Origin of the sequence: Microvirga sp. Mcv34 (genome assembly GCF_024519725.1) — a bacterium.
GTDB lineage: Bacteria > Pseudomonadota > Alphaproteobacteria > Rhizobiales > Beijerinckiaceae > Microvirga.
The window spans coordinates 1-57,671 of record NZ_JALJRK010000026.1 but is presented as its reverse complement, the minus strand read 5'-3'; the positions used below and the strand labels follow the sequence as shown (position 1 = coordinate 57,671).

51 protein-coding genes (1 of these 51 running past the window's edge) are annotated in these 57,671 nt (G+C 62.8%); 29 read left to right on the top strand and 22 right to left on the bottom strand.

Translation table 11 applies throughout. The features are described from left to right. The 3 genes from OC446_RS15290 to OC446_RS15280 all read right to left on the bottom strand — a co-directional run. Positions 1-843 carry the 5' portion of a sensor domain-containing diguanylate cyclase gene (locus tag OC446_RS15290; RefSeq protein WP_262029890.1) on the bottom strand. It extends 81 nt beyond the left edge of the window, so 843 of the gene's 924 nt are visible here — the first part of the coding sequence; its start codon is at positions 841-843; the stop codon falls past the left edge of the window. 430 nt (positions 844-1,273) lie between these two features. Further along, positions 1,274-1,606, bottom strand: coding sequence for a hypothetical protein (locus OC446_RS15285; RefSeq protein WP_262029889.1), 333 nt, complete (start codon positions 1,604-1,606; stop codon positions 1,274-1,276). A gap of 155 nt (positions 1,607-1,761) precedes the next feature. Continuing rightward, on the bottom strand, positions 1,762-2,694 hold the full coding sequence (locus tag OC446_RS15280; RefSeq protein WP_262029888.1) for a LysR substrate-binding domain-containing protein: 933 nt from the start codon (positions 2,692-2,694) through the stop codon (positions 1,762-1,764). A 73-nt stretch (positions 2,695-2,767) separates the two neighbouring features. Here OC446_RS15280 and metC point away from each other — a divergent pair, with 73 nt between their 5' ends. From metC to OC446_RS15255, 5 genes are all read left to right on the top strand, one after another. Beyond that, positions 2,768-3,973, top strand: coding sequence for a cystathionine beta-lyase (gene metC / locus OC446_RS15275; RefSeq protein ID WP_262029887.1), 1,206 nt, complete (start codon positions 2,768-2,770; stop codon positions 3,971-3,973). A 234-nt stretch (positions 3,974-4,207) separates the two neighbouring features. Continuing rightward, positions 4,208-5,194: an amino acid ABC transporter substrate-binding protein gene (locus OC446_RS15270; RefSeq protein WP_377029615.1), complete on the top strand. Its 987-nt coding sequence runs from the start codon at positions 4,208-4,210 to the stop codon at positions 5,192-5,194. 67 nt (positions 5,195-5,261) lie between these two features. Beyond that, complete coding sequence (locus OC446_RS15265) at positions 5,262-6,470, top strand: amino acid ABC transporter permease (protein ID WP_262029885.1); 1,209 nt, start codon at positions 5,262-5,264, stop codon at positions 6,468-6,470. 232 nt (positions 6,471-6,702) lie between these two features. Further along, positions 6,703-7,572 carry an amino acid ABC transporter permease gene (locus tag OC446_RS15260; RefSeq protein WP_262029884.1) on the top strand — a complete coding sequence of 290 codons (870 nt, stop codon included), beginning with the start codon at positions 6,703-6,705 and terminating at the stop codon, positions 7,570-7,572. 11 nt (positions 7,573-7,583) lie between these two features. Continuing rightward, positions 7,584-8,327, top strand: coding sequence for an amino acid ABC transporter ATP-binding protein (locus OC446_RS15255; protein ID WP_262029883.1), 744 nt, complete (start codon positions 7,584-7,586; stop codon positions 8,325-8,327). Between the two features lie 238 nt (positions 8,328-8,565). Here OC446_RS15255 and OC446_RS15250 read toward each other — a convergent pair whose 3' ends face one another. The 6 genes from OC446_RS15250 to OC446_RS15225 form a co-directional block, all read right to left on the bottom strand. Further along, positions 8,566-9,162, bottom strand: coding sequence for a hypothetical protein (locus tag OC446_RS15250; RefSeq protein ID WP_262029882.1), 597 nt, complete (start codon positions 9,160-9,162; stop codon positions 8,566-8,568). 339 nt (positions 9,163-9,501) lie between these two features. Further along, positions 9,502-10,824 carry an MFS transporter gene (locus OC446_RS15245; protein WP_262029881.1) on the bottom strand — a complete coding sequence of 441 codons (1,323 nt, stop codon included), beginning with the start codon at positions 10,822-10,824 and terminating at the stop codon, positions 9,502-9,504. 224 nt (positions 10,825-11,048) lie between these two features. Continuing rightward, complete coding sequence (locus tag OC446_RS15240; RefSeq protein ID WP_262029880.1) at positions 11,049-12,032, bottom strand: 2-hydroxyacid dehydrogenase; 984 nt, start codon at positions 12,030-12,032, stop codon at positions 11,049-11,051. 32 nt (positions 12,033-12,064) lie between these two features. Then, complete coding sequence (locus OC446_RS15235; RefSeq protein WP_262029879.1) at positions 12,065-13,231, bottom strand: NAD(P)/FAD-dependent oxidoreductase; 1,167 nt, start codon at positions 13,229-13,231, stop codon at positions 12,065-12,067. After that, positions 13,228-14,601 carry an NAD(P)/FAD-dependent oxidoreductase gene (locus OC446_RS15230; protein WP_262029878.1) on the bottom strand — a complete coding sequence of 458 codons (1,374 nt, stop codon included), beginning with the start codon at positions 14,599-14,601 and terminating at the stop codon, positions 13,228-13,230. The genes OC446_RS15235 and OC446_RS15230 overlap by 4 nt, the downstream gene beginning before the upstream one ends. Further along, positions 14,583-14,894: a (2Fe-2S)-binding protein gene (locus OC446_RS15225; RefSeq protein ID WP_262029877.1), complete on the bottom strand. Its 312-nt coding sequence runs from the start codon at positions 14,892-14,894 to the stop codon at positions 14,583-14,585. Before OC446_RS15225 ends, OC446_RS15230 begins: the two co-directional genes overlap by 19 nt. A 321-nt stretch (positions 14,895-15,215) precedes the next feature. Here OC446_RS15225 and OC446_RS15220 point away from each other — a divergent pair, with 321 nt between their 5' ends. From OC446_RS15220 to OC446_RS15165, 12 genes are all read left to right on the top strand, one after another. Beyond that, positions 15,216-16,319 (top strand): NAD(P)/FAD-dependent oxidoreductase, encoded by a 1,104-nt coding sequence (locus tag OC446_RS15220; RefSeq protein WP_262029876.1) that lies wholly within the window; start codon positions 15,216-15,218, stop codon positions 16,317-16,319. Positions 16,320-16,341: 22 nt separating this feature from the next. Next, on the top strand, positions 16,342-17,820 hold the full coding sequence (locus OC446_RS15215; protein ID WP_262029875.1) for an aldehyde dehydrogenase family protein: 1,479 nt from the start codon (positions 16,342-16,344) through the stop codon (positions 17,818-17,820). A 302-nt stretch (positions 17,821-18,122) separates the two neighbouring features. Beyond that, on the top strand, positions 18,123-18,791 hold the full coding sequence (locus OC446_RS15210) for a haloacid dehalogenase type II (RefSeq protein ID WP_262029874.1): 669 nt from the start codon (positions 18,123-18,125) through the stop codon (positions 18,789-18,791). 300 nt (positions 18,792-19,091) lie between these two features. Next, entirely contained in the window at positions 19,092-20,369 is a 1,278-nt protein-coding gene (locus OC446_RS15205) for an NAD(P)/FAD-dependent oxidoreductase (RefSeq protein ID WP_262029873.1), read from the top strand. Between the two features lie 24 nt (positions 20,370-20,393). After that, positions 20,394-21,338, top strand: coding sequence for an ABC transporter permease (locus OC446_RS15200; protein WP_262029872.1), 945 nt, complete (start codon positions 20,394-20,396; stop codon positions 21,336-21,338). Beyond that, a complete protein-coding gene (locus OC446_RS15195) occupies positions 21,328-22,239 on the top strand; it encodes an ABC transporter permease (RefSeq protein ID WP_262029871.1) in 912 nt (303 codons plus the stop codon). Before OC446_RS15200 ends, OC446_RS15195 begins: the two co-directional genes overlap by 11 nt. Beyond that, a complete protein-coding gene (locus OC446_RS15190) occupies positions 22,239-22,970 on the top strand; it encodes a GntR family transcriptional regulator (RefSeq protein ID WP_262029870.1) in 732 nt (243 codons plus the stop codon). The genes OC446_RS15195 and OC446_RS15190 overlap by 1 nt, the downstream gene beginning before the upstream one ends. A 44-nt stretch (positions 22,971-23,014) precedes the next feature. Beyond that, positions 23,015-24,076, top strand: coding sequence for an ABC transporter ATP-binding protein (locus tag OC446_RS15185; RefSeq protein WP_262029907.1), 1,062 nt, complete (start codon positions 23,015-23,017; stop codon positions 24,074-24,076). Continuing rightward, the gene (locus OC446_RS15180; protein WP_262029869.1) at positions 24,073-25,167 is read left to right on the top strand and encodes an ABC transporter ATP-binding protein; all 1,095 of its coding nucleotides are present in this window, start codon (positions 24,073-24,075) and stop codon (positions 25,165-25,167) included. The genes OC446_RS15185 and OC446_RS15180 overlap by 4 nt, the downstream gene beginning before the upstream one ends. Before the next feature lie 433 nt (positions 25,168-25,600). Next, positions 25,601-27,100: an ABC transporter substrate-binding protein gene (locus OC446_RS15175; protein WP_262029868.1), complete on the top strand. Its 1,500-nt coding sequence runs from the start codon at positions 25,601-25,603 to the stop codon at positions 27,098-27,100. A 284-nt stretch (positions 27,101-27,384) separates the two neighbouring features. Further along, positions 27,385-27,939 (top strand): cupin domain-containing protein, encoded by a 555-nt coding sequence (locus OC446_RS15170; protein WP_262029867.1) that lies wholly within the window; start codon positions 27,385-27,387, stop codon positions 27,937-27,939. Between the two features lie 16 nt (positions 27,940-27,955). Further along, entirely contained in the window at positions 27,956-29,011 is a 1,056-nt protein-coding gene (locus OC446_RS15165; protein WP_262029866.1) for a tartrate dehydrogenase, read from the top strand. A gap of 66 nt (positions 29,012-29,077) precedes the next feature. On the opposite strand, the gene OC446_RS15160 is transcribed toward OC446_RS15165, so the two are convergent. From OC446_RS15160 to OC446_RS15140, 5 genes are all read right to left on the bottom strand, one after another. Next, entirely contained in the window at positions 29,078-29,422 is a 345-nt protein-coding gene (locus OC446_RS15160) for a RidA family protein (RefSeq protein ID WP_262029865.1), read from the bottom strand. 3 nt (positions 29,423-29,425) lie between these two features. Next, the gene (locus OC446_RS15155; RefSeq protein ID WP_315986513.1) at positions 29,426-30,937 is read right to left on the bottom strand and encodes an FAD/NAD(P)-binding oxidoreductase; all 1,512 of its coding nucleotides are present in this window, start codon (positions 30,935-30,937) and stop codon (positions 29,426-29,428) included. Then, positions 30,934-31,242, bottom strand: a complete 309-nt coding sequence (locus tag OC446_RS15150; protein ID WP_262029864.1) for a (2Fe-2S)-binding protein — start codon at positions 31,240-31,242, stop codon at positions 30,934-30,936. Before OC446_RS15150 ends, OC446_RS15155 begins: the two co-directional genes overlap by 4 nt. Next, entirely contained in the window at positions 31,223-32,338 is a 1,116-nt protein-coding gene (locus tag OC446_RS15145; protein WP_262029863.1) for an NAD(P)/FAD-dependent oxidoreductase, read from the bottom strand. Before OC446_RS15145 ends, OC446_RS15150 begins: the two co-directional genes overlap by 20 nt. A gap of 114 nt (positions 32,339-32,452) precedes the next feature. Beyond that, positions 32,453-33,340 carry a LysR substrate-binding domain-containing protein gene (locus OC446_RS15140; protein WP_262029862.1) on the bottom strand — a complete coding sequence of 296 codons (888 nt, stop codon included), beginning with the start codon at positions 33,338-33,340 and terminating at the stop codon, positions 32,453-32,455. Positions 33,341-33,512: 172 nt separating this feature from the next. Here OC446_RS15140 and OC446_RS15135 point away from each other — a divergent pair, with 172 nt between their 5' ends. After that, positions 33,513-34,967 (top strand): NAD-dependent succinate-semialdehyde dehydrogenase, encoded by a 1,455-nt coding sequence (locus OC446_RS15135; RefSeq protein WP_262029861.1) that lies wholly within the window; start codon positions 33,513-33,515, stop codon positions 34,965-34,967. Positions 34,968-35,093: 126 nt separating this feature from the next. Here OC446_RS15135 and OC446_RS15130 read toward each other — a convergent pair whose 3' ends face one another. The 4 genes from OC446_RS15130 to OC446_RS15115 all read right to left on the bottom strand — a co-directional run bounded on the left by OC446_RS15130 (position 35,094) and on the right by OC446_RS15115 (position 39,941). Continuing rightward, positions 35,094-35,300 (bottom strand): hypothetical protein, encoded by a 207-nt coding sequence (locus OC446_RS15130; protein WP_262029860.1) that lies wholly within the window; start codon positions 35,298-35,300, stop codon positions 35,094-35,096. Between the two features lie 599 nt (positions 35,301-35,899). Further along, positions 35,900-36,349, bottom strand: coding sequence for a Cu(I)-responsive transcriptional regulator (gene cueR / locus OC446_RS15125; protein WP_262029859.1), 450 nt, complete (start codon positions 36,347-36,349; stop codon positions 35,900-35,902). A gap of 22 nt (positions 36,350-36,371) precedes the next feature. Further along, positions 36,372-37,391, bottom strand: a complete 1,020-nt coding sequence (locus OC446_RS15120) for a 2Fe-2S iron-sulfur cluster-binding protein (RefSeq protein ID WP_262029858.1) — start codon at positions 37,389-37,391, stop codon at positions 36,372-36,374. Between the two features lie 9 nt (positions 37,392-37,400). After that, complete coding sequence (locus tag OC446_RS15115; protein ID WP_410055081.1) at positions 37,401-39,941, bottom strand: heavy metal translocating P-type ATPase; 2,541 nt, start codon at positions 39,939-39,941, stop codon at positions 37,401-37,403. A gap of 178 nt (positions 39,942-40,119) precedes the next feature. On the opposite strand from OC446_RS15115, the gene OC446_RS15110 reads away from it, so the two are divergent. Then, positions 40,120-40,380: a heavy-metal-associated domain-containing protein gene (locus OC446_RS15110; protein ID WP_262029856.1), complete on the top strand. Its 261-nt coding sequence runs from the start codon at positions 40,120-40,122 to the stop codon at positions 40,378-40,380. Between the two features lie 116 nt (positions 40,381-40,496). Here OC446_RS15110 and OC446_RS15105 read toward each other — a convergent pair whose 3' ends face one another. After that, complete coding sequence (locus OC446_RS15105; protein WP_262029855.1) at positions 40,497-40,949, bottom strand: MerR family transcriptional regulator; 453 nt, start codon at positions 40,947-40,949, stop codon at positions 40,497-40,499. 209 nt (positions 40,950-41,158) lie between these two features. On the opposite strand from OC446_RS15105, the gene OC446_RS15100 reads away from it, so the two are divergent. From OC446_RS15100 to OC446_RS15075, 6 genes are all read left to right on the top strand, one after another. Then, entirely contained in the window at positions 41,159-43,330 is a 2,172-nt protein-coding gene (locus OC446_RS15100) for a heavy metal translocating P-type ATPase (RefSeq protein WP_262029854.1), read from the top strand. Between the two features lie 341 nt (positions 43,331-43,671). After that, a complete protein-coding gene (locus OC446_RS15095) occupies positions 43,672-44,517 on the top strand; it encodes a GNAT family N-acetyltransferase (RefSeq protein ID WP_262029853.1) in 846 nt (281 codons plus the stop codon). A gap of 36 nt (positions 44,518-44,553) precedes the next feature. Then, on the top strand, positions 44,554-45,939 hold the full coding sequence (locus OC446_RS15090; RefSeq protein ID WP_262029852.1) for an aminotransferase class III-fold pyridoxal phosphate-dependent enzyme: 1,386 nt from the start codon (positions 44,554-44,556) through the stop codon (positions 45,937-45,939). 126 nt (positions 45,940-46,065) lie between these two features. Then, positions 46,066-46,560, top strand: a complete 495-nt coding sequence (locus OC446_RS15085; RefSeq protein WP_262029851.1) for an Lrp/AsnC family transcriptional regulator — start codon at positions 46,066-46,068, stop codon at positions 46,558-46,560. A gap of 340 nt (positions 46,561-46,900) precedes the next feature. Next, the gene (gene argE / locus OC446_RS15080; RefSeq protein WP_262029850.1) at positions 46,901-48,031 is read left to right on the top strand and encodes an acetylornithine deacetylase; all 1,131 of its coding nucleotides are present in this window, start codon (positions 46,901-46,903) and stop codon (positions 48,029-48,031) included. A 182-nt stretch (positions 48,032-48,213) separates the two neighbouring features. Continuing rightward, positions 48,214-49,542 (top strand): NAD(P)/FAD-dependent oxidoreductase, encoded by a 1,329-nt coding sequence (locus tag OC446_RS15075; RefSeq protein ID WP_262029849.1) that lies wholly within the window; start codon positions 48,214-48,216, stop codon positions 49,540-49,542. Between the two features lie 1,313 nt (positions 49,543-50,855). Here the strand turns inward: OC446_RS15075 and dmeF are convergent. The 3 genes from dmeF to OC446_RS31060 all read right to left on the bottom strand — a co-directional run bounded on the left by dmeF (position 50,856) and on the right by OC446_RS31060 (position 53,917). Beyond that, positions 50,856-51,863: a CDF family Co(II)/Ni(II) efflux transporter DmeF gene (gene dmeF, locus OC446_RS15070; RefSeq protein WP_262029848.1), complete on the bottom strand. Its 1,008-nt coding sequence runs from the start codon at positions 51,861-51,863 to the stop codon at positions 50,856-50,858. 40 nt (positions 51,864-51,903) lie between these two features. Further along, complete coding sequence (locus tag OC446_RS15065) at positions 51,904-52,182, bottom strand: metal/formaldehyde-sensitive transcriptional repressor (RefSeq protein WP_262029847.1); 279 nt, start codon at positions 52,180-52,182, stop codon at positions 51,904-51,906. A gap of 1,150 nt (positions 52,183-53,332) precedes the next feature. Further along, positions 53,333-53,917 carry a cytochrome b/b6 domain-containing protein gene (locus OC446_RS31060; RefSeq protein WP_410055080.1) on the bottom strand — a complete coding sequence of 195 codons (585 nt, stop codon included), beginning with the start codon at positions 53,915-53,917 and terminating at the stop codon, positions 53,333-53,335. A 325-nt stretch (positions 53,918-54,242) separates the two neighbouring features. On the opposite strand from OC446_RS31060, the gene OC446_RS15060 reads away from it, so the two are divergent. The 4 genes from OC446_RS15060 to OC446_RS15045 all read left to right on the top strand — a co-directional run. After that, complete coding sequence (locus OC446_RS15060) at positions 54,243-54,644, top strand: hypothetical protein (protein WP_262029846.1); 402 nt, start codon at positions 54,243-54,245, stop codon at positions 54,642-54,644. 201 nt (positions 54,645-54,845) lie between these two features. Further along, entirely contained in the window at positions 54,846-55,103 is a 258-nt protein-coding gene (locus OC446_RS15055; protein WP_262029845.1) for a hypothetical protein, read from the top strand. Positions 55,104-55,294: 191 nt separating this feature from the next. Continuing rightward, positions 55,295-56,665: a TolC family protein gene (locus OC446_RS15050; RefSeq protein ID WP_262029844.1), complete on the top strand. Its 1,371-nt coding sequence runs from the start codon at positions 55,295-55,297 to the stop codon at positions 56,663-56,665. A 20-nt stretch (positions 56,666-56,685) separates the two neighbouring features. Next, a partial coding sequence (locus OC446_RS15045) for a multicopper oxidase family protein (protein ID WP_262029843.1) occupies positions 56,686-57,671 on the top strand: 986 nt, incomplete at its 3' end.

Below are 57,671 nucleotides of genomic sequence, written 5' to 3'. Positions count from 1 at the left end.
GTCGTCGTCCGGCAGGGCCTCGGCGACTCCAGCGCTGAAGGTGTAGGGCAGGTCGGTCCCATCCTCGAGGAGCCTGGCTGGAGGGACGCCGTCCCTGATCCGGCCAATCATGCCAGAGGCGTCGCGGGCTCCCGCTCCGGGAAGTAGCAGCAGGAACTCCTCGCCTCCCATGCGGCCCAGAACGTCTTGCGCCCGCACCCTCTCGCGGCAGGTATCTGAGAAATGCCGGAGTACAGAATCGCCAGCCTCATGTCCGTGGGGATCGTTGATGTCCTTGAACCAGTCGATGTCAATCATCGCGATGCAGAGACTGGAACCCGTGGCCTCGTGCTCGACCAGTACGCCATCGAGCAGCTCCAGGATGTGGCGGCGGTTCGGCAAGCTCGTGAGCAGATCAGTCCGTGAGGCTTGAAGCGCGATATCGCGGGCCTGCCGAAGGGACTTCTCGTGGTTCTTCAAAGTTGTGATGTCAGCACCAACAGACAGCACCCAGCCGTTCGGGAGCACCGTGTGGTCCATCCAGAACCAGCGACCATCTACCAGATCAGTCTCGAAAGACTTGCGGGGCACGCTCCGCCGCCGAGGCAGGGTTCTGGCGATGAAGCCCTCGACATCATTGTCATCGATCCGCACGCCAAGCCCGTTCCTATGGGCATGGCGAACGATGCCGGTGAAGGTGAAGGGGCCATCGTAGTCGCCCAGGAACATGCCGTGATAGGTCTTGTTGGCGTACCGGAGATTGTCCTCGGCATCGAAGATAGAAACTGCCTGCCCGCTTTCAGTGAGGGCCTCCACGAGGGATCGGAGTGCCTCGTCATCAAGATGTGAAACGAACTCGGTCATCGGTACGGACTCAGGATCGAGAGAAGGCACTGGGCGAAAGGGCTGCCAAACCTTGAACGATCACTCCTCACGGGACGAACTGCCTGCCCGGCTTTGGTCAGGCATACAGCCGATGTCAGGTCCATCCAACGTCTGACCGACGCAGAAACGGGTCGTCCTCCCGGTGAGTTCCGGAATCGCCTCGTTCCGCTCAAGCGCAAGGCTTCATTCGGGAGACCTGCGGCATCACCGCCCTGCCCAGATGCGATCGGGCGCGTTCCATTAAGGTTTGAGTTCATGGCCCCATTTGATTTTCTTCTTTCTTGAAAAACTTAGAGCATCTTGGAAGTTGAAACGCCAGTTCGGGAAACCCCTAGCCCGAGAGTGATCCTGCCGACGGTAAGTGGCTATGCTTGGCTGTACGTTTCCCACTCCCTGAGGAGCACTCTGATCACCCCCCAAGCCTGGAGCCGTTCCGGGCCAAGGAGGATCGATGTTTGCCCCTATGACCAAAGCTCCTCGATGCCGAGGCGACGAGCATCGCCCTCGTGAGCCCTTCCAGAAGGCGTGAAAGCCGCTCGATCGAAGCCCCATGACTGGTCACCGTGGCTACGAGCCAGATGCGGGCCACGATGACCGCGACTGCCGCGAGGGTCAGGCCAGCCCCGAGGAACATCGAAAGTGCGAACGTGAGGCCTGCCGCCGGCACCCCGCAGGCCAGGGTGAGAACCATGGCGAATAACGTGAGCAGGCACGGGATGAGCTCGGCGATGACGCCGACCATCAGGTCCACCCGATGCCGATGGGTTTGCCCCCGGAAGGCCCGAACGAGAAACTACAGCGCAAGGCCCTGCTGTTATCGGTGCGGAGTCATAAACAGATTTGATAACGCAGAGGGAATGTACCGTCTCCTAACGGAGAGGATAGATCGATGTCTTGTTACACTCCAGGCCTTCCCAGCAGCTTTTCCCGATATCGGTTCATTTCGACAATCAGTTCGTCGACGAGCCGCGAGCGCACGCGCTGTGGCGGCAGGATCATAATTGTCTTGAACCAGACCGGGGGCTCGAAGGGACGCGCCACCAAACCTCTCTGCGCGTAACCTTCCGAGAGAAACGTGACGGGATTAGCCAAGCCAACGCCGACTCCCTCCAGCGCGAACTGGCAAACGGTCGCTGAGAACGGAGTTTCGATCAGAATTCGCGGACTTACGCCCGCTTCAGCGAGCACCCGGTCAAACGCCTTACGGGCAGTATCCTCAGGCGCTAGGGCCACAAATGCAGCTCCATCAAGGTCTTTGGGGTCAATGGTGTTTCGCCTGCTGAGAGGGTGGTCCTGCCGCATCACACACACGCCACGACTGCTGACAAAGGGCTCAGCGACAAGGTTGGACCTGTCAATCTCATCTGCGCACAGCCCGATGTCGTACGCACCACTGACGATGAGACTGCGGACGGTGGCCGACGAGGCAATCTCGAACTTGATCACCACGTTAGGATGCCGCTGGAGAAATCCTTCGATTACCTTTGGCAGAAAGGTCAAGCCGAGAGCCGCAGAGCTCGCAATCTTGAGGGAGCCGCTTCCCACGTCCCGGATCCTGACGACGGCCTGCTTGAGCCGATCCAGGCCAACATGGATATCGAGGATTTCCTGGTAAAGGAGCTTGGCTTCGGGAGTCGGAGTCAGCTTGGGGCCGGAGCGCTCGAACAGTTTCAGCCTCGTCGTGTCCTCAAGCCGCCGCATCGCCCGACTCACAGCAGGCTGAGAAATCCCCAGGAGGGCAGCTGCCTTGGTGGTCGAGCCCGTCTTAATCACGGCACTGAAGGTTTCGATCAGGGTAAGGTTCATCCAGGGAGTATAACCGAAACGCATACAAACTGCATCTCTATGCAGTAGCGTATTGCGGGCTGCTCCGAGTATCCTGCCGGAAATGAAGGGCTGCTCCATGGACGACCAGACGAAGTGTGTTCACCTGACCGGAGATTGGGAGCGTGAGTTCCACAGTCTCGTGCCCCCCGTCCATCGCGGCTCCACGGTGGTGTTTCCCACCGTCGATGCTTATCAGCGCCGACGGGAAAGCTTCTACGACGGCTATTCCTATGGGCTGTACGGCACCCCCACCTCGCGGGCGCTTGAGGCTCAGATCGCCGCCCTGGACAGCGGGAGCAGAGCTCTTGTCGTTCCCTCGGGTCTGGCTGCCATTGCCTTGACGACCCTCTCCTGTACCCGTTCCGGCGATCGCGTTCTTCTGCCAGACAATATTTACGATCCCGTCCGGACGTTCGCTCAGACCTTCCTGGAGCCCTTCGGCGTCGAGGTGGCCTATTATGATCCGCTGATTGGCCGCGGGATTGTCGACCTCGTTGAGGACAACGTTCGGCTTATCTGGGTCGAGTCCCCTGGCTCCGTCACGATGGAGGTCCAGGATGTCCCGGGCATCGTGGAAGCGGCACATGCACGTGGCATCATGGTCGCAGCGGACAACACTTGGGCAACGCCGCTGCGCTTCAAGCCTCTCGCCTATGGGGTCGACTTCTCGGTCACAGCCATCTCAAAGTACTTCGCTGGGCATTCTGATGTCCTCATGGGTGCCATTTCCGTCCGGGATGAAGGCCTTTACCGCCGCCTTCGGGATGTCTCGCGGGTCTTGGGCTATGGGGTGTCTCCCGAGGATTGTTCTCTCGTCCTGCGTGGGATCGAGACGTTGTCCGTACGTCTCGACCGTGCCGAAACGTCTGCCCTCATTCTCGCCCGTTGGCTGGAACAGCAGCCAGAGGTTTTGGAAGTCCTCCATCCGGCGTTCGCCAGCCACCCCGGTCACGAGCATTGGCGTCGGGATTTCAGCGGATCATCGGGTCTCTTCTCTGTCATCCTGCGCCCTACGGCCCGCCCACGTCTGGCCTCCGTGATTGAGGCTCTTGAGTTCTTCTCAATCGGTGCGAGTTGGGGTGGCACCAAGAGCATTGTGGCCGTCATCGATCCAGCACCACTGCGCACGGTGGCGGCGCCGGACGACCGCGGACCTATCGTCCGTTTCAGCCTCGGGTTGGAGAGCATCGATGATCTGAAGCGCGATCTCGAGAACGCTTTTCGTCTGTTCGCGGCGGACAAGCCTCACGAGGTTTTGCCGCCGCTGCGCCACAGAGCCTGACTCACAAGGAAAACGGCGAATGGGTTGCACCAGAACTGGAGGATCAACAGCTTGGAGTAGCAAGGAGGGCGCAACGGTCCGCTCTCGGCTCCAGTCGGTCACGTATTACAATCGTTGGGCTGTGCCGGGCCTCCGCAGCCCAAATCGAAGCAGAATGAAGGCCACAAGAACCAGAGACGGAACAGGACAATGCGAGTTGGATCAACAATCATAGCGGCGCTTGTCGGCGCAGCGATGTCCACAGCATCGGCGTCTGCCGCTGAGGACGATACCCTAAAGGCCATCAAACAGCGTGGGGAGGTCACCTGCGGCGTGAGTACCGGCGCCACCGTCGGCATGAGCACCCTCGACGATAAAGGCAATTGGGCAGGGCTGGAGGTCGATTTCTGCCGTGCATTGGCTGCGGCAATTCTTGAGAGCCCGGAGAAGGTCAAATTCGTTCCCCTTGAGTTCAAGAACGCCTTTGCCGCCCTCACCTCAAGCAGCGTCGATCTTCTCGCCCGATCAGCGACGTGGACCTACTCTCGGGACGCAGAGATGAAACTCGAGTGGCCTGTCGTCTACATCTATGACGGGCAAGGTTTCCTCGTGCGCAAGGCGCTGGGCGTCAAAAGTGCGAAAGAGCTCGACGGCGCTTCGATCTGCGTCTCCGGCGGGACGACAACCGAGCTCAACCTCGCGGACTACTTCCGAACCAACAACCTGAAGTACACGCCGATCGTGGCGAACAGCCGTGAACAGAACTTGGCCAACCTGGAAGCTGGTCGCTGCGATGCCTACTCGAACGAGCGCGGAGGCCTCGCGGCCAACCGGGCGGCTCTCCCCAAGGCAGACGAATACGTCGTTCTGCCAGACGTCATCTCGAAGGAGCCTCTGGGTCCTGTCGTGCGCCAAGACGACCCGAGATTCCGGGATATCGTCGCTTGGACATTCTATGCCTGGGTTCTCGCGGAGGAGTTCGGCATCACAAAGGCCAACGTGGCCGATGAGGCCGCCAACTCCAAAAATCCCGAAGTCCAGCGTCTCCTCGGCAAGACAGGGGACTTCGGGGCGAAGCTCGGATTAGCAAATGATTGGGCCGCACGTGTGATCGCCACCACAGGCAATTATCGCGAGATCTACGAGCGCAACCTTGGCACGGGCAGCAAGGTCAACCTGACCCGCGGCCAGAACGAGCTGTGGAGCAAGGGCGGCCTCCTGTATGCTCCCCCAATGCGCTGAGGCGGTGCAAACTCAGCCCGAGCAGCCGGAGCCGGCTGCTCGGATCTCCGTCGAAAAGGGTGGACTGATGTCGGTTGCCGAAACCCTGGAATCCCGTGTGGAACCCTCCTCGGAGGGGCGCGCAGGTGGTCCGCGTATCCCCCCTCGCCTGCGCCGGAACCTTGGCTCGATCTTCTGGCAAGGATGCACACTCATCGCCGTCGTCGCTCTGCTGGCGTTCCTTGGACATAATATCGCGCTGAATCTGAAGGCCCGCGGCTTGGCTTCCGGATTCGACTTTCTCTCGAAGGAGGCCGGCTTTGCGATCGGGTTCTCCTTAATTCCCTTCACCGAAACGGATACCTACGGGCGTGCCTTCATTGTCGGCCTGTTGAACACGATCTTCGTTGCCTTTGTATCCATGATCCTGGCGACTGTGCTGGGAACTATCATCGGGGTGGCACGGGTGTCGAAGCATCCGCCGACGGCTGCCGCGGCTCTTGTCTACGTCGAAGGACTCCGCAACATCCCGTTGCTGCTGCAGGTCCTTTTTTGGCAGCAGCTTCTGATTAACGGGCTGCCCGGTGTGCGCCAGAGCCTCAGTTTCGGAGGATGGGTATTCCTCAACAACCGGGGTCTCGTCCTTCCCGATGTTTCGACCGGGGCACTTCCCGTGCCGCCATCGTTGATGGCAGCCATCATTGCTGCAACGCTCATTGCTCTCAGCATAATCGCGTTCCGGCGGGCTGAACCGTCACGTCGGCGGCAAGTCACCGTCTGGGGCATCGGGGCACTGCTCGCCCTCGAGGTCTTGCTGGCAACGCTGACTGTTGACTGGAGCCGCCCTGCCCTAACCGGCTTTAACTTCCGGAACGGCGTGGTTCTCGTCCCAGAGTTCGTCGCACTGGTCGTCGCACTGACGATTTATAACGCTGCATTCATCGCTGAGATCGTCCGTGCCGGCATCGAGTCGGTGAACAAAGGCCAGCGGGAGGCCGCCGCCGCACTTGGGCTCCCGCCGCGTCTGACGATGCGCCTGATCGTTCTGCCCCAAGCAATGCGTGTCGTCATCCCGCCACTCGCGAACCAATACTCGCACTTGCTCAAAGCATCCTCCCTCGCGACGGTGATCGGCTACCCAGACCTTGTGAACGTGTTCCTCGGCACGACACTGAACCAGACCGGGCGAGCCATTGAGATCGTCACGATGACCATGGCGGTGTACCTGGTTCTGAGCGCTCTCGTGGCTGGATTTACCTCGTGGTTCAACGCTAAAGTGGCTTTGGTGGAGCGGTAACATGGGGATCACGACGGACTCTTCCTCTAAGTCGGTTTCGCCTGGATCCGCCGTCTCGCCCCTGCTTCGGCGTTATTTCGGCACCCCGGGTCGAGGTCTATTGAGTGTCCTGCTCGCAACGGTTTGGGCGTGGGCAGCCTGGGCGCTCTTGAGATGGGCGATCCTCGATGCAACTTGGATCGCCGAGGACCGCTCCGGCTGTGCGCCCGGCGGAGCGTGCTGGGCCTTCGTGGTGGCACGGATCGACCAGTTCCTATTCGGCTTCTATCCACCGGACGAGCACTGGCGGCCGGCACTCATTCTCGTGCTTCCCGTTGTCCTGTTTGCGGTTGCTGTCTCTGATCGCTTCCAAAGCCAAAGGCAGATGATCGGTGCTGCCATCGTTCTCGTGCCCATCGCCAGCCTTGCCCTCCTTGTCGGTGGCGTTCCTGGCATGCCGCATGTGCCAGCAGACAAATGGGGCGGGCTGGCGCTGACAATCGTCATCGCGGAGACGAGCTTTGTCGCTTCGATGCCCTTTGCGGTCTTCCTTGCGCTGGCCAGGCGCTCCCAGATGCCTGTGATTAGCATGCTTGCCACCGGATTCATCGAGCTCTGGCGTGGGCTCCCGCTCGTGGCAATTCTCTTTATGGCCGTGATCTTGCTGCCGCTGGTTCTACCGCCAGGGTTTCAGATCGGCCGGGTTGAGATGGCGATTACGGCTCTGACGATCTACTCCGCCGCCTATCTGGCAGAGGTGGTGCGGGGAGGACTCCAAGCAGTTCCGGTGGGGCAGTTGAGGGCGGCAAGCGCACTCGGGTTCGGATATTGGCGGACGCTGGCGTACATCACGCTGCCGCAGGCCCTCGGCAAGGTTTTGCCGGGCATTGTCAACTCTGCCATCGCGCTGGTCAAAGACACGAGCTACGTCATGATTGTCGGACTGTTCGACTTCATCAATATCGTGACCGCAGCGTTGTCGGATCCGAAATGGCTCGGATCGCCGACTGAGGCATACCTGTTCGTGGCTGCGGTGTATTGGCTTGTCTGCTTCGGCCTTTCGCGCTGGGGCCGGAGCATCGAAATCAGGAGCGCTAGGGCGCGTGGGGTCGTCAGATCCTGAGGAGAACCGACATGTCTGGCTCGGCCTTGGTTCACGTCAGCGATGTATGCAAACGCTACCGCTCGCAGGAAGTGCTCACTGGCGTCAGCTTCCAGGTTGCACGTGGCGAGTGCGTCGTCCTGTGCGGGCCGTCCGGGTCCGGCAAATCGACGCTGCTCCGCTGCATCAACGGTCTTGAGGATTGGAATTCCGGCGAAGTGACCGTTGACGGTGTTGATATCGCAGCAAACGCACACCGCCGGGGGCACATCGGCCAGTTGGTCGGCATGGTGTTCCAGGATTTTAACCTGTTCCCTCACCTGACGGTCCTCGACAACGTCGCGCTTGGACCCCGCGTTCTCCTGAAAGAGCCGAGCACGAAGGCTTCCGCCATCGGACATGAACTGCTCGAGCGCGTCGGACTCTCCGGACATACACACAAATATCCCTACGAGCTGTCAGGAGGACAGCAGCAGAGAGTGGCGATTGCGCGCGCTCTTGCGATGAGGCCGAAGGTCATGCTCTTCGATGAGCCAACGTCCGCGCTCGACCCGGAGATGGTCAAGGAAGTGCTTGACGTGATGCGCGAACTTGCCGCCTCAGGCATGACGATGATCTGTGTAACCCATGAAATGGGGTTCGCGCGCAACGTCGCCGATCGGGTTGTCTTTCTGACGGACGGCTGTGTCTGTGAAACCGGGCAGCCCGGCGATTTCTTCTCCTGTCCGACAACGCCGCAGGCCGTCAAATTCTTGAGTCATGTGCTGGCACGTTAGCCGTGCGCGAGATCCCGCGTTCCTACCTTCACCCGCGACAGCGCCGCATCCTGCACGCCCGAGCTTCTCGAGTCCCCCGGAGTTCCGCACGCATGCCGCTCTCGCGGCTGCGGGGACCGAACGGGCAGGTCCGCATCCAAATGGGCCTGGCACCTGCGGAGTTGGGCAGGTGCCCGAAGACGGCTACCGCTAGCTAGATCTGCCTGTGGTGCCGGAGGGTGAACCGATCCTGTCCTGCTTACATCGGCGGTTTAACGCCATCCTTCTCCAGGGTTGCGCGGATTGCCGATACAGAACCATCGGCATGTCGGCGGCCGAAGATGAAAATCGCTGCGCCGGGCTTCACGAGGCTCATGTCGCCGGGCACGAAGGCAACGACCGAAACGTCAGGCGGAACGGTGATGTCCGCCTCCTGGCCCATGAAGGTCACCTTCAACACCTGCCCCTGCGGGGCGGCAGCCACCCGGGCAACGGTGGCATTGGTCATCACGCTGTCGGGGATCAAGTCCCAAGCGAACTGCCCTTCGTTGGCGCTTGGCGGCAAGAAGTGGACCTCAAGCGCCTGCAGTTTGCCGTCCGGTCCTCGCACCGAAGTCGAGGCGGTGTAGTCGCCGGCCTTGATGTCGGAGAGGCTGCGCTTCACCACGCCGCTGACTGCAAAATCCGTTACCATGGTGACTGGGACGCTTTGCCCTGAGCGGGTCCGGACGATCAAGGCAGGCCTGTCGAGCCGCTCGACGGTCCCGCGGATGCGCGTGGGGGATCCGTCGGGTGCCTGGGCGAGCGCCGGGAGAATGACAAGAACGCTGAGCAGTCCCGTCAAGGATGATCGCATGGATGCCTCCGCAGGCTCGAAGTCATGGCCTGATGCCGTGGTGCCGGATCCCTTATCGAGCGCCGAACAGGCTCCCCCGTCAACGTTGCCAGAGGCGTGAGAGACGGCCTGCACGCATTCGTGATCGTACTGCGGCGCGCTCGCTGACCCCTCATGCCGCCTTCTGGCCCAATGGACCACAAACAAACGTACGCCCACGGACCATCGCACTGAAGCAGCGTGAATTGGGAGCCGAGCGAGCCCCTGTCCTTTCGTCGAATGCGGACGTTACCTTCGGTTGTGTTGGACCTGCCAGATACGCTGGGTCGCGTTGATCTCCGGCCCATAGCCGGACGTAGGTCACCGGTTGGCTGGCCAGCGCTCGTGGAGCTCGTCCAGCACGAACGCATGGGCATGCCGGACTGTTCGTCCCTGTGTGCGCCCATCGTGCAGGTGTTGGTGGTCTGGTGCGAGGTTGTCATGAACATGTGACAGGACGTCCGGATCCTTCCTCGGCCAAAGCCGCAGGGCAGACACGGTTGCCACTAAGGCGAGGCCGCCGAGCAGCCAGAACGTGCTCGGCAGGCCGATTGCAGCTCCGAGCCAGCCAGCCAACGGATAATTGATCAACCAGCATACGTGCGTGAATGAGAACTGCGCCGCGAAAACAGTGGCGCGGTCAGCCTCGCCGGACGAACGGCGGATGAGACGTCCCGCCGGAGTCTGGATGAGGCCATAGCCCATGCCAAGGATCAGCATGACCGGAAGAATCAGAGCGAAGGTTTCGATGAAGCCTGCTGCAAGCATCCCCACGATGATGAAACTTGCCCCGATCAGCATGGCGGTCCGATCCTTGATAACTTCGAGCAGGCGCGGGACGCACAGTGCAGCCATCATGGACCCTGCGCCGTATGTGGCCAGGGCCAGGGCGGTCGCGGTTTGGGTCAGACCCATGTTCGCCTGAACAAGGACCACTGTGTTGACGATGATCATCGCACTGCCACAGGAGGCAACGAAGGAGAAGGCGAGCATCCCTCTCAGTCTTGGCGTCCCGATATAGATGCGCATTCCTGTAAGAGTTCTTTTGGCAATCTTGTCCTGGGTGAAGATCCGGCGCGATGGGAGGATCGTCACGGCAATGAATGCCGCCGACGCCAGGAAGCCAAGTACGGTGCCGGCGAAGAGCTCGTGAAAGTTGAAGAAGGTGAGCAGCAATGCTGCAATCACGGGGCTGGCGACGCTTTCCAAATCATAGGTCAGCTGTGTCAGCGAGAGCCCGCGTGTGTAGTCGCGCTCATCCGGCAGAACATCCGGAATGGTGGCTCGCATTGTCGGCGTGAAGCCGGCGGATGCCGCCTGGAGCATGAAGATCAGGCAGTAGATCTGCCAGACCTCCGTCACGAAGGGAAATGCGACCATGACGACCGCGCGAAGCAGGTCGAGTCCGACGAGAATGCTCTTGCGCGAGAAGCGCTCGGCCAAAGCCGCGGCCACAGGCGCGAGGCTGACACTGGCGATCATCTTGATGGCGAGCGCCGTTCCCAAAACAGACCCTGCTTGGGGGCCCGCGATATCGTATGCCATCAGGCTCAGCGCAACCGTGGCAAGACCCGTCCCGAGCACCGCCACGAGCTGCGCGATGAAGAGGGAGCGAAAGGTTCTGTTGGCGAGGATCGAGAACATGAGGGCGGGTGTTCCTCGGAATGGGTTTCATGCGCAGGGCGTGAGCGCTGGATGGTGGGCGCTGCCTGCAGTCTGACAGTTGATGAGCGGCTGCGGTCTCGCCTCAAGGTGCCCGGCATGTTCGACCGGCCGGCAATCCTGCCTCCGATTGCATGGGACCCTGCCGACACAGGTGAATGTCATGCTGAAGCAGGCGGTTCCGGTCATCGTCTCGATGGATCACCTCAGTAACCTCGCCGGCGATCAATCAAGCCCTCCATCGGGAGCCCCGAGCGATGCCGCTCGATGAGCCGGCAGACACGCTGGGCGGCTGCCTGGGGAAGGGTTGCGCTCGCGATGTGCGGGGTAACGATGACCCGTGGATGCCGTAGGAGGGGGTGGTCCGCTGCGGGAGGCTCACTCTGCAGGACGTCCAAAATGGCGCAATCGATCCGGCCGTCCGCGAGCGCGGCGATCAGGTCGTCCTCGGCAAGATGGCCGCCGCGGCCCACGTTGAGCAGCCTTGCCCCCATTGGGAGCTGCTCGAAGGTGGCGCTGCCAAGAATCCCCCGCGTCTCGTCCGTGAGCGGCAGCAAGCACACGAGGATGTCGCAGCCCGACAGGAAGGCCCCGAGCTGCTTGGGGCCGGAAAAGGTCTCCATCCCCTCGACGGCCTTCGGCGACGCGCTCCATCCCCTCAGCGGAAAGCCGAAGGACTTCAGAGACTCCGCCACCGCATGCCCTAGGACGCCGAGCCCCATGATCCCGACCCGGCGCTCCGCCGCCCGTTGCAGCGGACGGTACATCCAGCGGCCGGCCTGCTGGTCGGAGACGTAGTGCGGAACGTCCCTGTGCAGAGCCAAGACCCCGAAAGTCGCAAATTCGACCATGCCCCGCGTCAGATCCGCGTCGAGCATGCGCACGATCTTCACGTGCGGGGGGATCGCGTCCAGGTCGAGCTGGTCGATCCCCGCCCCGATACTGAAGAGAACCTTCAGGTTCGGCAGCGCGCCTTCAAGGTCCGGAGGCGGAACCCAGGCGATGAGGTATTCCACCTCCTCCCCTGCCCCGATCTCCGGCCACATGCGGAACGAGGCCTGGGGAAGCTCCGACCGGAACACCTCGCGCCAGACTGCGCCCATGACGGGATCGGACTTGTAGGCCACCCCGATGGATTGGGATTCGGCATCGTTCCTTAGAAAGGGCCGAGGCTCACCGATCCGCTGCATGTCGTCTCCGGCTATACCCGTGCTTTGGCTCATTATGCTGCTTTCTGCTGGGCGAAGCGCCCGATGCGGTAGGCATCGATCGGAAGGCTCGTGCGGCCCGTGTCGATGAGTTCGGCCATCACGTCGCCCACCGCCGGCCCGACCTGGAAGCCGGCACCGCAGAAGCCGAACGCGTAGAACAGCCCTGATACCTTCTCGCTCGGACCCATGATGGGCAGATCGTCCGGCAGATAGCTCTCGACGCCGCTCCAGACCCTGATGATCCGGACGGCGGCAATACCGGGGAGCAGCCGCCGCAGCTGCGGCATCTGGTTGAGGGTGTTCTCGGGGTCCACATAGGCCCGGCAGGCCTCGAGGTCGACCGGCCCGCGATTGCCGCCGCCGAATACGATGTTGCCGCGGGTGACCTGCCGCAAATAGACCGTTTCCAGGTCCAGGGGAGAGCTCACGCCCAGGACCGGCGCGATCCGGTAGGGAAGAGGCTCCGTCACCCCCATCTGCGGGCCGCGGGCCACGAGCGGCACGGGCTCGCCGAAGCGGGAGGACATGGCTCCGGCCCAGGCGCCGGAGGTCACCAGGATGGTCGGCGCGCGGAACGTGCCGCGGTCGCGCGTTTCCACATGGAAGTCCTCGCCGACTTTCCCGATGGACAGAACCTCGGCGTTCTCCTCGACGCTCGCTCCTTCGCGGCGAGCCGCGCGGCCGAAGGCGGGCGCGGTCAGGCGCGGATTGGCGTGGCCGTCGAGGGGGGCGTAGGATCCTGCAATCGCCTCGTGCCCGACATACGGAAAGCGGCTGCGCAGCGCGTTCGCGCTGAGAATCTCGAGCTCAAGGCCATAAGCCTTTGCGTCGTGCGCGTAGTTCTCAAGCCGGCCGGCCTGCTCCTGCGTGAAGCAGACGCGCAGATGCCCGCTCGGAACGAACTCGCAATCCTCCCCAATCAATTCGGGCAGCCTGCTCCAGATCTCGCGGGAGCGATGGGCCAACGGCAGCTGCGTGAGGTAGCGCCCCTGACGCCGGACGTTGCCGAAATTGGTGCCGCTGGCCTGCTGGCCTATCAGCCCGCGTTCCAGCAGGATTACAGAGCGCCCCCGCTTGCGCAGGAAAAAGGCCGCGGACGCGCCCATCAGGCCGCCACCAACGATGATGACGTCGGCGGCATTGTCGGCGCTCGCATTCTCCATCGATCGACCTCTCATGACGCGGCTCCCCGGACGGCCGACAACGGCAGCGGCTTCACCGGCGCTTGGCCCCTCAGGCGGCCGACAGCTTCGACGCGCTCGCCCCGCACATCCGCAAGGATCTCCGCCGCTGCCGAGCCGCAGTAGCGGCCCTGGCAACGGCCCATGCCGACGCGGCTGAGCGCCTTGGCGCGGTTCAGCTCAGGTGCTCCCTTGAGGGTGGCCGTGCTGCGCAGCTCACCTGCCGTGATTGCCTCGCACCGACAGACCAAAACATCGTCGGCCACGGCCCTCGCCAGCTCCGCCGGCCATGGGAAGGCCCTCGCCAAGCCGCGCCGGAACTGCTCCATGCGCTGCTGCTCCCGGCGGAGGACATCCATGCGGCGCACGGCGACCGGCAGGCCGAGATCCTGGAGGGCTGCGAGGGCGGCAAGCCGCCCCGATTTCTCGGCGGCGTCCGCCCCCAGCACCCGCGCTCCATCACCCGCCAAATAGATGCCTTTCACACTGGCGCGGCCATCGGAGTCAGTCTCGGGTCGCCACTGGGCCAGATCCTCGTCGAACACGAAGGCACAGCGCGCCAGATCGGCAAGCTGGGTCTCGCTGCGCAGATGAAAACCCATTCCCACCGCATCGCAGGCGACGCGGCGCTCCGCGCCGGAACGGGTACGGAAGCGCACGGCCTCCACCTGGTCCGTGCCCTCGATCTCAACGGGCGTGACGCCGTTGTGCACTGGCACTCCGCGAGCCAGGAGTTGTGCCCTGTAATAGAGTCCCTTCGCCAGAAGGCCCGGGCGGCTGGTCATGAGGCCCAGCGCATGGATCTGTCCCGACAAGGCAGAGGTGTCGAGCACGGCGGCCACGTCGGCTCCCGCCTTCGCGTATTGGTAGCTCACCAAGTACAGAAGCGGCCCGGTCCCCAGGAAGACCACTTGGCGTCCGATGGCGCAGGCCTGTGCCTTCAAAGCGATCTGGGCCGCGCCCATGCTGTAGCAGCCGGGCAGCGTCCATCCTTTGATGGGCAGGAGCCTGTCCGTCGCGCCCGTCGCGAGAACGAGGGCGTCGAAGGGGATCTTGTGGGCCACGCCGTCCCGCATGGTGTGCACGGCGCCGTCATAGATGTTCCAGGCCAAGGTCTCCGGGCGATAATCCACCTGTCCCACGAGCCGGTCGAAGGTATCGTGGATGGCCTTCGCGGTCTTCGCCTCGAAACCGTAGAGGGTTTCATAGGAACGGCGGAACTGTGCCGGCTGCCGGCGATAGATCTGCCCGCCGCTGGCGTTGCCTTCATCGATCACGATCGGCCGAAGGCCAGCCTCGACGAAGGTCTGCGCGGCACGGATGCCGGCAGGGCCGGCGCCGACGACGACTACGCGGAGATCGGCCATATATCCTCCGACGGGGGATTGGTGAGAACGCTCATGCCAGGGGCGACCGTGGCGGTGCAGGCGCGAATGCGTTGGCCGTCGGCTGTCCACATCCAGCAATCCTGGCACGCCCCCATCAGGCAGAAACCGGCCCTGGAGCCGTCACTGAACTCCGATTGCCGCAGGCGCTCGGCATGGGTGAGCACGGCGACCAAGAGGGTATCTCCTTCGAGCGCCGTATGGCGAACGCCATCGATCTCGATCTCGATGGGTCGCCGATCCTGCTCGGCAACCCGGACAAAGCGCGCGGGCATCGCATCTCCCATGACAACAATGCCGAAAGCTTACGGAAAGTCGGCCGAGATTCTTCGCCTCTGTCGCGGCTTAAGCGAGGCGATTATTGCGGAGATACCCGAACCGGCAGCAGTTTCTGCCGCAATGCGGTGTCACTCCTTACCCTTCGGCGGCCCCCTTCCCTATGGCTTTGCTCATCCTGCCCGCTCCGTGAAGCAGAATGCGCTGTTGCCGCCGTCCTCGCGAATATCTTTTGCCGAATGCTCCTGCCACCTCCGTAACATCTGCTCCGCGCCCGGGCTTACGCTTGAGGCTGCAACAACGAAGGGGCAGGTTCATCCATGGCGCGCATCGTCATCATTGGTGCAGGGATCGTTGGACTATCGGTGGCTCGGGCCGCCCTGAAGAAGGGCCATGAGGCCGTCGTCCTGGAGCAGGGGCCTGTCCCGAATCCTCAGGCCGCCTCCTTCGACCTGCATCGGATGATCCGGTACCAGTATGGGTCTGCCGAAGGCTACACCCGCATGGTCACGAGCGCGTTCGACGCGTGGGATCGGCTCTGGGACGATCTGGGTACCGACCACTTCGAGAATACCGGCAGCATCGCCATCTCCCTGGCGTCCAACGACTATGCGGAAAAATCCTTGAGGACGTTCCAAGCCATCGGCCTCGACCATGAGGTCTTGGACCGCGAGGGTGTGGAGCGCCTGTGCCCACACCTGACCCTGCCGGAGGGCGCTTGGGGCGTCGTCGCCGCGCGCGGCGGGCCCCTCTTCGCCAGCCGGATCGTCACCGACCTCGCGCAATGGGTGGTGGATCACGGAGCCGAGATCGAGGCGAACTGCAAGGTGGTCCGCGTAGACCCCGAGAACGGCATCGCCGAGCGGGCAGACGGTACGACGGTGGAGGGCGATCTCCTCGTCATCGCTGCGGGAGCCTGGCTTCCCGGCTTGCTGCCGGACCGCTACGGGGATAACGCGGTCTACCGCCAGGGACTCTGCTATGTGGAGCCGCCGGCCCGCTACAAGGAGTCGTGGCGCAACGCCCCCGCCATTGCTTCTTTGGGTGACCATACAGGCTACACCCTGCCCGATCGCCGCGGGGCCGGTCTGAAGATCGGCTACAGTGCCCACCGCAGGCTCGCGCGGCCGGAGCAGCACGGCTTCGACTCCGATCTGGAGGCTGAGAGCGCGGCAATCCTGGGAGCGTTCAAGCCCTATTTCAACGAACCGGACGGGTACCAGCCCACGCGGATCCAGGTGGGCTTCTACGTTCTTGACCCCTCGCGCCGCTTCAAGGTCGACCAACTCGGGCGAGGCCTCGTGGTGACGAACTGCGACGGCCAGATGTTCAAGTTCGGCCCGCTTCTAGGCGAGCGCATCGTCGGCATGTTCGAGGGGGCCGAATCCGCTGCTGACCTCTCCCGCTGGGCCGCCGGCCACTGAACTCCGCGCTAGGACAACCGCCATGCTCGATTTCGATCCGAACACCGTTTCCATCCCCAACGGTCACTTCATCGACGGGACGCTCGTCACCGATCACAGCGACACGCTTCCGGTCCGCCGGCCATCCGACAACTATATCTATGCGGACCTGCCGATCGCGACCCCAGAGACGGTGGACCGGGCGGTGTCGTCGGCGCAGCGCGCCTTCGAGACGTCGGACTGGGCTTCCGGCGCCCCTCGCAACCGGGCCCGCATCATGCGGCGTTGGGCCGACCTCATGGAAGTTAATAAGGAAGAACTGGGCAGGCTTGAGGCTTTGGGCTCCACACGGCCGATCAAGGACGTGCTCGCGGTCGACCTTCCCTACAGTGCGGATTGCGTCCGGTTCTTTGCCGAATGGGCGGACAAGCTCGGCGGCGACGTGGCGGCCACCCGCTCCGACCATCTGGGCCTCGTGATCGCCGAACCCTACGGCGTCGTCGCATGTATCGCGCCCTGGAACTTCCCCATCACGCAGGCCCTCACCAAGATCGGCCCGGCTCTTGCAGCGGGAAATGCGGTGGTCCTAAAGCCCTCCGAGATGACGCCGTTCTCCATGGTGCGTCTGGCGGAACTCGCCATCGAGGCAGGCATGCCACCGGGCATACTCAACGTTGTCCAGGGCACCGGCGCGGTGACGGGCGACGCCATGTGCCGTCACCCGGTGGTAGGCAAGATCTCTTTCACTGGCTCCACGCGCACGGGCGCTGCCATCATGGCGGCCAGCGCCGAGAGCGGCGTCAAACCCCTCACCCTGGAGCTGGGCGGCAAGAGCCCGCAGCTCGTCTTTGCCGACGTGCCCGATCTTGGCCGTGTGGGGCGCGCCATCTCCAACTCCATTCTCGGCAATGCGGGGCAGGTCTGCGTGGCGGGCTCACGGCTGATCGTGCAGCGCAGGGCGCAGGATCAACTCCTCGACCAGCTCATTTCCTTGGCGAAGGAAGTGCGTCCCGGGCCGACCTGGCGCGCCGACACCTCCTTCGCCCCCATCATCTCCACGCCTCAGCTCGACCGCATCCACGGCATTGTCCGGCGGACTGTGGCGGAGGGTGCCGAAGCCGTCATCGGCGGACGCCGGGTGGCGTCGATCCAGGATGGCGCCTTCTACGAGCCCACCATCCTCACAGGCGCTTCGTCCCATATGGAAGCGGTGCGTGAGGAGGTGTTCGGCCCCGTCCTGACGGTCCAAAGCTTCGACGACGAGGAGGAGGGTCTGGCTCTCGCCGACCACCCGGTATATGGCCTCGCGGCCGGAGTCTACACAGGCGATGTGAGCAAGGCTATGCGCGCGGTGCGGACCATCAAGGCCGGCACGGTCTGGGTGAACCGCTACGGACGCACTGCGGACTACATCATCCCGACCGGCGGCTACAAGAGTTCTGGTATCGGCAAGGACTTGGGCCGTCATGCGGTGGAGGCTAACATGCGCCTCAAGAGCGCCCTCATCGACTTCTCCGCGTAAGGTCATGAGCCGGAGGGCTATCCTATGTACCCGCCAACCTGTATCGCCGCATCGCGAACCATGCCAGCAATCCGTGCTGTCGAGGCCGCATCAATCGGCATGATCTTCCTTAGGACACGGCACAAAGCGCAACCGCCCCTTCGTGGACAGGCTTACGCTTCAGGAAGTGCCGGAGGGTGCACCGCCTCGGAGGCCATGGCGCGTATCACCCGCAACGGTTCGACGAAAGCAAGCTCAGACCGGCAAGCGCCACCCGACCTTATCCATTCCACGTCGCCAGCAACGAACAAGGGCTGATCCTCATGACCCAACTCAGGCCAAAATACATCACCTTCGACTGCTACGGCACGCTCATCTACTTCGAGATGGCCCCGGCGGCGCGGACGGTTTACGCAGACCGGGTGAGTGCGGACAGGATGGATGCTTTCACCCGCGATTTTTCAGCCTACCGGCTGGACGAAGTTCTCGGTGCATGGAAGCCGTATTCCGAAGTAGTGCGAAACTCGATTTCCCGGACGTGCAAGCTCTGGAATGTCGAATTCCGTGAGAGCGATGCCGAATTCATCTACAACTCGGTTCCTACCTGGGGCCCCCACCCAGACGTACCGGTGGCGCTCGCCCAAGTCGCCAAGCACTTCCCCCTTGTGATCCTCTCGAACGCCGACAACAGCCAGATCCACTCCAACGTCGAGAAGCTCGGGGCTCCCTTCCATGCGGTGTTCACGGCAGAGGATGCACAATCCTACAAGCCACGCATGCGTGGCTTCGAATACATGATGGATCAACTGGGCTGCGGCCCGGAAGACCTCCTGCATGTCTCGTCGAGCTTCCGGTACGACCTCATGACGGCACACGATCTGCACATCACGAACAAAGTTTGGGTGAACCGCGGACACGAGCCGCCGAACCCGTACTACGGCTACCACGAGATCAAGGACATCTCCGGATTACCAGGCTTGCTCGGTCTCTGAGAATAGCAGCCTGCGTAAAATCCAGGTTGAGTAAAGCTTTACCCATGCGAAGGGCGAGATTTATCTCGCCTTTTTCAGACGAACAATGATCAATACTTTATATCGTATTGATGACTTGCCAGAAGCTCCAATGTGCGCAGACATTCCACAAATGAAGCCGAATAAATGGGCAATTGTCGATTTTATGATTGTTGACAATCATACAACTGAGTACATTATGGCTGCATGGATGAAATCCGCAGCGCCTCGTTCCCTTGGACGACCGATGACGGCATGAGCCGATCGTCAGAAAGCCGGATCATGAAACTTGCATCATATTGGCTCGATACGGCGCCACCCTTTACTGGCGGGACCTCAGACGACCTCGCCGGGCGCGCTGACGTCGTTGTCATTGGAGGTGGCTTTACCGGGCTCTCGGCGGCCATCGCGCTCGCGAAGAACGGCGCCGACGTCGTTCTGATCGATGCAAGCCGTGTCGGCGCCGGTGCCTCAGGCCGAAACGGGGGGCAGTGCAACAACGGTCTTGCGGCCGATTTCCGCGGCGCCGTGGAGCAACTCGGTCTCGCTCAGGCCCGCACACTCTATCGTGCCTACGACGCGGCAGTCGACACGGTCGAGCGGCTCGTCAGAGAGGAAGAAATCGACTGCGACTTCGCCCGGACGGGCAAGATCAAGCTTGCGGCCAAGCCGGAGCACTACGAGAAGCTGGCCCGTACCCACGAAGTGCTCGCCCGGGAAGTGGATCCGGATACCAAGTTGGTGCCGGCTCCAGCCATGCGCTCGGAAATCGGCACCGACCGCTATCACGGCGGCCTCGTCTTCGGCAAAAGCGCCAGCATGCACATGGGAAAGTTCGTGCATGGCCTGGCCAGAGCGGCTACGCGGCACGGCGTGCGCATCTACGAGAACGCTCCCGTCACGAAACTGAACCGTGTCCGCGGATACGAGCATGAGGTCATCACGTCCCGTGGCACGATCCGGGCCTCGCAGGTCCTGCTCGCCACCGGCACCTCGACGGTTGGTCCCTTCTTTCACTACCGCCGGCGCATCGTTCCCATCGGCAGCTTCATCATCGTGACCGAGCCGCTGCCCACCGAGACCGTCGACGCTCTCATGCCGACCCGGCGTATGGCAACCGACTCGAAGAACGTCGGCTCATATTTCCGCATCACGCCGGACAATCGCCTGCTGTTCGGAGGACGAGCCCGCTTCGCGATGTCGAATCCGCTCTCCGATGCCAAGAGCGGTAAGATCCTCGAGCGGACCATGCATGCCGTGTTTCCCAGCCTGCGCGGCGTAGGCATCGATTACTGCTGGGGCGGCCTGGTGGACATGACCGCCGATCGCCTGCCCCGCGCTGGCGAGCACGACGGCGTGTTCTATTCCATGGGCTACAGCGGACACGGCACGCAGATGTCCACGCATATGGGCGTTGTAATGGCCGAGGTCATGAGCGGCAAGCCGGAAGCCAACATCTGGCGTGACATGGAATGGCCTGCCATCCCGGGGCACTTCGGCCCGCCCTGGTTCCTCCCCTTCGTGGGAGCCTATTACCGCTTGCAAGACATCCTGCACTGAGATGATCTGGGAGAGGACGAGACCATGTGGATGATAGCCCTGCAACGTTCCCTGATCCTCTGTCTGACACTGGTGATCATCTCGCTTCTCGCCTTCCTGGTTCCCTACATGAGCGGGGGCGATCCTGTGCGCACGATCGTGCAGTCGCGCGTCGGCGACATGGCCGTCGACCCGGCTGCCGTGGAAGCGATGCGGGTTCATCTCGGCCTCGACCGGCCTCTCTACGTGCAATACCTGGGCTGGTTGTGGAACGCGCTCCAGGGGGATTTCGGCTACTCCTTCGTCAGCCGTTCTCCCGTGGGTCCGGAAGTGGCGCGCGCCCTGGTGGTCTCGTTCACCCTGGCCATGACCGCATTGGGGATCGCGCTCGCCGTCGCCCTTCCCTTGGGAACGCTCAGCGCCATGAGACCCGGCAAGGCAATCGACACCGTGGCGACCTTTGTCACGCAGACCTTCGTGGCGGTGCCCGAGTACTGGTTCGCCCCGATGGCCGTCCTGGTCTTCTCCCTTTATTTGGGCCTGTTGCCCTCCGCCGGCTGGGAAGGGCCCGCCTCGCTGGTCCTCCCGGCTGTCGTGCTCAGCCTGCGCCCGCTGGCCTACTTCACCCGCGTGAGCCGCGCGGCCATGATGGACGTGCTGCAGGCCCCCTACATCACGGCTGCCCGCAGCCGCGGCCTGAACATGAACCAGACCGTCGTTCATCATGGCATCCGCAACGGGGCGATGCCGGTCGTGACCCTCTTCGCCCTGTGGCTCGCAGGCCTCTTGGGCGGCTCCGTCGTGGTCGAAGTGATCTTCGCGATTCCAGGCATGGGCCGGCTGATCTACGAGGCCGTCGTCAACAACGACGTGCCGGTGCTTCAAGGCAGTTTCGTGTGCATCGTCGCCCTGTCGGTCCTGATCAACACGCTGGCCGACGCCCTCTACATCCTGCTGAACCCAGCCGTGCGGATCCGCCATGTCCATTAATCATCTTGCACCTTCGGCCCCTACGATCCTCGAGCCGGCTCGACGGACCGAGCCGTCGACTGTAGCGCAGGCCATCCGGTTTATCCGCCAAAGGCACTGGTCCTTCGCAGTTGGGTCGCTGCTGTTCCTGACGATCGCCGTGCTTCTGATTATCTCGCCCTGGATCATTCCGCATGATCCCGCCGCGCAAAGCCTGCTGCGCCGGTTGGCCGGTCCCAGCGCCCAGCACTGGCTCGGCACCGACCATCTCGGGCGCGACCTGCTGAGCCGCTTGCTGATCGGCGGACGGTTCTCCGTCGTAATCGCTGCGGTCACGCTCATCCTGTGCGCAGTGATCGGCACCCTCCTGGGTGTTATCAGCGCCCGCACAGGCGGGCTCGTGGACGAGATCATCATGCGCGTCGTCGACCTGCTGATCTCGTTTCCGGACGTTATCGTCGCGATCTTCATGATCGCGATCTTCGGCCCCGGCTACACCACGCTGATCGTCTCGCTCACGATCGTTGGCTGGACACCGTTTGCGCGCATGGCTCGAGGACTAACCCTTGAGATCAACTCGCGCGAGTACATCAGGGCGGCGGAGGTGCTGGGATGCACGAAGACGTTCATCATCTTCCGCCATGTCATTCCCAACGCAATCCGTCCGATCGCGGCAATCAGCTTTCTGCGTTTCGGCCACAAGCTGATCACCGTCGGCGGCCTGTCGTTTCTCGGCCTCGGCGTACAGCCGCCAAACGCAGACTGGGCACTCATGCTGGCGGAGTCGCAGGCCTACGCGGAGCGTGCGCCGCTCCTGGTCGTCGCTCCAGGACTTGCGATCTTCCTGACCGCGCTTAGCGTCACCTGGATCGGCCAGGGTTTGGAAATGAAGGGGCGCAACGCTTCCAAGGCAGCTCAATAATGGCTTTATCCGCCGCGATATTGAAAGATGAAAACATGAAAGCTGACAGCAAGGGGATCAAGCGCCTTCCCCGAGTAACTCTGTCCGGCCGCATCGCGGAGGAGATCCGGGAAGCAGTTCTGTCGGGAGCCTTCCCGCTTGGATCCCAGTTGAACGAGATGGACCTGGCCGAGAAGTTCGGCGTCAGCCGCGGTCCGGTCAGAGAGGCGATGCAGCGCCTTATACAGGAGGGGCTCCTCCACAGCGAGCCGCATCGCGGCGTCTTCGTGCCGGAGCTTACCGATTCGGACCTCTCTGATATCTACTACGTACGCGAGGCGATCGAGGGTGCGGCCGTCCAAAGGATCATGGCTCGCCAGGATCGAAAGGATATCCATCACGCACTGATGAAGATCGCCAAGCAGATGGAGAAGACCGTCGCTCAAGGAAGCTGGTTGCAGGTCGCTGACATCGATCTTGCCTTCCACCGCGAGCTTGTTGAGTCCGCTGGAAGTTTCCGCCTGTCCCGAATGTACGCCACAGTTCAGGCAGAGACGAAGCTGTGCATGCACATGCTCATGGGGGGATACCGGAGTAGCAAGGCGTTGGTCGAGGAGCACGAGCTTCTGGCGAACCTCATCGCGGGCGATGACGTGCCCGCGGCGTTGCGGGAGCTCTCGCGCCACTTCGGAGACCCCATTCGCATCCTGCGCAAGGCAAATGCGGTTAGGCAGGGATCAGAGGCAGCCTGACCGAACCACCGCCCGAAAGCAAACCAGAGGAGGCTTTCGTGATTATGGAAAAGAGCAATTCGGCCGCTAAGACCAATCCACGTCCAGGCGAACCGTTGCTGGAGATCAACAACCTGCAGGTGTCGCTGCCTGACGCTCCACACGTCAAGCCGATCATCGACGGGATCAACCTGCGCATCAACGCCGGAGAAGTCGTGGCGCTGGTGGGCGAGTCGGGGTCAGGCAAGAGCATGACGGCGCTTTCGCTGATGCAGCTCCTGCCCACAGGCCTCAAGGCAACCTCGGGCAAGATCATATTCGACGGCGAAGACATTCTTGCGATGTCTCAGCGGCAGTTGAACCATCTCCGCGGCGGCCGGATCGCGATGCTGTTTCAGCAGCCGCAGGCGATGCTCGATCCGACCTCCCGTGTCGGAACGCAAGTCGCCGAGCCCATGCGGATCCACCGCAACGTGGACCGGACCGCGGCCAAGGCGCGCGTCTTGGAGCTCTTGGGCGAGGTCGGTATTCCCGATCCTAGCGCCCGTGCAGATTGCTTCTCTTACGAGCTATCGGGCGGCATGGCTCAGCGCGTCATGATCGCTGCCGCCCTGAGCGCCAATCCCGAGCTTCTGATCGCGGATGAGCCGACGACCGCGCTGGATGTCACCGTTCAGGCCCAGATCCTCAAGCTCTTGGACGACGAGCGGCGCAAGCGCAAGCTTGCGGTTCTCCTGATTACCCATGATCTCTCTATTGTATCCGCCTTGGCCGACCGGGTTGCCGTCATGTACTCGGGACGGATCGTCGAGGAAGGCCCGACACAGCGGATCCTGAACTCTCCTCAGCATCCCTACACGAAGGCGCTGATTCAGTGCTCCCTCTTGAAGGCGGACAAGGACGGCAATCTTTTCTCGATCCCTGGGGGCGCGGCCCAGGCACGCGACCTCGATGAGGGTTGCCGATTCCTTCCCCGGTGCGTCACCGCCGCGTCAGCCAACCTGCAGGAGCGGTGCACCCATCTTGAGCCGGCACTCGACTCCTATAACGATTGCTGCAAGGCCCGATGCTGGGCCGTCAAACCGGACGGCGCTCATTCCGGCGCCCATGAGGCACGCAGGCCATGACATCGTATGATCCGATCGAACGAAATCTGTCGCGAGACAAAGGGACCGATCCGACGGCGCCCTTCGTCGTAGTGAACGACCTGGTCAAGCACTATCCGGTTCCCGGTTTTCCAAGAGGCCGTTCCGTCAAGTCCGTTGATGGCGTGTCCTTCGTGATCAAAGAGGGTGAAGTCCTCGGCCTCGTCGGCGAGTCAGGCTGCGGCAAGAGCACGATCGCACGGGTTCTCATGCGCCTGACACCGCCGACCAGCGGCGTCGCCACGGTGGATGCCCGAAACGTATTCGCGATGAAGGGCGAAGAGTTGCGACGGATGCGGCGCACCATGCAACTCGTGTTCCAGGATCCGTTCGCGGCGCTCGATCCTCGCATGACGATCGGCGAGAGCATGGAGGTTCCTCTTGCGCAGCATGGTATTGGGCATGCGCGGGAGCGCCGCGACCTTGTCCTGCGGATGCTAAACGATGTGGGCTTGGATGCCTCGTTCTATGGCCGCTACCCCAAGCAATGTTCCGGCGGCCAGCTGCAGCGGGTCGTGATCGGCCGCGCGCTTCTGCTCAAGCCCTGGTTCCTCGTCTGTGATGAGCCCACGTCCGCGTTGGACGCTTCTATGCGCACTCAGATCCTGAACCTGCTCATGGACCTCAAGCGGCGCTTCTCGCTCACCATTCTGATGATCTCGCACGATCTTCGCGTGATGCGGTACATGTGCGACAGAATTGCCGTGATGTACCTCGGACAGATCGTCGAGGTCGCTGAGCGGGATGAGCTGTTCGAGCACCCACGTCATCCCTACACGCGCGCTCTCATCGCTTCGTCCATGCTCGAGGAGACAGGGCTCAACTCGTCTGCGGGCCTGTTGAAAGGTGAAGCACCGAGCCCGCTCAATCCGCCGTCTGGATGCCGATTCCACACCCGCTGCATCTATGCCCGGCAGGCCTGTTCAGAGAACGTACAGGATCTCCTCCAAGCTGGAGACGGCCACTCGGTGCGCTGCCAGTTCTGGGAACATTTGGACGATGTCTCGCAGCAGACGGCTCGATCGGGCGATGATGCCAGCAGGGAGCCGATGGCGCGGGCGATGTCCGCGTAAGAGGCGGCTGAGCTGGGCATCTCTTCGGGTCGGCCACCGCACCAGAGTTGACGAGAGCGGATCTCATCAACGGTCTGCCGATAAGATATTTTTGCTCAGTGGCAGCGATATATTTCAGCATAACTGTCTAATACTCTGGCTACCGGCAGCAGATTCCGCCGAATTAAGAAGACGATGCTGAAGATACTTGACATTCCCAAATGGGAAGGTCGCTCAATAAGGGTGGTTCGCATCGTCGGGAGAGGTAGAAGTTCTGCGAAGAACCTGTCGTCCGGTGTGCCCCGCATCCGCGCAAATACCAACCTGCGGCGGGAGCCCCGGCGAACAGACGGTCCGATCAACACGGACGCGCTAGAACGTTGAAGCGATGCGGTTCACTCACGCCGGACGATGCCCCTGGGCATCTGCCGCGACCACAGAAGGAATGGGGAACATGCGCACTTACAGCCTAGCGTTCGCACTCTGCGCGGCAACGCTCTCGACATCAGCCTTCGCTCAAGCGACCGGCTCCAACACGATCCGGATGGTCGACTGGTGGAGTCCCAAAACGGGTTGGGAGATGGCCTCCGACGACGCCTTTGTCGGCAGCCGTTCGGGCTGCTACGAAAGCCTTGCGCGGATCGGCTTCGACAATACCCTTCAGCCCGCCCTCGCAACATCCTGGACCCAGACCGCTCCGACCACTTGGGAGTTCACCCTTCGGGACAACGTGAAGTTCCAGGACGGGCTGCCCCTGAACGCGGAGAGTGCAGCCAACGCGCTCAACAATCTCCTTAAGGCGGCAATGCCGGCGCGCGCCTTTTCGCCCAAGGTGATTAAGTCAGTCGAGGCGGTCGGCGACAAGGTCGTAAAGATCACCACCCTCGAGCCCTCGGTTCTACTGCCCCTGCAGATGGCAAGCCCCGCCACATCGATCCTTTCCCCGTCCGCCTACAAGGACGGAAAGATCAACCCGATCAACGCCTGCACGGGACCGTTCGTCATCACCGAGGTGGACCCGACCCGCGCCACAGTCAAGCGCAACGATAACTACTGGGGTGGGAAGCCCACCCTCGACGGTGCAGAAATCCGCTTTATCTCAGATGCGAACACCCGCGCTACGCAGATACGCACAGGCGAGACGGATATCGCTCGCTTGATCCCGCCCTGGATCGTGAGCAAGCTGAAGAGCACGCCGGGGGTCAAGCTTGAGGCAGTCAACGCCCCGCGCACCACAATGCTGTTGATGAACAACAAGAAGGCCCCCTTCGACAACATCAAGGTGCGCCAGGCGGTTCAGGCTGCCATCGACAACGCCGGCCTCGCCGCGGCGGTGTACGAGGGTGCCGTGCAACCGGCCGTGGGACCGTTCGTCTCAACGGACCCCTGGGCACCGAAGGACATGAAGCCAGCCTTTGACGTTAAGAAGGCCAAGTCGCTCCTCGATGAGGCTGGGGTGAAGCCCGGCGCCCTCAAGGTCAGTCTCCTCGCCTACTCAAATAAGACGGAGTTGAAGGACGTGGCGGCAGTCATCCAGGAGATGCTCAAGAACGTTGGCATCCAGGTCGACATCAAGGTTGCGGAATACAACGCCATCGAGCCCGACATGATGTCCGGCAACTATGACATGGCCCTGATGTCCCGCGGCTATCTGACCGATGCGGCCGAGCCAGCGAGCTATCTGAACGCCGACTACAAATGCAAGGGCGCTTTCAACATCTCGCAATACTGCACCCCAGAAATGGACGCAAAGCTCGCGGCGATTTACGCAACCCCCGAGCCAGAGAAGCGGCTGCCGATGTATGCTGACATCGCCAAGAAGGTCCAGTCGGAGGCATTGACGGTCTTCCTCATTCACGAGACCTCCTACGACGCGTACTCGACCAAGGTGAAGAACTTCAAGTCGCACCCGCTCAATTACTACGTGCTCACTCCGTCCCTGTCGCTCAACTGATCGTGCAGGTTAAACGGACCGGCAGCATCATTTGCTGCTGCCGGTGCCCATGATTCCAAAAGGCGCCCGCGCTCGCGGGCGCTTTCACGTGGCCCCACATCCAGAGTCCCTCTGCCATGTATCCCACCTATACCAATCTACGCGCATCGGCGCCCAACGCATCGACGGTCACCCAAAATGATCCCGTCAACGGAGCAGATCCTTTCGCCCCATTCCGTCAGAGCCTTGCCATCGACGACCCGAATCTCGACGTGGGGTGGTGCCTTCTCCCGGCAGGCGAAGGCGTGGCCGATGATGCCCCCCAGCACGAGTTGCTGGTCGTACTCGACGGCGAGATCAATATTGAGGGAAGGGAAGGCGGCGCGAGTTTGCGGGCCGGCTGCAGTCTGATCGTGCCGAAGGGTGGATCCTTCCGATGGAGCGTTGGGGACCAAGCGAAACTCGTCTTCATGCGCTATCTCGCTGAGGATGCGCAGGGTGGCGCCGGCCTCGTCTTTGTTGATCCCAAGGTCCCACTCTCCCCTTCCGGCAGCCCGGCGGCGGAGCTTCTTTTGAGCGATACACCGTCCTGCCGCAACAACACCCTGTATGCGACCCCAAGCCGGCATTGGAGCGCCGGAGTCTGGGACTCCACTCCATATCATCGGGCCCCGATGGTATACGGCCATTATGAGTTGATGCACATCCTTGAGGGGAGCGTGCGCATCACCGATGACCAGGGACGGGCAACCACGTTCGAACAGGATTCCATTTTCCTCGTCCCGAAGGGCGCCAAGTGCAGCTGGCTCAGCGAGGAGCACGTCCGCAAGGTTTGGGGCATTCTCAGAATTCCCTCGTAACGCCAGGGGACATCGAATGAAGTCTTACAAGATCGCGCTCATCCCAGGGGATGGCATCGGGACAGAGGTTCTCGCCTGCAGCTGGAGCGTCCTGACGGAAGCGTCCGAAAGGTTCGGCTTCCGACTGGAAAGCCAGACCTTCCCCTGGTCGTGCGATTATTATCTCCAGAACGGCCGCATGATGCCGGACGACGGCATCGAGCAGTTGCGCGCCTTCGACTCGATCTACCTCGGCGCGGTGGGATGGCCCGCACGGGTGCCGGACTCGGTCTCGCTGCACGGATTGCTCCTGCCGATCCGCAAGGCCTTCGACCTGTACGTCAACACCCGTCCACACCGTCTTCTCGACGGCGTGGAGGGCCCCCTGCGCGCGGGATCCTTCGACATCCTGTGCATCCGCGAAAATACCGAAGGCGAATACAGCGGCGCCGGCGGCCGGGTGCATATGGCAACGCCGAACGAGGTGGCGGTGGAGACGTCCGTGTTCACGCGCCGTGGCGTGGAACGCATCATCCGGTACGGCTTCGAGATGGCACGCACCCGCAAGAGGCGCCTCGCGTCAGTCACCAAATCCAACGCCCAGAAATACTCCATGGTATTCTGGGATGAGGTGACGGACGCCCTCGCGGCCGAGTACCCGGACGTTGAGGTCACCCGCTACCACGTGGACGCGATCGCGGCACGGTTCGTCACCCATCCGCAGACCCTCGACGTGGTCGTTGCCTCCAACCTGTTCGGCGACATCCTCACGGATATCGGAGCCGCCATTCAGGGCGGCTTGGGCTTCGCCGCGTCGGCCAACCTGAATCCGGAAGGCGGCGTCCCCTCCATGTTCGAGCCGGTGCATGGATCCGCGCCCGATATCGCCGGGCGCGGGATTGCCAACCCCCTGGCCACGGTCTGGGCCGGCGCTCTCATGCTCGAGCACCTCGGCGAGGCCACCGCCGCGCACGCCATCGTCAAGGCGATCGAGGACGTGACCCGCCAGAGGCTGGTGCGCACACCGGATCTCGGCGGCCAAGCCACTACCGAAGAAGTCGCGCAGGCGGTGATTGCAGCCCTCGCAGTATAACAACTTGGAGCCTGCAAGTACGACAGGCTGCATTGGGGAGATCCGATGCGGCCTGTCGCGTTTAGTCTACTTCGCGGCCGTTGCGATCATTTCGATCAGTGTGCCCTTTCCCAGATTTGACACCCCGACGGTCGCACGGGCGGGAAAGGTCTCGGGCGTCAACCAAGCCTTCCAGGCAAGATCCATTTCCGGCTTCTGATCGAATTCCGTGATGAAGATCGTGACTGACAGGACACGTGACTTGTCAGTTCCAGCCTCGGCCAGGAATCGGTCGAACTTGGCGAGGATCTGCTCCGTCTGTCCTCGCATGCCGACGGACACGTCATCCGCCGTCGTCCCTGCAATGAATACGAGGCCGTCCTTCTCGACGACACGGTGCATGATGGGTGTTTGAATGTGCCGGTTGATCATTTTCTATACATGAGATTGAGGGTGATTTGCCGAGACCGGCTTCTCCACGATGCCGGCCACTGCCTTGATCGCGCTGTCCGATTGGGGCAGAGCCGCGAGTTCCTTGAGCGTCACGGGTTTGATAGGCGTTCTCACGTTGTAGTAGCCCACCTCCCCTGGCGCGACGCCGCGCTCCTGCGCAATGATCTCGGTGACGGTGAGCCCGCACAGCCGGCCCTGGCATGGCCCCATACCGCACCGGAGGTAGGCCTTCATCTGATTGGGGCCACGCACTCCGAGGGGCATCGTCGCCCTGATCGCGCCGGCGGTCACCTCTTCGCAGCGGCAGACTATCGTCTCGGGGTTTGCCGGAATGCGGAAATCGTCGCTAGGCCTGAACAGCTCATCGATGAATGGACGCCCACGAAGCGCTGATCGAAGTATGGCGCGGACAGGCGCAGCCCGTTCGTCCCGCTCCCTCTCGCTCAGTCGGCCCAGGCGCCAAGCCGCTGCCAACCCGGCAAGCGTGCCATGCAGGGCTGAGCCTTCCGCACCGATGATCCCGCCGGCGTCGCCTGCGATCCCGATGTCCGGCATTGAGGTCTGGCACCATTCGTCGACGGTGGGCGTGAAGGTTGCCTGGCGCTCGTTCCAACCGGAAGCGCAGCCGGAGGCCAAGGACAGGTTGAGGTTGGGTACAATGCCCTGGTGCAACAGCAGGAGATCTGTCGGCAGGCGCTCGGTTCCTCCCCGATGGGTCACCACCACCTCCGACAGGCCGCCATTGCCGGCTGCCTCGAGTGCGGTGACGTTGCGGATCACCCGGACATGGCGGTGAACCTGTGCGAGCAGCCTCGCGCCCTTCAGCCCATAGGCAGAGCGGACAAAATCGATCGCGTGCGCCAGAGCCCGCCTCTTGTTGCCGTTCGGAGTGGTATCGATCACCGCGATCACGGAGGCGCCCGCGCCGATCAGCTGGGAGGCGAGAAGGTACAGAAGCGGGCCCGTGCCCGCGATCACGGTGCGTCCGCTTGGTACCAGTCCAGCCGTCTTCATGGCGATCTGGGCGGAGCCGGCTGTCATGACGCCGGGCAGCGTCCAGCCCGGGATCGGGAAGGGACGCTCCAACGCGCCGGTCGCGAGGATGGCCCGGCGAGCCCGGATCAGGCGCGCGGCCCCCGCGAGGGAGACGCCCGCCTCCAGGCCCGAGGCCTCACCTGTTTCAGGCTCGTGCGGTGCAATGCTCCACACGCTTGCCCGCGCGGCGTAGGAGGCGGACGACGCCAGAAACCGGGTGACGATCCCCTCGCCGGCGGCGTAATCCTTGCCCAGGCGCGACTTGGTTGCAGCGCTTGCCTCCGTGATGCCGCGGTAGATCTGTCCGCCGGGACTTCCGTTGTCGTCGCAGAGAAGGACGCTGAGGCCGCATTCCGCGGCGGCGGTTGCCGCGCTGAGCCCGGCGGGGCCGGCTCCAACGACCAGCAGATCATAGATCTCCTCCAAGTCGGATACGGCGCTCACGGGATGCACGCTCATGCGGAGATCTCGGTCGAGTAAGTGGCGGCTCCGTGCTGCGTCTCCACCTGCATCCCTTCCTCGACCGTCGTGAGGCACGCCTGTCGATTGCCGCGCCCATTGATCGACACGAGGCACTCGAAGCAGACACCCATCATGCAATATGGGCCGCGCTCGGCTCCCGAGACCGGGGTCGTGCGGAACCGCGTTACACCCGCCGCGAGAAGTGCGGCGGCGACGGTGTCGCCCATGAGAGCCGTGAGCGGCGTCCCATCGAACGTGAAGGTGACGAGATCACCTTGGCGATCAGGCAGCCGCCGAAACATCGAACCGCTCCGAGGAGAACGTGGACAGGCTCGCGGGGATTTCGCCCTGGGCGATGTGTCCCGCGATGGTGAAAGCATGGTTGGCGGCGAGAGTGACCCCGGAATGGCAGGCCACCGCGAAGGCTCCTCGGCAGGTGCGGGACTGCTCGTAGATCGGGAACCCGTCGGGCGTGATGATCCGGAACGCCGCCCAGATCCGCACTACATTGAGCTCGCCGATGATCGGGAACATGCGCATGGCCCTGTCGGCCAGCACGGCCGTAACGGGGGTCCGCGGACGGTGGTGATCCATCGTCGCCTCCTTGCTCTCCCCGATGATCACGCCGCCTTCGTCCACCTGCCGGATGTTGCCCACCGGATGGTGCAGGAACGGCATTGTCTTTTCCGTCACGATGATCTGGCCCCGGCTCGGCACGAGCGGCACGTTGAGGCCGACCATCGGGGCTAGGCGGGTATTGCCGATGCCCGCCGCGAGCACGATCCGTCCCGCCGACATGGTTCCCCACGGGCCCTCCACGGTGAAGGCGCCGTCCTGATGGCTGATCCGCTCGACCCGATGATCGGGCAAATAGGCGGCTCCCATCTTATGCAGCGCCGCGTGGAACGCGCGATACAGACGCAAGGGGTTGGCGTGGCCGTCGAGCGGGCTGTAGATCGAGCCGGCCACGGTGGGGCCGATCGCCGGCAGACGGGCTTTCGTCTCGCGATGGTTCAGGATCTCGTATGGGTACCGGGCGATGTTCGGCTGGCCCTGCAGGGTGTTCATGGCGTCGACCCCACGCTGCAGCTCCAGTTCCGTCAGGCGGATGGAGAAGCCTCCGGGCTGGCTGAAGCCCGGATCGATCCCTGTCTCCCGCTTCAGCTCGTCGGAAAGGCTCGGCCAAAGTGCCGCGGAGGCTTGTGTCCAGTTTGAGTATTCCAGCTTGCCGAGGCCTTTGCCTTGCACCCAGACAAGCCCGAAATTCGCCCGGGCGGCGCGGAAGGCGGTGTCGCCTTCGTCGAGCACGACGACACGCAAGCCCAAGCGGGCGAGTCCCCATGCGATGGATGCGCCCAGAAGACCACCGCCGACGACCAAAACGTCCCTGTCGGTCATTCGTCCGCCCTCCTGAAGTGGAATGGTCCCTTGTGTTCCCATCGCGCCAGCATCACGTCAATTTTCATTTGCTTCTACATGCATGCAGGAATGTGATGACCGGCACTTCCCCTCCTAGGAACGCCATCGGCGGGCATGGGCTGCGAACTCGGCTTGAAAGGTACTGGCGAGAGCCGAGGCAGGGCGCTGCTGAGAGCGTAGCGAGATGAATCCTGCCTCGATCCGCGTGGTGAACGGCCGCGCCACCAGTCCCCGCCCGAGAAACTCCTCGGCCGCGTACGGGCTGACGATGCTGAGCCCCGCCCCCTCGCTCACCAGCAGGCAGGCGATCTGCGCGAGTGTCGCCTCCGCGACGATGCGATGGGGAACGTCCGCGAGAGCCGCATCGATGCGCGACCGGAACAGCGTTTTCGTCGAGACGCTAATAAGGGCCTCGTTGGCGAGATCGGCGGGCCGGATAGTCTCCTGTGCCGCAAGTCTGTGATGCTCGGGCAGGATCACAACGGCCGCAGCCTCGAAGCGCTCAACGTCGAGAAGCGGCTGCTCGATCGGGTTGTCCGCATATCCAAGATCCACCTGTCCTGCCGTCACGGCTTCGACAACGAGATGGGTTGGCAGACCGACGAGAGAGACATGTACGTTCGGCCTGTTGCGCATGAACGCGGCGACGAAGCGGGGCAGGGCGCCGCTCATCAGGACGGGCATGGCGGCGACGCGTAACGATCCGGCTTGGTTCGCTTTGATCGCCTTGGCCATATCCGCAATCCGCGAAAGGCCAACGAAGGATCGCTCGACCTCCGCGAAGAGAGTGACGGCATCGGGCGTGGGGATGACCTGGTACCCTCTCCTCTCGAAGAGCCGCAGGGCAAGATGAGCCTCGAAATCCCGGATGAGGCGACTGACGGCGGATTGAGTGACGTAGAGCATGTCGGCCGCGGCAGTCATGCTGCCGGTGAGCATGACTGCCCGGAAAGCCTCGACCTGCCGTGATTGAATTGTCATCCTGTGATTCATGGACCCGGTACCCATCGCGACATGATCGCCCCTTGGCAGTTCACGAATCTGCTGAAGTGACGTCGATTTCCCTCGTGTCCCTGCTGTCGTGCAGTCAAATTAAGAATTCTCTTTTGTCGGACCTCGCTAGCATGGGCAGATCTCGAGGAGCCGGAACGACATGGATATGACGCACACCCCGCTATTCCGAACCAAAGCCTATGTCGGTGGACAGTGGATCTCAGCGAAGTCGGGCCGCACGGTCCCCGTCGACAATCCGGCGACAGGAGAGATCATCGGGCATGTTCCCGACCTCTCCGGCGCCGACACCCGCGCAGCCATCATCGCCGCCGAGGAGGGCTTGAGCCGCTGGCGTGAAACCAGTGCAGCGGAGCGCGCGGACCTCCTCCTGCGCTGGAACCAGCTCATTCTGGAGCATATCGAGGAGCTGGCCGCCATCATGACCCTGGAGCAGGGCAAGCCTCTCGCCGAGGCGCGCGGCGAGATCCAGTACGGCGCCAGCTTCGTGCGCTGGTTTGCCGAGGAGGCGCGCAGGGTTTATGGGGAAACGATTCCCGCCCCTACCGCCGACCGCCGCATCATCATGCTCAAGCAGCCGGTGGGCGTGTGCGCAGCGATCACGCCCTGGAATTTCCCCAACGCGATGATCACGCGTAAGTGCGCGCCTGCTCTGGCGGCAGGCTGCAGCATCATCGTGAAGCCCTCGGAACTCACGCCCTTCTCGGCCTTGGCCCTCGCGGCCCTTGCGGAGCGAGCGGGCATTCCGGCCGGGGTCTTCAACGTGGTCACCGGCATGCCGCAGGAGATCGGAGCGGAGCTGACGGGAAATCCGACGGTGCGCAAGATCTCATTCACAGGATCAACCAAGATCGGCCGGCTGCTGATGGAGCAGGCTGCGCAGAACATTCAGCGCGTGAGCCTCGAGCTCGGCGGCAATGCGGCCTTTATCGTGTTCGAGGACGCCAATCTGGATGCGGCCGTAGCGGGCCTGATGGCAAGCAAGTTCAGGAATGGCGGGCAGACATGCGTCTGTGCAAACCGGGTTCTCGTTCATGCCAAGATTTACGATGCTTTCGCCGAGCGCGTCGGCGAGGCCGTCAAGGCCCTTCAGGTCGGAAGTGGCCTGAGCGGCAATGTCACGATTGGTCCGCTGATCAACGGCGCCGCCGTGACCAAGGTTCGGGAGCATGTCGAGGACGCACTCGATAAGGGCGCACGTGCTTTGGTCGGCGGCAGGAGCCACCCGCTCGGCGGCCGGTTCTTCGAGCCCACCGTCCTGACGGACGCCGGATGGGACATGAGGCTGGCCCAGGAGGAAACCTTCGGGCCCGTTGCGCCGCTGTTCCGCTTCGAGACGGAAGACGAGGCGATCCGCATGGCCAACAACACGCCCTACGGGCTCGCCTCCTACTTCTACACCAACGATCTCAACCGCTCCTGGCGTGTCGCCGAGCGCATCGAGGTGGGCATGGTAGGCCTCAATACGGGTTCCGTCTCGATGGAGGTCGCGCCGTTCGGGGGGATCAAGCAGTCCGGCATCGGACGCGAAGGATCCCACCTCGGCATCGAAGAGTATCTCGCGGCCAAAACCTTCCACATCGGCGGCATCTCATAGGCTGCGGCGTTCTTTCGGAAGGTACAGAAACGAAGTGGGAGGCTGACGACGGATCAGCCTCCCACTCGTTGCGTCTATAACATCATCACAAGCTGGCTCGCCGGGAGCCGAGCTCAGACTGCCGGATCAGCGGCTTTCCAGCACGATCTGATGCAGGCTCCTCCAGGCCGCGCCTCCGGCAAAGTCCTGATGGCTCCCCCGAGTGAGGCCGAGTTCCGAAAGCTCACGGCCGTTGAGGCTGCGCAGTTCGCGAGCCGCCTTCCAACGCTTGGCCGAGGAGCGAAGCTTGCCGATGATGACCGATAGAAACATGATCTCTGCTGCCTTTAGCACGACATAACTCCTAGCCGAGCTTGTGTGAACACCGAATGACGCATTCAGGTCCATCGACCAGGAAGGGATAATTGCTGGTCAGACATCTATTCGCTGCAGTGCAAAAAAGAAGCGCCTGGAATGCGGTTTGCTTATGCAAGCAGCACATGGCTTGCATAATTTAGGCACACAGGTAAACGAAGCCTAAACTTTCAGCAGAACGGTGGCGTTGGGGTGACATTTCGGTTATGTGCCGTCACCTGTAGCCAGGACATGTAAGGCCCGATGCGCAGACGGTCTAATGCACGGGCGACGCGGTGGACGGGGATGTCACTTTTCCGTCTGCTTTGTCGCGGTGACCTGGTGTTTGACGCGGTTGGAAGTGAACTTGATCTTGTCGCGACGCTGCTCCAGCCGCAGAGGCGATTCGCGTCGACTACGGCGGAGGACCACGGGCTTCCCTGCCGAAGCAATACTAAATCTTACGGACGTACAGCACGCACACGATCACCGTTGCGCGCTGCTCGACCTTACCATCCCGCCCTCGCTGCTGCGCTCTCAAGCATTCTGCGAAGGGCCGCCAGAGTCGTTCCCTTCGGCCTGGAGGCAGGCGGCACACGTTAGTGCGAATGGTTACAGTTCGTCATGCTCTTCGTGCGCTTTGCCTCCTTGTCGCCCGGCCCGAATGCCGCGATATCGTCGAGGATCGGACAGTCAGGCCGTCCGTCTCCATGGCAGTTGCTCGCCAGATGCCGAAGCGTCCGGCACATGGACTGCAGCGATTCGATCTTGGCCTCCAGATCCTTCAAATGTTTGAGCGCGAAGGACTTCACGTCCGCGCTCGCGCGTCCCCTGTCGCGCCAGAGGGCCAGAAGCTCTGCCGTTTCCTCTATGGAGAAGCCTAGGCCCCGCGAGCGCCGGACGAACCGCAGGGTATGGACATCCTCATCGTTGTAGACCCTGTAGCCGCTTTCCGTCCGTGTCGCGGGGCGGATAAGCCCGATCCTCTCATAATACCGCACCATCTTGGCCGATACGCCGGAGGCTTGCGCTGCTTCACCAATGTTCATCGCATATGCTCGTGATCAGACGTTAGGAGGCCTCTAGAATGCTTGCCTTCTCGGCCTCTGTGAAGAAGGCATCTGCATGGCAGTGCTCAGGGGCGAGTCCCCGGCCCACCAGGATTTCCGTGACGCCATCAACCAGCTGCGGCGAGCCCGCGAGATAAGCTCGCCATCCTTGCAGGTCGACCAAGTCCTTCTCAAGGACCTCACGGAGCCGTTTCCGGCCCCCACCCCCGCCTTCATTGGCCACGACTGGCGTATAGGCGATGTTGGAATTGTTCTCCGTCAGGGCGCGGATCTGCTCCTCCCGATAGAGGTCCTCCCTCGTCCGCGCCGCGAAATACAGGCGGATCGGTTGAGTCAGTTGGAGGGCGGAGGCTGCGCCGAGAATGGACAGGATTGGCGCCAGCCCCGACCCGCCGGCCACGGCGACGATGGGTCCTGTCTGGCGGGGCCGAAGATGAGCGGTCCCGACCGGGCCGCGCAGGAAGACCGGATCGCCCACCTTCAGGGCTCGGGCCACATAGCCGCTCGTTGAACCATCGGGGACATGCCGCACATGGAACTCGAGCGTGTCCGAGCCTGGCTGGTTGGCCATGGAGTAGTGCCGCGGCGGACAGCCGGGGAACGTAAGTTCAGCATACTGTCCTGCGGAGAACCTGAGCGGAACCGCTTCCTCAAGCCGCATATGCACAATCGTGATGTCCGGCGCCGCGCGCTCCAGATGCACCACCCGTCCCGCCTCCTGGCGCAGAGGATGGTCGGCCGTGTCGCTCCCGAGCCAGGCAACGATGCAGTCGGAGCGCGGTCGGGATCGGCAGGCCAGAATGAAGCCCGACTGTTTGTCCTTCTCCGTGAGGGAAAACGGCGTATGCGGGAGGTGATCGACCTCGCCGTCGATGAGGCGGGACTTGCAGGTCCCGCAGCGGCCGACCTGGCAACCGTAGGGATAGGCTACTCCGGAGGCTACGGCCGCCTGGATGATTGTGGTGTCTTCGGCAACCTCAAACGTTGAGGAGGTGTTCGCGACGGTGACGGTGAAACTCATGACGCCCCCCTACTCCGCTGGCACCGGGCGCAGGACCGCCCGCCGCTCCTCACCGGTCCTCACCGGCGGGGAGAAGCTGCGCAGACGCAGGGCGTTGCTGAGCACGCTCACGCTGGAGAGCGCCATAGCTAGGCCCGCCACCATCGGGGAGAGCAGAATCCCGAACGTGGGGTAAAGCGCGCCGGCAGCCACCGGGATCAGCACGGCATTGTAGCCGAACGCCCAGAACAGGTTCTGTCCGATGTTGCGGATCGTCGCCTGCGAGAGGGCGATCGCGTTGGGCACGTTGCGGAGGTCGCCCGACATGAGCACCACATCCGCGCTCTCGATGGCGATGTCCGTGCCGGTGCCGATGGCGAGGCCCACATCGGCCTGCGCCAGCGCCGGGGCGTCGTTGATGCCGTCGCCCACGAAGGCCACCGCCGCACCGCCGCTCTGCAGGCGCTTGACCACGTCGGCCTTGTCGGTCGGCAACACCTCGGCGACCACTTCGTCCACGCCTAGGGTCCGTGCGATAGCATCAGCCGTGCGGCGGTTGTCTCCGGTGATCATGACGATCCGCAGACCAAGGCCACGAAGCGCCTCGAGAGCCGCCGGCGTAGTCTCCTTGATGGGGTCGGCCACTGCGATGATTGCGGCAAGGCGCCCGTCCACAGCCGCATAGAGAGGCGACTTGCCCTGCCCGGCCAAGCGCTCCGCCGTTGCGGCAAAGATGCCGAGGTCGTGCCCGCGCTGAGCCATGAGACGATCTGCGCCGACCACCACCTCGCGTCCGCTGACTTTCGCCACGACACCGAAGCCGGGCTTGCCATCGAAGGTCTCGGGTTCCGCCAGGGCAAGGCCACGACGGCGTGCCTCGGCGACGATTGACTCGGCAATGGGATGCTCGGACCGCGTCTCCACGGAAGCCACGAGGGTCAGCACGTCATCCTCGGTGAAGCCTGGGGCAGCCTGGAGGTCCGTGAGTTCCGGACGGCCCTTGGTGAGGGTTCCTGTCTTGTCGAGGGCAATCACCTTCGTGTTGCGCAGGGCCTGAAGGGCCTCGCCCCGGCGGAACAGGATGCCAAGCTCGGCGGCCTTGCCGGTACCCACCATGATCGAGGTCGGGGTCGCCAAGCCCATGGCACAGGGGCAGGCGATGATCAGAACCGCGACCGCGTTGACGAGCGCGAAGCTGAGAGCCGGCTCGGGACCGAAGGCGAGCCAGACCAGAAAGGTGACGGCGGCCAGCGCCATGACCACCGGGACGAACCACATCGTCACCTTGTCGACGATGGCCTGGATTGGAAGCTTGGCGCCTTGCGCCGCCTCGACGGTGCGCACGATCTGTGCGAGCACGGTATCGCTTCCCACCTTCGCGGCTCGGAACTGGAACGCGCCCGTCTTGTTGACCGTGCCGCCGACAACGCTGGCGCCGACATTCTTCTGAGCTGGAATCGGCTCGCCAGTGATCATGGACTCGTCGACGAAGGAGGAACCGGAGATCACTTCGCCGTCCACGGGTACCCGTTCACCCGGGCGAACCACCACGATGTCGCCCACGCGGACGACTTCGACTGGCACATCCTGCTCCCGACCATCCTTGATCACCCGTGCGGTCTTCGCCTGCAGGGTCATGAGGCGCCGGATTGCGTCGCCGGTGCGGCCTTTTGCCCGCGCTTCGAAGAAGCGTCCGAGTAGGATCAAGGTGACGATCACCGCTCCCGCTTCATAATAGGTGTAATCCATCCCGATCGGCAGCACGGACGGCACGAAGGTCGAGACTACAGAGTAGCCGTAGGCCGTGCTGGTGCCCAGCATGACCAGGGAATTCATGTCCGGGGCACCACGCAGCAAGGCGGGCCAGCCCTTCACATAGAAGATGCGTCCCGGACCGAACTGAACGATGGTGGCGAGGACGAAGCAGATGAGCTTGATGTTGCGCTCGCCGATGTTGCCGGCCAGGAAGTGGTGCAGTTCCTCGATCATGTGCGAGCCCATCTCGAAGACGAGCAACGGGATGGTCGCGATGGCGGCAACGATGAGGGAGCGCTGCAAACGCGTGATCTCGGCGGCGCGGGCTTCCTTCTCGCGGTCGCCTTGAGCAGCGTCGGTGCGCACCTGCTCAGCGGGATAACCGGCCTTCTCGGCCGCAGCGATGACAGCGGCCAGCACGTCGCCGCCGCCTGCGTAGCGGATGTGCGCCCGCTCCGTGGCGAGGTTGACGGACGCTCCCAGTACGCCCGGCACCGCGTTCAGTGCGCGCTCGACGCGTCCCACGCAAGATGCGCACGTCATCCCGTGAACCGACAGGTCGGCGTTCTCCTCGCGCGGTTCGTAACCCGCGTTCCGGATGGCATTCAAGACGGCCTCGGGTTGAATGCCTGGCGCAGTGGTTACTTGGGCCCGCTCGGTGGCGAGGTTAACCGCAACGCTCTGCACGCCCTCGACGGCACGGATGGCTTTTTCCACGCGCCCGACGCACGAGGCGCAGGTCATTCCCGAGATGGGAATTCCTAGGATTTGCGAGGTCGAGGCATTGAGGGATGACAGCTTGTCCGCCACGGGCATAATCCTTTGATCACGAGACGGACGAATCCATAAAGCTTCCCACTGGGGTAAGGTCAAGCGCTAAAACGACGAATTCGGCCCACGGGAATTTTCAGTTCGCAGCCCGAAAAAAGACACTTGACCTTCCCATGTGGGAAACCTGCAGTGTCCCGGCATCAACCTCGCAAAGGAGCATCCCATGTGCAGCAGCCACCAGCATTCCAACGACCAGGTTTCCACGGCCGCGACCGGCGCCGGCATTTCCGTCCGCGTTGAGGACATGACCTGCGGCCATTGCGCCGGCACGATCAAGAGCGCCATCGAGAGCTCGATCCCGGGCACGAAGGTGACTGCCGATCCGGAGGCCCGCCTCGTCTCCGTCGAGGGCGCTGCTGACCTGGCCCAGATCAGCAACATTATCACGGTCGCCGGCTACACGCCGACCCCGGCTCACGCCTGATCACACTACCCTATCGCTCCGTCTCCCGAGCGGCAGGTCCGCCGGGTTCGCGGAGCGATGTGGTCCTCTGGAACCCAATCGGGTGACTTGCTGCAGGCTACGGCCTGCAGCTTTTTTTATGCTCGGGACCTCACGTTGCCGCGCCTATCCCCATGATCGCAGTGGCTGTGGTCGGCGAGCACCTCCATGACGCGGCAATCTGCGATCCGCTCTCCGCTGCAGCTTGCCACGATCCGCTCCAGTTCCTCCGCCAGCTGCGTGAGTCGGGCGATTTTGTCCCTAACCAGCTGGAGCTGCTGACGTGCGATCTCGTCGGCCTGCTCGCACGACGCCGCAGGGTTTTCGCCCAATGCGATGAGCTGGCGAATCGCCTCGACAGCCAAGCCAAGCTCCCTCGCATGAAGGATGAACCTCAGGCGGTCGATATGCTTGGCAAGGTAGCGGCGCTGATTACCTTCGGTGCGCTCAGGTTCAGGCAGCAGACCGATGCTTTCATAAAAGCGGATCGTCTCCACCTTGCATCCGGTCGCGGACGAGACATGGCCGATTGAAAAAGTTCGCTCCGGCATGAAATTCCCTCTTGAACCTGAAGTTACTAGAGGAATTAGGTTGGGCATCCGATGTCAACCCGCAACCTATCGCCTCAACGAGGAATCGGATGAAAGCCCCTCACGATCACGCCGCCGCCCACAAGCATGATCATGCCCATGGGGCGTGCTGCAGCCATGATCACCATGACCAACATAACGAGCATGCTGCTCCCGCCGCGGCTTCGGCGATGTGGAAGGTTGAAGGGATGGATTGCGGCAGCTGCGCCGCGACGATTCGCACGGCCATCGAGCGCCTGCCGGGTGTCTCCGGCCTCAAGGTCTCCATCACCAACGAAACACTGTCGCTGGTGCTCGACGAAACCAAGACGCAGATCACAGCTATCGAAAGCCAGATCAGGAACCTGGGCTATCCGCCGAGCCTCCTTCGCAGCGCCTCGGCTCCGGCCGAAACCATCACTTCGAAGGGCATGGAAAAACCTGCTCCAAGCTGGTGGCAAACTTCGAAGGCTCAAGTCGCGGCGACATCGGGGCTGCTGGTCGTGCTAGCCTATGTGGCAAGCGTGGTGGTACCGCAGGCATCCTACTGGGTCTTCATTCTCGCAACCGTCGTCGCCGCCGCTCCAGTCGCCAAGCGCGCCGTCATGGCGGCCATGGCTGGCGCTCCCTTCACGATCCAGATGCTGCTGACCATCGCTGCCATCGGCGCCCTGTTTATCGGCGCAGCGGAAGAAGCCGCCATCGTCGTGTTCCTCTTTGCTGTCGGCGAAGTGCTCGAAGGCGTCGCCGCCAATAAGGCCCGGGCTGGCATCAAGGCGCTCGGCGCCCTCGTGCCCAAGACCGCCGTTGTCGAAGATGCAGGCCAGCTGCGCGAGGTCTCCGCGGAAGCCCTGCGGATCGGACAGATCGTCCAGGTGCGCCCAGGCGACCGGGTGCCGGCGGACGGAAAGGTGATCGACGGCATCTCGAGCGTGGACGAATCGCCGATCACCGGCGAGTCAGTTCCTAAGCTCAAGGAGCCCGGCGCCGAGATCTTCTCCGGCTCGATCAACCACGACGCGGCGATCCGCGTGCGGGTGGAGCGCACGGCGCAGGACAACATGATCTCGCGCATCATAGCTCTTGTCGAAGAAGCTCAAGAAGCCAAAGCGCCGACCGAGCGGTTCATCGACAAGTTCTCCCGGCTCTACATGCCGCTCATCGTCGGGCTTTCCGCTCTCGTGGCTGTTGTCCCTCCCCTGCTTCTCGACGGTGACTGGACGACCTGGGTCTATCGCGGACTCACCCTGCTGCTGATTGGCTGCCCCTGCGCGCTCGTCATCTCGGTGCCGGCCGCGATCGCGTCGAGCCTCTCGACCGCGGCTCGCCACGGCCTCCTCGTGAAGGGCGGCGCCGTCGTGGAAAGCCTCGCTAAGGCACAGGTCGTCGCCTTCGACAAGACCGGCACCCTGACCCTGGGCCGCCCGTTCGTGACGGACGTGGTTCCTGTGGGCTCCACAGAAACCGAGGTTCTTGCCCTCGCCGGAGCCATCGAGCGCGAATCCAACCACCCCCTCGCCCAGGCCGTGGCGGCGCGGGCCGAGAAGGACGGGGTCTCGCTCGTCGAAGCCGCCAACGTCCGCGCCCTCCCGGGACGGGGCATGGAGGGCTCCGTCGGAACGGACACCGTCTTCATTGGAGCGCCCCGCTTTGCGGCCGAGCGCGCCGCCGTCGATGCCCGCTTGGCCCGGCACATCTCAGACCTGGAAGAGCAGGGCAAGACCGTCGCGGTCGTAGTGAAGGGGCGTGCAATCACCGGCCTCCTTGCCTTCCGCGACGAGCCCCGCGCCGACGCGCAGAAGGGTCTGGCCGAACTCAAGGGCCTCGGCATCGACGTTCTCATGCTGACGGGCGACAACATCCGCACGGGTCAGGCCATCGGCCGCAAGCTCGGCGTGAACGTCCAGGCCGAGATGATGCCCAGCGACAAGTCCGAGACGGTCCGCTCGATCGCACAAAGCCGGCATATTGTGATGGTCGGCGACGGCATCAACGATGCTCCTGCCCTTGCGGCCGCTCACGTCGGCGTCGCCATGGGCTCGGGGACCGATGTGGCTCTGGAGGCTGCGGATGCCGCTCTGTTGCGAAACCGCGTCACAGACATTGCCTCCCTCGTTCGCCTCTCCCGGGCCACGATGGCCACCATCCGCCAGAACATCGGCATCGCTCTGGGCCTGAAGGCGATCTTCCTGGTGACGACCGTGACCGGGGCAACCGGGCTCTGGATGGCGATCGTGGCCGACACCGGCGGAACGGTTCTCGTCACATTAAACGCCCTGCGCCTCCTCGGCTTCTTTGGCACATGGCGGGAGAAAACTCCCGCCGAGCCGCCCCCGCTGCAAGCGTCGCTCAAGATGGCCTGACCATCGGTGGCCAACTATCGGAGCCCCAGCGCATGCGCTGGGGCACTGCGCAGAGCTGACCACTCCCCTGAAACACGGTCCCATGAGTTGAGGCTTGCCGCGCCGAGGCTAGAGGCGCCGCAGCAGGTCACCGATCATATCCCCGGTACGCCCGGAGGCCTTTTTGAGGCCATCGCCCCGCCGCCGATCGACGTTCAAGGCGCGAGTCCTGGCAGAATATGCGGCGGCCCCGGTGCGGCGACACGAAATATGCTTTTGTCGCGTGAACTCCGGAAGAATGTTTTTCAGCCGTTTCGTATCATCTGGGGAGCCACCCTCATGTGGAGAAAGGCCCCGGATATATGGCGCACCTAATCTATCGCGACCTTGCACCCGCAGACCTGGAAGACGCCCACGCGCTGTCCAAAGCTGTCGGGTGGCCGCACAGGCTGGAAGACTGGAAGTTCATCATGCAACTCGGATCCGGCGTCGGCGCCATCGAGGACGGTCGTCTGCGCGGGACCGGGTGCTGGTGGCCCCAGGGTGACTCATTCGCAACCGTGGGGATGATCATCGTTTCGCCCGAACTGCAGGGTCGCGGCATCGGCCGTGTTCTCATGGACCGTGCCTTGACCGATGCAGGCGAGCGGTCGCTCGTCCTCATCGCAACGCAGGCGGGCCTGCCGCTTTATGAGAAGCTGGGCTTTGAAGCGGTCGGCACCGTGCGCCAGCATCAGATTGCCGGAAGCAAGCCGCAGGACGTCTCGGTTCCCGCAGGGTCCCGGCTGCGGCCGCTGGCCAAAGACGACCGTCCCGCTCTCCAACGGCTCGATGCCCGCGCGACAGGCATGGATCGAACGGCTGCCCTTGATGCCCTCATGGAAAGCGCTGTGGGCTTGGTGCTGGAGCGGGACGGACAGGTAGAAGGCTTCTCCTTCTTCCGGCGCTTTGGCCGCGGCTACGTCATTGGCCCGACGATCGCGACGGAAACTGACGACGCCAAGGCGTTGATCGGCTCCTTCCTGAACGAACACCGTACGGAGTTCCTGCGAGCGGATGTCCCGGTGGAGACCGGCCTCTCCGAATGGCTTTCCGAGCAGGGCCTGCCGCAGGTCGACGAGGTGGTCAGCATGGTGCGGGGACACAAGCCTCATCGTGAAGAAAACGGGCCGCGCGCCTTTTCCCTGATCAACCAGGCGCTCGGCTGATCCCATCAAGCGTCATTACAGCAGAGGTCAGATCCCATGCTCAGCAACTCTCTTGTCGAACTTGATCGCCAGCATCTCATTCACCCTGTCGCGCCCTACCGGGCGCATGAGGCGCGTGGCGTAACCGTCATTGCGTCCGGCGAAGGCGCCTACGTGCGCGATGCCGCCGGCAACCGGCTGCTCGACGGCTTCGCCGGCCTGTGGTGCGTGAATGCCGGCTACGGCCAGCCGACCATCATCGAGGCCATCAACCGTCAGCTTCAGGAGCTTCAATACGCTACGGGCTATTTCCACTTCGGCGCGGAAACCCCGATCCGGCTTGCCGCGCGACTGGCGGAGTTGGCACCAGGCGATCTTAACCGCGTCTATTTCACTCTTGGCGGATCAGACGCCATCGACACCACGATCCGGTTCATTCGGTACTACTTCAACGCGCTCGGCAAACCGGAGAAGAAGCAGTTCATCACCCTCGAGCAGGGCTATCACGGCTCTTCGTCGACCGGCTCTGGATTGACCGCGCTTCCGCTGTTCCATGCCGGCTTCGACGTTCCGCTCGCCTGGCAGCACCGCATCCCTTCGCCATATCCCTACCGCAATCCGGTCGGAAGCGACGGCCCGACCATCATCGCGGCGTCACTGAAAGCCCTCAAGGCGAAGGTCACCGAGCTCGGAGGCCCCGAGAAGGTGGCCGCCTTCTACTGCGAGCCGATCCAGGGTTCGGGGGGCGTGATCGTTCCGCCCGAAGGGTGGGTCAAGGCCATGCGCGATCTTTGCGCCGAGCTCGACATCCTCTTCGTCGCCGACGAGGTGATCACTGGCTTCGGGCGAACCGGCCCTATCTTCGCCTGCGAGCACGAGGGCATCGTGCCGGATCTGATGACCATGGCCAAGGGTCTTACCTCAGGTTATTTGCCCATGGGCGCGGTGATGATGCGGGAGTCCATCTATTCGGTCATTGCGGATGCCTCGGCTCGGAGCGGCATGGCAGTCGGCCATGGATTTACTTATTCCGGCCACCCGGTGAGCGCTGCTGCCGGGCTCGCGGCAATCGCGCTTTATACGGAAGGCGGACTGATAGAGCAGGGCCGCCGGTCTGGAGAAGCGCTCATCGCCGGGTTGAAGGCTCTTGAGGACCACCCGCTTGTCGGCGAAGCCAGAGGGCGCGGCATGCTTGCGGCCCTGGAGATCGTCAGCAACAAGAACACGAAGGCCAAGTTCGATCCTTCGGTCAGAATCGGCGAGAAGCTCTTCGAAACAGCCTATGCCAACGGTCTGATCATTCGCGCCTTCGGCGATGGCACCCTGGGCTTTGCGCCTCCGCTCTGCTGCTCGCAGGACGACATCGCCCTCCTCTTGGAACGGACGAGAAAGACCTTGGATGACCTCCTTGGCTTCAGCGAGATCGGCAAGGCGGCGGCCTGAGGTGTCAAAGGACCAAGATCCTATCGGAATATGGCACCAGTTTGGGTCTCGTTCCTTTGACGAGACCCAGAACCCCGGCTAAAAACGGGTTCCTTCTCTGGCGTGCCGTAACTGAAAGGTATCTGGATGCCTCCGTCGCATGGTCTCGACCGTATCGATATCAAGATCTTGGCGGAGTTGCAGAAAAACGGGCGGATCACCAATGTGGAACTCGCCGAAGCTGTTCATCTGTCGCCAAGCCCATGCCTGATGCGGGTGAAGCGTTTGCAGCAAGCGGGGTTTATCACCGGCTATCATGCCCAGCTCAACCTCGCGAAGCTCGGTGGCGCCTTGATAGTCTTCACGGAGGTCACGCTTAAGGATCACCGTCATACCGACTTCAGCACCTTCGAGGCAGCCATTCAACGCGTCGATGAGATCGTTGAATGCCATCTTGTGAGCGGTGGCTATGACTACATGTTGAAATTCGTCACCCGGGGTGTCGTGCACTATCAGGAAATTGTCGAGCGGCTTCTGGAGATGAATATCGGGATCGAGAAGTACTTCAGCTATGTCGTCATCAAGTCACCGTTCATCAAGCAATACTATCCACTTTCATCGCTCGTCAGCGCCGAGGAATAATCGGCCTTCCGTGCGGGAGCCGAATACTCGGGGAGCACTCCGGTCCCAACGTGACCACTCCTGCCCTTCACCGCGGCCCTGGGGGCACCATCTGCCCTGAGCGGCGTGGGGGCGCCGGTGATTTCTGGCGCTCCTTCACGCCGACTTGGTATCGCCGATCGTCTCTAAGGGGCCCCTGCACAGGATCAAATGGGCCTCAGCAGGAACGCACTTCTCGCCCCACGTGCTGGCAGAAGCATATCCTACCGTTCATAGCCGACACTTCAGCATCGTTTGCCGCACGAACACACTACGCTGAGGCAACCCCGCACAACGGCGCGTCGCGCTGGAGGACGTCTGGATGAATGCGAAGGAAATACTCGCGCAGCTTGTCGCCATCCCATCCGTCGTCGGAACCGCCAACGGTACAATCGTCGACTTTATTCGAGGCTGGCTTGCCGAGCGCAATGTCTCATCCACCATCATCGCCGGTCCCGAGGGCGACCGCTTCAATCTCTTTGCCACGATAGGCGATGCTTCTGTTGCTGGGGGCTATGTCCTTTCGGGGCATACGGATGTGGTACCCGCGCAGGAAGCAACGTGGACGAGCAATCCGTTCGCCCTCAAACAAGAAGGCGAGCAGCTGATAGGACGAGGGGCAGTGGACATGAAGGGCTTCGTGTCCTGCATGCTGGCTGCAGTGCCCGCATTCCTAGAAATGCGTCCGAACAAGCCGATCCATCTTGCATTTTCCTATGATGAAGAGGCCGGATGCCGCGGCATGCCGCACCTGATTGAGCGCATCCCCTCCCTGTGCGCTCCACCAGCCGGCTGCGTCGTGGGCGAGCCCACGAACATGCGCACTGTGTTGCGGCACAAGGGCAAAATGGCGGTGCGCCTTTCCGTTACCGGGCGACCCGGTCACTCCTCCAGACCCGAGCTCGGTCTAAACGCAATTCACGGCATGACCGACATCATCGCGTGCATTCGAGACGAGGCGGCGCGTCACGCTGAGGAAGGCCCGTTCAACCCTATGTTCGAGCCTCCATACTCGACGCTCCAGGCAGGGGTGATTTCCGGTGGCTCCGCGGTGAACGTCATCCCCGGGAATTGCGCATTGGACATGGAGATCCGTGCCATCCCGGGTGTCGAGCCGATGTCCCTGTTCGCACCGGTGGAGAGCGCGGCCAAGCGCTTGGTCGCCGAGGGAGGCTATCAGGTGGAGACGACGATCCTGTCGAGCTATCCGGGCCTCGACCTGCGCGACGATCATCCGCTTGTGGCGTTGGCGGAGAGCATCAGCGGCAAGCCCAACGCGGGCGCCGTCAGCTTCGGGACGGAGGCCGGGCTCTACCAACAGGCTGGCATTCCTGCCGTCGTGTGCGGCCCTGGTGACATCGCCAGGGCGCATCGGGCCAATGAGTTTATCCTGGAAAGTGAGCTGGTGGAGTGTCAGGCGGTCCTCGAGAGGCTGGCGGAGCGCCTTTGTTGACGCACCCTCGAACCATGGGGCTCTCGAACTGGCTCTATGGGTGGCATGTTGGAGGATTGGTAGGCATGAATTGTCGAATTCACCATAAACCTGGAAAGCAGCTCCGCCAGCACTCGCGTCTCATGCCGCAAGAAGCGTAAGGCTGTCTGCACAGCATTGGATTCAGTAGGAAAAGTAAGGCCATGTCTCCTGTCGTTCACCCAATCCCCAGCGATGAAAAGCTGCCTGAGAAGGCTGATGTGGTCGTGGTTGGCGGAGGCATCATCGGCGCCGCCGCAGCCTATTATTTGTCGAAGCGGAGGCTCAAGGTCGCGCTCGTCGAGAAAGGCTGGATTGGTGGCGAGCAGTCCAGCCGGAACTGGGGATGGTGCCGGCAGCAGAACCGGGACGCCCGGGAGCTTCCGCTCGCCATAAAAGGAATGCAGCTTTGGGACGGGCTGGCTGAGGAGATCGGCCAGGATCTGGGCTTCCGGCGCAGCGGTCTCGTCTATGCCACGGCGTTGCCCGAGAACATTGCGCAATGGGAGCGCTGGAGAACGGTCGCACGTCAGTTCGGCGTCGACACCAGGATGCTGAGTGCCGCGGAAGCCAAAGCCATGACGCCCGGAAGCACGGCAAACTGGATCGGAGGCGTCTATTCCCCGACCGACGGAAAGGCTGAGCCGTCACTTGCCGCCCCGGCCCTGGCACTGGGCGCCCGCGGCAACGGAGCCTTTGTCTTCCAGGACTGCGCTGCTCGCGGGCTGGATATTACCAACGGCAAGGTCACGGGAGTTATCACCGAGAAAGGGCTGATCCGGGCGGACGCAGTTCTTTGCGCCGGCGGCGCATGGGCCTCGATGTTCTGCCGGCGGCATGGAGTGAACCTGCCGCAGGCGAGTGTAAGGACCACGATCCTCCGGACCAAGCCGACGGCCGACATTGTCCAGGGGGGCCTCTACACGCCCGAGGTCGCCTTCACCCGGCGCTTGGATGGCGGGTACTCTATCGCGATCAGCGGTCGTGGGACCCTCGAGGTCACGCCTCAAGGGATCCGCTATGCCACTCAGTTCATCCCGATGTTCCGCAAACATCTGAAGGCGCTGCATTTCGGGATCGGCCGCTCCTTCTTTGAAGGGCCCTCAGCGATCGCCCGCTGGAGCTTCGATCAAGTCTCACCCTTCGAACGCATCAGGGTGCTTGATCCCGCGCCAGACAAAAAGATGGCTCACCTGACGCTGGCGCGTGCGAAGGCACTCTACCCGGCCCTCGCAGATGTAGAGGTCGCGGAAACGTGGGGAGCTTGGATCGACAGCACCCCTGATGCCACGCCCGTGATATCGCAGATCCCATCACTGCCGGGGTTCTTCGTTGCTGCCGGATTCAGCGGTCACGGCTTTGGACTAGGGCCGGCCGCAGGTCACCTCGCCGCCGACATCATCTCCGGAGATACGCCCCTGGTCGATGCCCGGCCGTTCCGTTACTCCCGTTTCACCGACAGGTCGGACCTCGGTCCTCCAGGCGGTCTCTGACGCGAGTGACGTCAGTCGAACTTGATTGCTCTGGGATGGAGTTCCGCTCATTCGGGCTGCGAGACAGGCCGACTCAGTTGAGCGTTTGAGCAGCGCCTGCGGGATTCTCACCTGTTTGGTCCCGGCGACATCGCAAAACTGCCGAACCTAACCTGGAAGGCGCAACTGCCAGGCGATACTGGCAGGCAGGCATCCCTCGCGCATGAGCGTCGATAACCGGACGTGCAAGTCCTACCTGCCACTGCATTGACGAGAGCGGAGTATGCGCGACCTTCTTTCAGCGGAAGGGCTGCAGGAGCTCTCCTCAATCCTCTCGAACGTCCGCACCATGTTCGCTGTGCCCGCTCCTGCCACTCCTCCCGACGGCGCATCTGCATCGCCTTAGCGCGGCAACAAAGGGGAACGCTGCATTTTGTGTTGCCGCCTGAACCTGGCAGGCGTCCGTGCAGACTCTCTGTGCCTCATGGCCGCATTATAACAGCGCCAGCCGCCCTGCCCCAAAACATGAACAACTCGTAATACGGATGTCACCTCTTCGTAGCTGCCAATCTGTAAATGTCACCCGGTAATCAAATGGGTCTGCCGGGGACGATCCTGCGTAGAGGCAGCCCTTGTCCTGTAGAGGTGATCATGTCTCTGTCGATCATTTTGGCCGTGACTGCGTCTTGTGCCGTGTATCTGACAATCGGAGGAAAGCGCGGGCCTCAAGAAGATATGGTTGACCCCAGCGCCCACAAGGAAAGATTAGAGCCCCGGAAGTCATGCCAGAGCAATATGATGCCCTCGCACTCGGACGCCGAAATGTCTAGCCGGACTCGCCTGGAAGTCTGTTTATGGTCATCCGCGCCGTGACGGAGAACTCTGAAGATAGATGCCGCTGATATGAGCACTGATTTGGTCACTGCAGCAAAGGCTTTTAACGCCGGGCCCGTCTCGTCCACAGGTCGACTGAAAATCTTGTAATTTCTGATCCCCCATGTCTGGCGCCCGGACAACGCTGATCGCGCTTTGCACTCCTATCTGGCGTAGCGGCGGCCTCATTTTACAGGCGCAGGCCTGATCACTACAATATTGAAACCTGTCGCGAGCAACACCGCTGTGCAGAACCAGTTGTGATCGATCTGAGACTTGACCCAGACCTAATCGTACGGGCCTGTCTCGGGGGATGGGATCCGGCGATTTGAGATTGTGACCACACGCCCTCTCCGCTCAGCAAACTCGTGCCGTTGACGAAGGTATGCGCTTACAGCACGGCGACGAGTCTGCGCAGGCGTGAGGGTTGAAGATGGCCAAGAAGACAGGCCAACGTCATATCATGCCGGTAGAGCTTGAACCTCGACAGTCACATGCGATAGCTCGTGAAGATGAGAAAGCCGGTCCTTGTATGTTGATGGTGCCTTAGGGGTCGGCGACGCCAGCGAGATGATTGCCGCGTGATGTCCAGGCCCGACCTGCCAGACGTGCAGGTCAGTGATCTTATCCCCCTCGCCCTCAAGAGCCTCCCGGATCTCGTCCGGGAGCTCCTCGCCTTCGGGGATCACGTCGAGGAGGACGGCGCCGGCATCGCGGATGAGCCCCCATGACCAGCGGGCGATCACCAGTGCGCCGACAATACCCATCAACGGGTCCAGCCAGAGCCAGCCATAAACGCTGCCGGCCAACAGGGCGACGATGGCCAGCACAGAGGTCAGCGCGTCCGCTAGGACATGCAGATAGGCGGCCCGGAGGTTGTTGTCGCGTCCTCCGGCATGGGAGTGGTCGTGGTGGTCATGCTCATGGTGCGAGCCGTGGCCATGGTGATGCCCGTGATGATGGCCATGATCATAACCGTGTCCATGATGGTGATGGTGCCCACCATGGTGGTGGTCGTCCTTGAGCAGCCACGCGCTCGCCAGGTTCACGACTAGGCCAATGGCCGCGACGGCGATCGCTTGCCCGAAGTCGATGGGAATGGGGTTAGCGAGACGCAAGACACTCTCCCACCCGATCAATAGCGCAATGAGGGCGAGAATGATGGCGCTGGCGAAGCCGGCGAGATCGCCGAGCTTGCCGGTCCCGAAGGTGAAGCGCGGATTGTGGGCGTGACGGCGGGCGTAGAAGTAGGCTAAGGCGCTGATTAGCATGGCCGCGGCATGCGTCGACATGTGCCAGCCGTCAGCCACCAGAGCCATCGAGCCGTAGATGGTCCCGGCGACGATCTCGACCACCATCATGGTGGCGGTCAGGGCAATCACGAACCAGGTCCGGCGCTCGTTACGCTCGTGGTTGTCGCCCAGGAAGACATGCTCGTGCTGCAAGGACTGCGAGGAAGGGCCGTGCATCGGTTTCACCTGTGGGGTTCGTGTGTGCGGGAGCGGCGGCTCATTTCAGGTAGGTGCGGACCACATCGATCAGCTCTTGGGCGCCGCGGGCGCGGTCGGCATCTGGCTCGCGGGCCGGGTCGACCACATGATGCCGGATGTGCTCCTCCATCAACTCGGCGGTAAGGCCGTTGACCGCTCCCCGCACTGAAGCGACGAGCATCAGCACGTCGGCGCACCCGATATCTGCCTCCAGGGCGCGCTCGACCGCCTCGACCTGACCACGGATCCGGCGCACCCTCGCCAGCAACTTCGCCTTGTCTTTAGTTGTGTGGGACACGATGCAGCTCCCCGCCTGTTCGAGTAAGATAGGGGGGTATACTATAGGTGCCGAATATCGGCAATTCCGTGTCACAGATCTCTAGCTCGCCGATAGACGCCCGCAGATGCCGCGATGCCTACGGTGGGCGCTCCGGCTCGGGTCAGAGAGGGTGAATAACACTGTCAGAACCCATGATCCGATCCCATCAGCCGAACGGGCCGGTCGCCCTGCCTCACATCCTGGCGAGATGCATCCCATAGAGCGCCGCCGCGAAGAGCAGGCCGCCACCGACAATCCAGAGGAGCCCCTGCCTGGTCCGCAGGAAGACAGTGAGTGGATCGGCGGACGCACGGCCACGCCTGAACCGGCCCGCCGCAACTCTCCGTTTATGCCGGTTGAGCCGTTGGGCTCCATCGCCCTCGAACGGAGCGCCTGTGAGCTTAAAGGTAGGACGGGTCGACCTTCTAACCATCAATGGGTCTCCTTCAGGAGCACGTTTCGCGTGTGCTTGACCGTGACTTGCACCCTCTCACCCAGACTTCATCATGTGCATGAGACGGAGGTCTCCTCGATGAAAAGGATCCCTCTCCGTTTTGAAAGAGCGAAATCTTTCTCAAGTCCATTGTCCAGCAAGATGGTCACCGCCCCATCGTAGATCGAGTAGTGACAGTGGTCGATCCACAGCCCGTCGTAAGCGGAATGCCCAACTTCCCGAAAGCAAAAGTGGCGCCATCTTGAGCTTGCAGACTTTCCCCTCAGAGCTCGCATGATCTCAAGGGCAGTTCCTCCAGCACGGCTGTTGCGCCTCACGGAACCGCGAACCTCTGCTCTCGGATACTGCTTGACCTTACAACAGTGACAAGGTGCAGAATACTGTCAGAGACCCTGTCCCGAGTGGGGCTCGCATTTGGCGTGCGCACTATCTGTCTCAGGCTATCAGTGGGGGAGCCATGGCCGCCTGCCATTCACTTGAACGAAAGATCCTGGCGGCCCTCAAAGCGGCCTTTGCGGAAGACCGCCTTGATATCGCTGAACACCTTGTCTGCGCGCTCGAGGTCCTCGCATCAGAGCCAACGCCCGGCTCTGCGCTGGGGCAGGCTTATGCGATGATTGCCGGATCACACAGAAAGCAAAGGCGCTCGCGCCGGCCATCCTGATTGACCGGCGCTCACTTGGAGCGTTTGCGTCCGGTAATCATCGCTGCCATGAGGTTCTCACGATGGGCGCAACTGGCCAGGACAACGCCCGCGACATGGAGGACAACCAAAGCAAGCGTGGCATTCCCCAGCACTTGGTGGATGCCGCAGATCAAAGGCGGGGGCCGTCTCTGGCCCAATGCACGGGGTGGAGGTACCCTCTCGATCACCGCCGATAACGGCCCACGTCCCTCTATTGCGGCCAAGCTAGCCATGCCGGAGCCTGCTGTCGCCGCAACCATTATCAGTAGCGCCACAACCATGGCACCGCCGGCCGGACTGTGACCGAGGTAGCGCCTAGACGAGAATCGGACCAAGCCCGCGAGGTAATCGATAATCACCTGTGGTCTGCGAACGAAACTTGCAAACCGTGCATTTTCCGGACCGATGCACCCCCAAAGCACACGGGAGGCGACAAGGACGGCAGCAAGATAACCAGTCCAAGTGTGAAGCCACAGAGGCTGGTCTGTGTACCAGTTGAAGAGGACCGCAGCGGCGAGCAGCCAGTGGATAATGCGGATAATCGGATCCCACACCGAAATTTTAGCGGCCGTCATGCGGGTCTACTGCCTCCAAACCATCCTATAGACATCAAGCCTGGCGATATAAAGCAGTTGCTGAACCACAGCGATGCAAGGTGGCGCGGCAGCCTTGGCTGCAGTTTGTCGCAGGCAAGATGAGCGCTCGTCCATTCTAGGCGCTTGACCTTGCCACGGTGGGAAGCCCTAAGCCCTTCGGAAAGCTGTCCCAGGGGTGGATTATCAGGCTCCGACCTTTCATTCCATTCCGTTAGATCTCAATCCCCGCCCATCCGGCTTCCGCTTGTCTAATCCGAACTTTCATGACACATATCCAATACCAACGAACAGGAGCTTCCCTCCCTTGCGGCTGATGGGCACCATCATTGTTGCGCTGCTTGCGATCACCATGGCGATCTTTCCGATCTCCGGGCCGCAGGCGGCTGCGCAGGCTGCACATCGGCATGCCGCAGCAGCGGCCGACGTACATGAGCATGCTGACTCCGAGGGAGACCATGAACATGCCGATACGACGGCGTCTTGCGATGCTTCCGCGTGGACCGTTGCGGCCGATACCAATCCTGACACGCAGGACTGCGTCGGCCTGATCTGCTGCAGCATGGGCGCATGCCATGCCTTCCAAGCGAGTGTGGCGCCAAGCCTGTACTCCCCGGCCGTATCCGAGGCTTCCACCGTCCTTGCCCGTGACGAGCAGGTCGAGGAAATCACCGTCGGCGGCCTCGACAGGCCCCCACGAACCATCTGAGCCAGGCGCGGGCGAACTGACGCCCGCACGAATAGTCGCGTCCGCTCATGAGAGCCGGCTGCGACCGTCCTGAAGCTCGAAACGGGTTCCTCCCAGTCGCGATCAGAACGTCAGACCTGCTGTGGGCGACGGCCTCGTTGCCGTCATCACCCAAGTCCCCCTTCTGACTGCACTGCCGAGGTCCGTCCGGAGACGGCCCCAATGATCAAGCTAGTACCTCTCGCCGCCCTTGGACTCGGTCTGGGCGCCTGCGTGCCCACGACCCCTCCCACCTACCTGGTAGCACCTTCCAGTATCAATGCTGATATCCGAGACCCCGGTTATTCGCCCGTGACGGCGGGCATCCAGAACTACGACGTTGTCGAGCCTCTGGACTGGCGTGAGCTCAATCGGCGGGTCGCGCCAGGGGCGAACCCGGAGCGGGGTGACTCAGACGACGCTGCCCGGCGCGGGCGGTGACCGGTGGACAGCCAACATAACATACCGACCGCCTGGGGGCGGCGTGGCAACGCACGCGCAGGAAAGACAACGCAATGAATGAACAAGAATGCACGACAAGTTCGATGCCACGGCTGGGGCTGCTCGGGGGCGTTGCTCTCACTCTATTCCTTGGAGGTTGTGTAGGGTTCTCACAGGATGGCGGCCTCTCGGTGGCGCAGAACGTCGCCTACACCGAACTCAACAAGGATGTCGGCAAGATCACGAACGAGGCCGAGGCCGTCGGGGCTCAGCAGCGGGTCGAGGCGCTTCTTAAGCGCCCGCTGACGCCGGACGCGGCCGTCCAGATCGCGTTCCTGAAGAACAGAGGGCTGCAGGCGGCCTTCAACGACCTCGGCGTGTCCGAGGCCACCTACGTGCAGGCCAGCCTGCCCCCCTCTCCGCGGGTTGTCCTGGGGCGGAGCGGACTGCTCGGGGGTGCATCCTTCGAAGTCGAGCGGCAGCTTCTGATCGGATTGTACGAACTCGCGACCTTGCCGCAGCGTTCGGCCGTGGCCCAGCAGGAATTCCGCGCCGCCCAATTCCGGACGGCCGAAGCCGTGCTGGCTCTTGGGGCGGAGGCGCGTCGGCAGTACTACCGAGCCATTGCGGCCAACCAGCAGGTCGCCTTCCTGCAGCAAGCCCTCGCCACGGCCGAGACAGCGTCTCAGCTGGCCAAGCAGCTCGGAGAGACCGGCTCCCTCAACAAGCTGGAGCAGGCCCGCGAGCATGCGTTCTACCAGGAGTTGGGCGCTCAGCTCGCGCAGGCCCGCATCGACCAGAAGGTCGAGCGCGAGCGCCTGATCCGTCAGCTCGGCCTCTGGGGCCGCGACATCAACTTCACCCTGCCCACGAACCTGCCGCCGCTGCCATCCCGACTGGCGAGCCAGAAGGACGTCGAGAGCGAGGCTCTGGTCCGGCGCGTCGACCTGCAGGCTCTGCGCAACGACCTCAACGCCGTTGCGGGCCAGTACAGCCTCGACGTCGTCAACAGCGTCGTCAGCGACATCGAGCTGGTCGAGGGCTCGAGCTTCGGCAAGAGCAAGGTCATCTCCGAGGAAGGCGTCGAGATCGAGAAGGAGAAAAGCCGGACCCGCGGCATCGAGGCCTCCTTCACGATCCCGATCTTCGACTTCGGCCAGTCGACCCGCCGGGGGGCTCAGGAGGCCTACATGGCGGCCGCGAACCGGTTGGCGGAGCGGGCGGTCAACGTCCGGTCCGAAGCCCGCGAGGCCTACATGGTCTACCGGGGCAAGCATGACCTCGCCCGCCACTACCAGAACCGCGTTCTGCCCTTGCAGAAGCGGATCCAGGATGAGGCCCTGCTCCAGTACAGCGGCATGCTCGTCGACGTGACTCAGCTCATCATCGACGCCCGGACCCGCATCCTGAGCAATGTCGATGCGATCAACGCCCGCCGCGACTTCTGGATCGCTGCCACCGACCTCAAGGCGGCCCTCGTCGGCGGCCTGGCGGGCGGTGGCGGCGGCGGAGAAACCACAACGGCCGCGGCCGGCGGGGAAGCCGCCGCCGGCGGCCACTGAAACACCTGAGGAGACCACCAATGACCGTATCGCGAAGAGGCTTTCTCGGCGCCGGAGGCTTGGCCCTCGCCGGAGCCTCCATGATCAGCGGGCGCACCCAGGCCGCCAGCCTGCCTGAGGCGCCGACCATGACCGAGGCCACCATGCAGCCGCCGCTCTATCCCAAGAGCGGCCCGGACTACCAGCCCGTCGTCACCCTCAACGGCTGGACGCTGCCCTGGCGCCAGAACGGTGACTGGAAGGAGTTCCATCTCGTCGCCGAGCCCGTGGTGCGCGAGATGGCACCCGGCATGAAGGCCCACCTGTGGGGCTACAACGGCCAGTCCCCGGGGCCGACCATCGAGGCGGTGCAGGGCGACAAGGTCCGCATCTTCGTCACCAACAAGCTGCCGGAGAACACGGCGGTGCACTGGCACGGCCAGCTCCTGCCCAACGGCATGGACGGCGTCGGCGGCCTGACCCAGCCGCACATCCCGCCGGGCAAGACCTTCGTGTACGAGTTCGTCCTGCAGAAGTCCGGCACCTTCATGTACCACCCGCACTCGGACGAGATGGTGCAGATGGCGATGGGCATGATGGGCTTCTTCGTCGTCCATCCGCGCGATCCGGCCGAGCGCCGGGTCGACCGCGACTTCGTGTTCCTGCTCAACGCCTTCGACATCGAGGCCGGCTCGTACGTGCCCCGGGTCAACGAGATGACGGACTTCAACCTCTGGTGCTGGAACACGCGCGTGTTCCCCGGCATCGACCCGCTCGTGGTGCGCCAGGGCGACAAGGTGCGCGTCCGCTTCGGCAACCTGACCATGACCAACCACCCGATCCACATGCACGGCTACGACTTCAAGGTCACCGGCACGGACGGTGGCTGGGTTGACAACGGCTGGCCCGAGGTTTCGGTTGACGTGGCGGTCGGGCAGATGCGGGCCTTTGAGTTCGTCGCCGATGCGCCGGGCGACTGGGCGATCCACTGCCACAAGTCGCACCACACCATGAACGCCATGGGCCA

What these genes read in the sequence shown, in the direction of transcription:
- metC (WP_262029887.1), top strand. Translation starts at nt 2,768, where the DNA reads ATGGACGACCAGACGAAGTGTGTTCACCTGACCGGAGATTGGGAGCGT.
- OC446_RS15175 (WP_262029868.1), top strand. Translation starts at nt 25,601, where the DNA reads ATGCGCACTTACAGCCTAGCGTTCGCACTCTGCGCGGCAACGCTCTCG.
- OC446_RS15255 (WP_262029883.1), top strand. Translation starts at nt 7,584, where the DNA reads ATGTCTGGCTCGGCCTTGGTTCACGTCAGCGATGTATGCAAACGCTAC.
- OC446_RS15220 (WP_262029876.1), top strand. Translation starts at nt 15,216, where the DNA reads ATGGCGCGCATCGTCATCATTGGTGCAGGGATCGTTGGACTATCGGTG.
- OC446_RS15115 (WP_410055081.1), bottom strand. Translation starts at nt 39,941, where the DNA reads ATGCCCGTGGCGGACAAGCTGTCATCCCTCAATGCCTCGACCTCGCAA.
- OC446_RS15200 (WP_262029872.1), top strand. Translation starts at nt 20,394, where the DNA reads ATGTGGATGATAGCCCTGCAACGTTCCCTGATCCTCTGTCTGACACTG.
- OC446_RS15095 (WP_262029853.1), top strand. Translation starts at nt 43,672, where the DNA reads ATGGCGCACCTAATCTATCGCGACCTTGCACCCGCAGACCTGGAAGAC.
- OC446_RS15150 (WP_262029864.1), bottom strand. Translation starts at nt 31,242, where the DNA reads ATGTTTCGGCGGCTGCCTGATCGCCAAGGTGATCTCGTCACCTTCACG.
- OC446_RS15100 (WP_262029854.1), top strand. Translation starts at nt 41,159, where the DNA reads ATGTGGAAGGTTGAAGGGATGGATTGCGGCAGCTGCGCCGCGACGATT.
- OC446_RS15205 (WP_262029873.1), top strand. Translation starts at nt 19,092, where the DNA reads ATGAAACTTGCATCATATTGGCTCGATACGGCGCCACCCTTTACTGGC.
- OC446_RS15085 (WP_262029851.1), top strand. Translation starts at nt 46,066, where the DNA reads ATGCCTCCGTCGCATGGTCTCGACCGTATCGATATCAAGATCTTGGCG.
- OC446_RS15110 (WP_262029856.1), top strand. Translation starts at nt 40,120, where the DNA reads ATGTGCAGCAGCCACCAGCATTCCAACGACCAGGTTTCCACGGCCGCG.
- OC446_RS15265 (WP_262029885.1), top strand. Translation starts at nt 5,262, where the DNA reads ATGTCGGTTGCCGAAACCCTGGAATCCCGTGTGGAACCCTCCTCGGAG.
- OC446_RS15165 (WP_262029866.1), top strand. Translation starts at nt 27,956, where the DNA reads ATGAAGTCTTACAAGATCGCGCTCATCCCAGGGGATGGCATCGGGACA.
- OC446_RS15215 (WP_262029875.1), top strand. Translation starts at nt 16,342, where the DNA reads ATGCTCGATTTCGATCCGAACACCGTTTCCATCCCCAACGGTCACTTC.
- OC446_RS15185 (WP_262029907.1), top strand. Translation starts at nt 23,015, where the DNA reads ATGGAAAAGAGCAATTCGGCCGCTAAGACCAATCCACGTCCAGGCGAA.
- OC446_RS15155 (WP_315986513.1), bottom strand. Translation starts at nt 30,937, where the DNA reads ATGAGCGTGCATCCCGTGAGCGCCGTATCCGACTTGGAGGAGATCTAT.
- OC446_RS15135 (WP_262029861.1), top strand. Translation starts at nt 33,513, where the DNA reads ATGGATATGACGCACACCCCGCTATTCCGAACCAAAGCCTATGTCGGT.
- OC446_RS15210 (WP_262029874.1), top strand. Translation starts at nt 18,123, where the DNA reads ATGACCCAACTCAGGCCAAAATACATCACCTTCGACTGCTACGGCACG.
- OC446_RS15245 (WP_262029881.1), bottom strand. Translation starts at nt 10,824, where the DNA reads ATGTTCTCGATCCTCGCCAACAGAACCTTTCGCTCCCTCTTCATCGCG.
- OC446_RS15285 (WP_262029889.1), bottom strand. Translation starts at nt 1,606, where the DNA reads ATGGTCGGCGTCATCGCCGAGCTCATCCCGTGCCTGCTCACGTTATTC.
- OC446_RS15250 (WP_262029882.1), bottom strand. Translation starts at nt 9,162, where the DNA reads ATGCGATCATCCTTGACGGGACTGCTCAGCGTTCTTGTCATTCTCCCG.
- cueR (WP_262029859.1), bottom strand. Translation starts at nt 36,349, where the DNA reads ATGAACATTGGTGAAGCAGCGCAAGCCTCCGGCGTATCGGCCAAGATG.
- OC446_RS15160 (WP_262029865.1), bottom strand. Translation starts at nt 29,422, where the DNA reads ATGATCAACCGGCACATTCAAACACCCATCATGCACCGTGTCGTCGAG.
- OC446_RS15280 (WP_262029888.1), bottom strand. Translation starts at nt 2,694, where the DNA reads ATGCGTTTCGGTTATACTCCCTGGATGAACCTTACCCTGATCGAAACC.
- OC446_RS15190 (WP_262029870.1), top strand. Translation starts at nt 22,239, where the DNA reads ATGGCTTTATCCGCCGCGATATTGAAAGATGAAAACATGAAAGCTGAC.
- OC446_RS15145 (WP_262029863.1), bottom strand. Translation starts at nt 32,338, where the DNA reads ATGACCGACAGGGACGTTTTGGTCGTCGGCGGTGGTCTTCTGGGCGCA.
- dmeF (WP_262029848.1), bottom strand. Translation starts at nt 51,863, where the DNA reads ATGCACGGCCCTTCCTCGCAGTCCTTGCAGCACGAGCATGTCTTCCTG.
- OC446_RS15055 (WP_262029845.1), top strand. Translation starts at nt 54,846, where the DNA reads ATGATCAAGCTAGTACCTCTCGCCGCCCTTGGACTCGGTCTGGGCGCC.
- OC446_RS15075 (WP_262029849.1), top strand. Translation starts at nt 48,214, where the DNA reads ATGTCTCCTGTCGTTCACCCAATCCCCAGCGATGAAAAGCTGCCTGAG.
- OC446_RS15090 (WP_262029852.1), top strand. Translation starts at nt 44,554, where the DNA reads ATGCTCAGCAACTCTCTTGTCGAACTTGATCGCCAGCATCTCATTCAC.
- OC446_RS15230 (WP_262029878.1), bottom strand. Translation starts at nt 14,601, where the DNA reads ATGGCCGATCTCCGCGTAGTCGTCGTCGGCGCCGGCCCTGCCGGCATC.
- argE (WP_262029850.1), top strand. Translation starts at nt 46,901, where the DNA reads ATGAATGCGAAGGAAATACTCGCGCAGCTTGTCGCCATCCCATCCGTC.
- OC446_RS15195 (WP_262029871.1), top strand. Translation starts at nt 21,328, where the DNA reads ATGTCCATTAATCATCTTGCACCTTCGGCCCCTACGATCCTCGAGCCG.
- OC446_RS15225 (WP_262029877.1), bottom strand. Translation starts at nt 14,894, where the DNA reads ATGCCCGCGCGCTTTGTCCGGGTTGCCGAGCAGGATCGGCGACCCATC.
- OC446_RS15235 (WP_262029879.1), bottom strand. Translation starts at nt 13,231, where the DNA reads ATGAGAGGTCGATCGATGGAGAATGCGAGCGCCGACAATGCCGCCGAC.
- OC446_RS15105 (WP_262029855.1), bottom strand. Translation starts at nt 40,949, where the DNA reads ATGCCGGAGCGAACTTTTTCAATCGGCCATGTCTCGTCCGCGACCGGA.
- OC446_RS15240 (WP_262029880.1), bottom strand. Translation starts at nt 12,032, where the DNA reads ATGCAGCGGATCGGTGAGCCTCGGCCCTTTCTAAGGAACGATGCCGAA.
- OC446_RS15140 (WP_262029862.1), bottom strand. Translation starts at nt 33,340, where the DNA reads ATGACAATTCAATCACGGCAGGTCGAGGCTTTCCGGGCAGTCATGCTC.
- OC446_RS15180 (WP_262029869.1), top strand. Translation starts at nt 24,073, where the DNA reads ATGACATCGTATGATCCGATCGAACGAAATCTGTCGCGAGACAAAGGG.
- OC446_RS15270 (WP_377029615.1), top strand. Translation starts at nt 4,208, where the DNA reads ATGTCCACAGCATCGGCGTCTGCCGCTGAGGACGATACCCTAAAGGCC.
- OC446_RS15120 (WP_262029858.1), bottom strand. Translation starts at nt 37,391, where the DNA reads ATGAGTTTCACCGTCACCGTCGCGAACACCTCCTCAACGTTTGAGGTT.
- OC446_RS31060 (WP_410055080.1), bottom strand. Translation starts at nt 53,917, where the DNA reads ATGACGGCCGCTAAAATTTCGGTGTGGGATCCGATTATCCGCATTATC.